Below are 57,671 nucleotides of genomic sequence, written 5' to 3' on the forward strand. Positions count from 1 at the left end.
CGACGCAACTTCAATGTTCATGACGCACAAATTATGACCAGCAAGGATGGGCACGTGATTGATACCTTTATGGTGCTCGATCAACATGGAGAAGCCATTGACGAGTCTCGTCATGCGGCAGTGATTAAGCACTTAACTCATGTTCTGGCTGCGGGTCGTCCAACAAAAATCAAAACTCGCCGAACACCAAACAAGCTGCAACACTTTAACGTCAAAACGAAAGTGGATTTCTTACCAACCAAAGGTAAAAAACACACATTAATGGAGTTTGTCGCGTTGGATACACCGGGCTTGCTCGCGAAAGTTGGCCGCACTTTTGCTGATTTAAACATTAATCTTCATGGTGCGAAAATTACGACTATCGGTGAGCGTGCCGAAGACTTGTTTATTCTCACCAGCGATGTTGGCGGTAGGCTAAGTGAAGAGCAACAAGATGAGCTAAGAGAGAAACTGATCGAAAAGTTATCTGATGAGGTCGCTGCTTAGCTCAAACCTGCCAACCTTTTCGGTTTAGAGCGAGAGCGACCCTGTCCACAAGTTGAGCAATTTGACTAAATATCAGCTATCTAGCGTATACATAGGCTGCTACATTTATATAAAATCAACTCGATGTCATAGAGGTAGCCTATGTATCCCCACCTCACAGGTTTGGGCATTCATGATCCCAAGCAAATTGAACGTTACTCCTTACGCCAAGAAGCACATAAAGACGTGCTCAAAATCTACTTCCATAAACAAAAAGGTGAGTTCTTTGCCAAGAGTGTAAAGTTCAAATACCCACGCCAAGTAAAAAATGTCCTAGTCGATAGCGGTAGCCATCAATACAAAGAAGTTACGGAGATCAATCGTAACCTCACACTAGTGATCGATGAACTTAATAAAATAACCAAACCAACTAAAATGGCCGAAGTGGATGTCAAAGAGAAAGTCCTATCTGATCTGCGTCATTTAGAAAAAGTGGTATCAAGCAAAATTGCTGAGATCGAGTCCGACCTTGAAAAGCTCAAGTAATGCTTCATATTAACCACACCAAAACCAAAAGAGTTGGCTCCAAATGCCAACTCTTTCTTTTTATGTTCAGTGCCCAAACGACTTCACGATGTCTTGGTTCCATTCAAATCGCGAGAATAACTGTTGCCAAGTTTGATCAATACTGGCTTTCATTACGACTTCTTCTTGAGTAAATGGATGAACAAAACGCAACTCTGATGCGTGCAACAGCAAACGATGCGAATCAAACTTCATTCGGTACAGTTTGTTATGCTTACCGTCACCATGAGTCGTATCCCCTACGATTGGGTGACGTAAATGAGCCATATGGCGACGAAGTTGATGCTTACGCCCCGTCAAAGGTTTCATCTCGACTAAACAGTAACGTGTCGTTGGAAATTTCCCCGTTGAATATGGCACCTCTGCTTTCGCTAACGGCTTATACTCAGTTATTGCCTCTTGCGCCTCTTTCTCTTGCGAAGCAAACTTATCGGCGATCTTGTCTAGCTCAACTTTGAGTGCATAATCCAAAACCCCCTCTTCTTCAATCCAGCCACGCACAATAGCGTGATAAGTCTTCTCCATCTTGTGCTCAGCAAACATCGGCATCACCTGCGATGCGACTTCACTCGACAGCGCAAACACGAGCACACCAGATGTTGGACGATCTAAACGGTGCAACGGAAAAACATGCTGACCAATTTGATCACGCAAAGTCTGCATCACAAATTGCGTTTCGTGTTTATCTAACCAACTACGATGCACCAACATACCGGCAGGCTTATTAACGGCAACAAAATATTTATCTTGATAAACGATCTCTAACTCCACAGGAGCCACTGTTTGGAAAGTTTCTTGTTCTGACATTGCGATTACTTACATAGTTCGTCGATAGTTCGGATGATGTGCAAAAGCTCTGCGTATTTTGCCTCTTGCTTCCATACTTCAGAAAAATATGGCTCGATAGAAAAACCTTTTGGCAACGCTTTATTGCTTTCTACTAATGCGCGCATGCGTGCGATAAAAATCCATTGCAACCATTCATGGGGATAAAGTGAACCTATCGCAAACGGCTCCACACTTTGTAAAGCTTGTGGTGAAGGCATACTGTGCTGCCAGAGATCATGCTTTTTGAGTCGCTCTTCAAGTTGGTGAAGTAAGTCGACCAATTGGTTTTTTGTTGCCATTAATTCTATCTCGAACCTTGAATTAGCCAAGAATGATACCATTTCTTGTGAAAAGAACGTTAGGACGCCGTATTTAATGGATAACATTCAAACCCTCACCCAACTGTTGAATAACAGCCACTGTGACTATCAAATCTTCGACCTTGGTCGTCGTATTAAAACCATCGATCAAAAAGAATTTACCGATATAGAAAAAGGCCAATGCCCTTACCCATTTCCAATGCAGCGCAAAGCGCATCTTGCGATTGCTTATTGGAATGAAAAAAAGCAGCCTTGGATTTGGTTTCTAAAGTTTGAGTTGGACGAGCGTGGTTTATTAAAACAAGTCGATATCGGCAATTTCATAAAATACGTGGTAGAAGCCATGGGAACACGCCTCAATGATGATATCACTGAAGAACAACAGCAAAAGTTGTCTAACAACCCCTACACTTTCAAACCGTCAGAAGACAAAATGGCCGTATTTCATAGCCAAATCCGTGCGAACCTTGATTTGCCTACCAGCCCCTATTACGAGCACACGCAACACTACTTTTCAGGCGGCTTAGGTTGGGAGAATTGGCAAACGGTCGGCCTGCAGGGGATCACCGACATGGCGGCCCGTTTGGACAAAGAACAAAACGGGGTAACAATACGTAAAGCATTGAGCCACTTGCCAAGCGAACCACTTTATGCGCTACTAGGTGCGCTTGAGCACGTAGAGTTACAAGAACGTTTGGCAGAACGTATCGCCGAAAAAGCCCAGCAAGAAATAGCAAGTAACGAGCCCGATCTTTTCCTCCTCTCCGCCCTCATCCGTGCATTGGCTGGCGCACCGATAGCAATCGCATCTCCGGTACTAGAGGCCATTCTACACAGCCAACGTCTGAGCCATCAAGAAGTACTGATTGGTGTCGCAGGCCGAACATGGCATTTGCTTGCCAATGAGAAAATAGCCGAACAGTTTTTGCTGCGTTTGGCACAAACAGGCAACCAAGCCCTGTTTAATCAGCTGTTTGCGGATTTAGTCATGCTCCCAGAGCTCAGAATGGTCTTATTGCCTTTACTGCACTCAAGTCCATCGGAAGAGCTCGCTAATGCACTCGTCAGCTTACAACAAGCAACCAAAGGGTAAGAGAGATGATTGGTGATCTGTTAGCCATTTTAGCGCTGTGCTTTTTCTGTTTTCTGTTTTGGCAGCAGCGCCGCCAAGCAGAACTTGCTAGAGCCGCAATCACACGTAAATGTGAGCAATTGGATCTCCAGTTAATCAGCATCGCTTTTGGTGCCCACAAACTAAAAACGCCAGATGGATTCTGGCGTTGGCATACGGTATATCAATTTGAATTTTCATCTCTTGGTGATGATTGCTACCAAGGCGAGTTGACGATGGTCGGTTTTAGGCCGCAGAACTTTCACCTACCACCACATCGCTTGTAAATTCCATTTCAAAGTAAGGGCCATATAAGTCCTTACTTTCTTTTGTTTTAACAAATCCTAACTTTGTCAGTACTGCCATTGATGCTTGATGATTACTATTCACGTTAGCTTTCACCTTATGCAAATCCAATTCACGGCACGCTTTCGGGAAAAACGCTTTTAGTGCTTCTGTCGCTAACCCTTTCCCCCAATAAGACTTATCAAAAACAAACCCCAATTCAGGCTCAAAATCGAGGTGGGAAATAAACACATGCCCCATGTAGTCACGACTCGTGCTCTCTAACACCGCCATACTATAAATGTTTTCATCATCCAGGAGTTTCTCAAACAACTGTTTAGCAGACGCAACGGTATGAAGTCTGTTCATGTCAGTACGATTTTTCGCACAGCAATTCAGCATCACGAATTCTAGTTGCAACGACTCATTGTAGGGTAGAAGAAGCATTCTTCTGGTTACTATGGCCACATCTGTTCCTTGATTACAGCAAACTTAATTTATCCGCATATCAAAACTTAACGAAGCTGAGCTAGCTAAGTCACTGCGGGATATAACACCTTATAGAGAAGCCGAAAGTTAAACCAACTGGTTGGAAAGTATATTGATCTGGATTGTTTTTTATTAACTGTTGTCAGGATTTTATAAATTTTGTGATATTGACAATTTTTAAATAAGAAAGACCCCGACACAAAGGTATCGGGGTCATGGTCTTACTCGCAGCAGTCCGGCTACTAAAAAGTGCTCCATGCATCATCCATAATAGTGGCTGATTCCGTCAGCTTAATCCTTACGTCGCCGTCCTAGCGGTGTCCTTATCATCCTGATAACTAACATTTCCCGTTAGCACACACTTCACTTGTTCCTTGAGCGGTGTCCCTGGCATCTTCCTGATGCTGTCCTTACCTCATTCCTGTGAGGGGTCCATTGTCTATCCTTCGTCATCAACGTCCTATTGATGATTGTGTCCTTACAATGTCCTAGGCTCCTTGCTTGATTGATCATCCTGATAAATCAAATCGTCTTCCTGACGATAACCAAATCCTTGGTGCTTTCCTGTTCCATGTCGGCTCCCTGCTGACAACTTCTAATTTACGCTTTTTCCCTAAATTGACAATCTATCCGAAGGTAATATTTGTTAACCACACTCGCTAGAAAACCTTTCAATCTCTTGTTTATCAGAAACTTATATTTTAATTCTTCTTCTTTTATGATGTCGAAATCGTTTTATCTTACAAACCATGTAAGAAATCTCTCACAAAGCGTTATCCAAATTGCTATTCGCCAAATTTAGGTACGCAAAGTATGATGATAAATATATCGTTGTTAAGGAGTAAAAATGTTAACTCAAGACGTGACTAAAGAATTAGAAGCAGTAATGGCACAACTGCAGCAGCAAGGAAAAGAACCGACGGTTGCACAGGTTAAAGCCCGAATGAAAACGCCTGTCCCAATACCAGCATTAATCACCGCCATAAAAAGCTGGAAGAGCGCTCAGCGTGTGCCTAAGGTCGAAGTCGCCGCTCAGACCAAGGCAAACAATGATCGCATTGACGCACTGGAAAGTACGGTGACAGCATTAGTCGCACGTATCGAAGAGTTAGAAGAAAAACTGAGTGAGAAATCGTCATGAAATTATGGGTAGATGCAGATTCGTGTCCTAAAGTCATTCGCGAGACCATCGTTCGCGCTGCAGAGCGCACAGGAATCGAGTGCACGTTTGTTGCAAACCATGTCGTTCCCGTGCCAAAAAGATCTAACATCCACTCTCTGCAAGTCCCAGCAGGATTTGACATTGCAGACAACGAAATCGTTCAACGTGTGGAAGCTAATGACTTGGTTATTACCTCTGACATTCCGCTTGCTGACGAAGTGATCTCGAAAGGCGCGCAAGCGCTAAGCTCGCGTGGTGAGCTTTATACTAAAGACACCATCAAAGCTCGCTTGAATATCCGTGATTTTATGGAAACCATGCGCTCAAGTGGTATTCAAACCGGCGGACCTGCGGCCCTATCTCAAACTGATCGCCGTGAGTTTGCTAATCATTTGGACCGCATTTTAGCTAAATTTAAGCAGTAAACTTCCACATCATTTCAGTTGACCCCGTGAATCCGCTCTGACGAATAATCACTACTTCACTTCTTGCGGTGTCTCCGAAAGCGACTCTACGCTTGATGATAAAAAAGCCTGCGAACTTTGCAGGCTTTTGATGTGGCTGTATGAGGTAGTCGTTGTTAAGGCGTGTAGAATGTTGCTGCGCCAGGGCCTACTGGTAAACCAAATACGAATACCCAGAGGTAGAACAACACACTCCAACCAATAATGAAGCAAATTGAGTAAGGCAGCATAGTCGCGATCAGCGTACCGATACCTAAATTCTTCATGTAACGAGTCGCTACTGCTAAGATCAAACCAAAGTAGCTCATCATTGGGGTAATAATATTGGTGGTTGAGTCACCGATTCGGTAAGCAGCCTGAATTGTTTCCGGCGCGTAACCAACCAGCATTAACATTGGCACGAAAATAGGCGCCGTTACTGCCCACTGTGCTGATGCCGAGCCGATCATTAGGTTGATAAAGCCACACATTAGAATGAAGGCAAAGAACAACATGGGACCAGTTAGGCCAATGCTTTGTAGGAAGTCTGCGCCTGCAACCGCGAATACCTGACCAAAGTTGGTCCACTTGAAGAAAGCAACGAACTGAGCCGCAAAGAAAACCAACACAATGTACATGCCCATAGAAGACATGGATTTCGCCATGGCATCAATCACATCGCGATCCGTCTTCATTGTGCCCACAACTTTACCGTACACAAAGCCTGGGATCGCGAAAAAGACAAAGATGAACGCGACGATACTTTTTAGAAATGGCGAACCTGCTACCGTCCCAGCCTCAGAGCGTAACACCCCGTCCGCTGGAACAATCGTCCACGCTAACAACGCAGAAACGACAACAACCGCGATACCGGCCACTTTTAGGCCTCTCTTCTCTTGGCCAGTTAGGTCACCCATTTTGTCATTAGACAAATCTTCGGCCGCTTCTTCTTCATTGTACTTGCCCAGTTTTGGCTCAACGATTTTCTCAGTCACCAATGCACCAGTGATTGCAATGAAGAACGTTGACACAAACATGAAGTACCAGTTTACCTCTGGGCCAACCGTGTAAGTTGGGTCAATCATTTGCGCTGCTGTTTCAGTAATGCCTGAAAGGAGCGGATCAACCGTGCCGATAAGTAGGTTCGCAGAGTAACCACCGGATACACCAGCAAACGCCGCAGCAAGACCTGCAAGTGGGTGACGACCTAGAGAATGGAACAACATCGCAGCCAGTGGAATAAGTACCACATAGCCAAGCTCTGATGCTGTATTTGAAATGATACCAGCGAAAACGACCGTTACGGTCACCATCCGCTGAGAAGCCCCCATAACTAAGCCGCGCATTGCCGCAGATAAAAGACCCGAATGTTCAGCAATAGCTACCCCTAACATCGCAACCAGTACCGTGCCTAGCGGAGCGAAGCCGACAAAGTTTTTCACTAGATTCGTAACGATCAATTCGAGTCCATCAGCATTAAATAAGCTGACAACATGAATCATACCATCTGCGGCACGACCTTTTGCCCCCTCAGGACGAGGGTCGACAACCGAAACGTCGAAGTATCCTGCAATGCCCGACATCACCAAAATGGCTAAACAGAAAATGGCAAATAGAGTGATCGGGTGGGGCAATAAGTTCCCCAAATATTCGACAGTATCCAAAAAGCGCGTAAACAACGGCTTCTTAGGCGAGTTTTGTTTAATTGAATCAGATGAACTCATCTGTTCCCTCCTTGTTTTTATTCCTGTGCAAATGTGACAAAAATGTCAAAAGCGAACGAAGGGTACTCGAGCAAGGGGGTGAAATAAAAGCCTTAAATGTTACAAACCGTAACCAAAGAAGCAATTAAACCTACTTTTTAGACAAGCATGCAGACACTTAATCCGTAAAATGCAAACCAAGCGACATTATCAATCACTAGAAGATGCAGGCACACTCTTTTTTCGACGGTTTTAAATCTTCAAATAACGTATAACCACTCTTTTCGTTTACCAAATGGCAATCAGAGTGGTAATTTTTCGCTAGTAAACGGACCAAAACAGGAGGTGAAATTCACAATACGCCCTTCAATCTGAGCCACTAACTATGACGTTGTAAAATTCATGACCAAAAAGAAAAACCAGACAAATGTATGATACTTTGCCACGTAAAATGAATTCTTGAAGATGTTCACTATGTATTCTGTTGAGCCAATTGGCATCATTGAAACCCCTTACCAAGAGAAATTCGCTGTTCCGCGCCAGCCCCGCCTAGTACCTGCCGCAAAAGCAAGAGTAAAACTGTTAGGCGAAGCAAATAGCCCAGAGGCTATTCGAGGGATAGAGCAATTCTCTCACGTATGGTTACTGTTTTTGTTTGACCAAAACTTAGCTGCGGGATGGAAACCAACCGTCCGCCCGCCTCGGCTAGGCGGAAACGAACGTATTGGTGTCTTTGCCTCGCGCTCAACTTTCCGACCAAACGGAATCGGAATGTCAGCGGTTGAAGTCAAAGGAGTGACTAAACAAGGCGATCAAGTCTACCTGGATCTAGGCAGTGTCGATTTAGTTCATGGCACCCCCATTGTAGATATCAAACCTTATATCCCCTACTCGGATGCCATCCCTGACGCACAAGGTGGATACGCGGCTCAAGAGCCAGAAAAGTCACACGTCAACTTTTCTCCTAATGCATTGGCGACGATAGAAAAGCGATCCGATACTGATTATGTACAATCGGTGATTGAACAAGTTCTGGCACAAGATCCTCGCCCTGCATACAAAAAAGGCAAACCGGACAATAAAGAATATGCGGTAAGTTTGTTCGACTTGAACGTAAAGTTCACGGTAATGGGTAACTTAATAACGGTTACCGCGATTGAAAGCTTTTGACAAAAGCAATTGGCTGATATTATAAACGGCTAACAAATTTCCCTTTAGGGGAATCCCTTACTCCCGCCTAATCAGGCTTGAGTATCAAACTTAAATAAACGGATAAATTTAATGCGTACCAGTAATTATCTTCTTTCTACTCTGAAGGAGACTCCAAACGACGCAGAAGTAGTGAGCCACCAACTCATGCTACGTGCAGGTATGATCCGTAAGCTGGCTTCAGGTTTATACACCTGGCTACCTACTGGTCTACGTGTACTGCGTAAAGTCGAAAACATCGTTCGTCAAGAAATCGACAATGCAGGTGCAGTCGAAACTTTGATGCCCGTTGTTCAGCCGTTTGAACTATGGGAAGAGACAGGCCGCAGCGAAAAGATGGGTCCTGAGCTACTTCGCTTTACTGACCGTCATGTTCGTCCGTTTGTACTTAGCCCAACCGCTGAAGAAGTGATCACTAGCCTTGTTCGTAATGAAGTGAGCTCTTATAAACAGCTTCCGCTAAACCTGTACCAAATCCAAACCAAATTCCGTGACGAGCGACGCCCACGTTTTGGTGTAATGCGTTCACGTGAATTCTCAATGATGGATGCGTACAGCTTTGACATTGATAAAGACGGCCTACAAAAGTCATACGACGCAATGCACGACGCTTACTGCAAAGCATTCGATCGCATGGGTCTGGACTACCGTCCTGTACTAGCAGACAGTGGTGCTATCGGTGGCAGCGGATCTCAAGAATTCCACGTACTGGCTGAAAGCGGCGAAGACATCATTGCATTCTCTACCGAGTCAGATTACGCGGCAAACATCGAAAAAGCAGAAGCGCTAGCTCCAGCCTCTGAAGCCGCAGCACCAACGCAAGAAATGACGTTGGTAGATACGCCAAACGCAAAAACAATCGCTGAATTGGTTGAACAGTTCGAGCTGCCAATTGAAAAAACAGTGAAAACGTTGTTTGTGAAAGCGTCTGACGAAGTTGATGCACCAATCATCGCGCTTATCATTCGTGGCGATCATGAACTGAACGAAGTGAAAGCAGAGAACCTTCCTCAAGTTGCAGCTCCACTAGAGATGGCATCTGAAGAAGAGATTCGTGAGCTGACCGGTGCTGGCCCTGGTTCTCTAGGCCCTGTTGGTCTTAAACTGCCGTTCATCGTTGACCGCAGCGTAGCGGTAATGAGTGATTTCGGTGCGGGTGCGAACATCGATGGCAAACACTACTTCGGCATTAACTGGGGTCGTGACGCAGAGCTTGGTCAAGTTGAAGACCTACGCAACGTGGTTGAAGGCGATCCAAGCCCATGTGGTAAAGGCACTATCCAGCTTAAACGTGGTATCGAAGTTGGCCATATTTTCCAACTAGGCAACGCTTACTCGGCAGCGATGAACTGTGGCGTACTTGGTCCTGATGGTAAGAACGCCATCCTAGAAATGGGCTGTTATGGCATCGGTATCACTCGCGTCGTAGCGGCTGCTATTGAGCAAAACCATGACAAATACGGCATCATCTGGCCAGATGCAATCGCACCATTCCAAGTCGCGATCGTTCCAATGAACATGCACAAGTCTGAAGAAGTGAAAGAAGCGGCTGAGAAACTGTACGCAGAGCTAACGACAATGGGTATCGAAGTGCTGTTTGATGACCGTAAAGAACGCCCAGGCGTCATGTTCTCTGACATGGAGCTTATTGGTGTACCGCATACAATTATTATCGGTGACCGCTCAATGAAAGAAGGCAACTTCGAATACAAGAACCGTGCTACTGGTGAGAAAACGCCAGTCGCAATGACTGATATTATCGAGCACGTAAAGGCTCAACTAAAGTAAGTGCTCGACGGTTCTCATTTGAAGTAATTTCAAAATAATTAGAAAGGGTTGGCTTCGGTCAGCCCTTTTTATTACTGGGCAACCTTACTCCCCCCTTTTAGAACTATTCACTTTGTTAATCTTTGGTTCAGCTTCTTGCTATTAAACTGATGTTATCATCTAAAGGAGGTCAGTTATGGATTTAAAAACTCTGCTAAACCAAGCACTCAAATCAGACTTACTCAAGCAAGGAGCTGATGCGTTAGGTAAACAAACTAACAACATCAAATCCTCATCAAACTCAAGTAGCCTGAAAACGCTAGGAGCAGGTGCCGTTGGCGGAGGCCTTATCGGCATGCTAATGGGCTCGAAGAAAAGTAAAAAAATGACCAAGAAAATAGGCTCGGGCGCATTAAAAGTCGGTGGAGCGGCGGCGCTTGGAGCATTAGCGTATAAGGTTTATAACGACTGGCAAGCCAAGCAGGACGGCCAAGACATTCACGAGACTTTCGACCCCGATGACAGCAAACACAGTGTATTAATTTTAAAAGCAATGATTGGTGCCGCAAAAGCCGATGGCCATGTCGATGAAGAGGAAATGGCCCGAATCGAGCAGGCCCTGACGGATATGGGCGCAGATGAGCACGTTCGTCAGCTCGTTCAGCAAGAACTAAACAAACCGCTTGATCCTGCTGAAATTGCTAGTCAGGCGACCTCTCCTCAACAAGCGTCAGAAATTTATCTCGCGTCTTTGATTGTTGCTGATGAGCAAAACTTCATGGAAAAAGCGTATTTGCAAGAACTGGCAAAACAGCTACAGCTTTCACCTGAAGTCACTCAACAGTTAGAAGCACAAATGCAGTGATTAAATCTCGCTCAAGCTACTCCTCAACTTGAGCCAAAACAACTCTGTGCTTTGAGTTTCAAATCCGCTGTGTGTATATTGAGATAAGTTATCATTTAGTGGAAAGAAAACATGCAAGTATATGGCTGTTGTGAATTGGTTCGTGAGCTTTATGCTCAAATTGGTAGTGGCGATCAAGCTTACATTCCTCAAGCAATTTCATGTGCAGTAAAAGCACTGAACGATGTTGCGGCGGATGAGTCTCTACCCAAAGAAGTGCGTGACAAAGCGGCGTTTGCTGCGGCAAACCTACTGATTTCAGATTTTGAGGACAAAGAATGAATCTAACGAGCTTTGAGTCCATGGATCCTGTCATGCTCATGAGCATTGTGAATATGAAGCTACGCGACGACTTCGGTGGTGACTTAGATAAACTGGTGGCTTTCTTCGATATCGATCGCACGGCACTAGAAGCAAAACTGGCGTCTGCTGGTTTTGACTTTCTTCCAGAAGCAGGACAATTCCGTTAACCCGCAGCAATCACTGCGGGTAACTGAAACGGGAATAACCAACATGAAAAAGGGCTTGATGAATTATCATCAAGCCCTTTTCTTTTGTCCGAGAGACGTTTCGGTTAGCCGAATGACGCCCAGATGACCGTCGCCACAAGAATTGGACATACAAACTTCACATACGCGGGCCATAACTTACCAAACCAACCTTGTGTGAATTCAGGACAACCTTGCTCAAGCTCTTTGATTTTTGAATTTCGGCTCCAAACCCAGCCACCAAACAAGCAGAATAAAAGGGCTGCTGATGGTTGTAAGTACTGCGTTGCAACCGTCGCTACCAAACCAAACAGGGCGCCAAAGTTATAAACAATCACCACGCTGAACAAGGCAATAAGACCACCTAAAACCCAGCTCGTTGCATTTCGCTTAGTATTGAAACGCTCACTCACTAACGCCACTGGGCACTCTAACATTGAAATGGAAGACGTTAGCGCCGCAATCGTCAATAGCAAAAAGAACACGATAGAGAACAATTGACCCAGTACACCTAAACTATCAAACATCAACGGCAGTACAGTGAACACTAACGTGTCAGAGCTGAGTAGTGAACCGTCTTCGGCGTAGATTGCGACACCTTTTTGCATCGCAACAAACATCGCAGGCATCACCACTAACCCCGCAATAAAGGCAACCGCCGTATCTACCAAGGTCACATTCATCGCCATCTTTGGCAGGTTCTCTTTCTTGCTCAAGTAAGAGCCGTAAATCAGCATTGAACAGCCACCGATCGTGAGCGAGAAGAAGCCCTGCCCCATTGCAGCAAGAATCAACTTACGGTCCCATACCTTTTCAAAATCCGGTACCAAGTAATGCTTTAGCCCTTCCATCGCACCGTTTTGCGTCATGATGTAAGCAAACAGTAGAGCAAACAAAACAAACAAGGCTGGCATCAAACGTGTGGACCACTTCTCAATCCCTTGTTTTACGCCACCTTGTACAATGAGAATTGTTAACACATAAAAAGTAATAGTTCCGAACAAGTTACGTTCAACGCTAAAGCCCTTTAGCCATTGAGTTGCGGCTTCTAACCCCATTAGATCTGTGATTGCACCAAGTAAAAAGCAGATCAACCAACCACCGACAATAGAGTAAAACGCTAAAACAGCGCTTGGTACGCTTAAACCAATCCAGCCCACAATACCGCCGAGCTTTTTACCTACCGAGTGGTTGGTAAGCGAACGCATGCTGTCTACCGGGTTGGCTTGACCATGACGACCAATCGCCATTTCAACCACCAGCATAGGAAATGCGACGATCAGAATCATCACCAAATAAACCAATAGGAAAGCACCGCCGCCATTACTAGCAGCTTGGGTTGGGAAGCCCCAAATGTTGCCAAGGCCAACAGCGGCACCTGCGGCTGCTAAGATAAATCCGAGTCGAGAACCAAAATGCTCACGAGGCTGAGAAGAGGTTTGCTGTGTCATACTACTCACACAAAATATTATCGAACTAGTTGACTAGTACACTATAGCAATATTCACTATTCAACAAGAGCATCCCGGTTAAATACTCGACAATTGAAACAATTCATAGTCATTCAGCTTGTAAATTTTAACGTACATCTCATATTCATCACTAAAGAGCCTCGCGATTGTTGCTCATTTCACACGGCTAAATTTTGCGCTTCTTCTATCGTGAAGTGAGCCGAAAAATAATGAGCTTTGGTGTAAGGAACGAACCGCTCCACGTGATACTGTGTCGAAAAGCAGAATATTGTGCTTCGCTTTTTCCCCCTTATGTCTATTTATCAGCTAGTTATTACTCTGTTCTCATTTATACCCATGACTCAAGGAGAGGAAAATGAAGGTCACTCTACTTCACGGAGCGATGGTTGTAGCACTCAGCGTCAGCTACCAAGCTCAAGCCTATAACTGTCAAAGTCTACCTGACTGGGACAGCACTGCGACTTATACATCGGGCGCTTTAGTAAAAACGCAAGGAGCCGCTTACGAAGCCGCGTATTGGACGCAAGGCAATGACCCTGTTACCAACTCAGGATCTTGGGAGGCATGGAAAGCGTTAGGACAGTGTGATGGTGGAAGCAACAACCTAGAGCCAACAGTGTCATTCTCCTCTCCAACAAACAACGCACAAATTCCCGAAGGCAGTGCGATCACTTTGCTAGCCAACGCAGCCGACGAAGATGGCCAAATCGCACAAGTTGAGTTTGTTGCAGGCAACCAAACGGTTGCTGTGGTAACTCAAGCACCATTCGAAGCGTCTTGGACCGCTATTGAAGGGATCTCGCAATTGACCGCGATTGCGACCGATAATGAGGGAGCCGTTACCACCACGACGGTTTCTATCCAAGTTCAACCACAAGTCGAGTTGCCGCCACCTAGCATTTCACTGACAAGCCCATCGGGAACGGAAGCGCTTAATATAGGTGAGAACCTCACGGTGGCTGCTCAAGCTGATGATATTGATGGTGTGGTCACACAAGTTGAGTTCTTCGTTAACAACCAATCCGTCGCGATTGATACCAGCGTACCTTACGAATATCAATGGACCGCGAGTGCTGGTACACATTCGTTTAAAGCACAAGCGACTGATGACACAAACCTCGCAACCATGAGCCAAGAAGTAACGCTTGTTGTGAGTAATTCAGAAACAGGGACGGGCGGATGTGCAGATGCAGTGCCTTACGCGGCGGGAACGAGTTATCAAGTTGGCGACCTAGTTTCTCACTTCAACCAAAAATATCGTTGTGACGTTGCGGGTTGGTGTTCCTCGGATGCGACATGGGCTTACGAGCCTGGTAAAGGGCTATATTGGCAAGATGCTTGGAGTGGCCTAGGTGTTTGTTCGACGCCACCGCAAGTTGCCATTACGGCACCAACGGATGGACAAGTCGTGCTCGCTGGCAGCAATAACGAAATCACGGCTAACGCAAGCGATGCTGATGGCACAGTCACGCAAGTTGAGTTTTTTGCGAACAACACCAGCTTAGGGGTCATCACTCAAGCACCATATTCCGTTACTTGGAACGCCACACTTATTGGCGCTAACCAGCTTAAAGCCGTCGCAACCGATAATGATAACAACACGTCAGAGTCCTTGGTTGGTGTGGAAGTCAGCGATAAAGATTTGGTCGTCTCACTGACTTCACCAAGCAGCGGTCAAACCGTCGGCTTAGGCAAAAACCTCGCATTAAGTGCCGATGCAACGTCTTTAACCTCAGGCATTAAACAAGTTGATTTCATGGTCAATGGTTCAGTTGTCGCCACAGATACGACTGCGCCTTATTCTGCGAATTGGACACCAGCCGCAATCGGACAGTTTACCGTAAGCGCTCAAGCCATTGATCTTGCTGGAAGCGCGACGTTATCTGACGCGGCAGCAATAACGGTGGTTGAGCAAGCAGAGAAACGTCATAAACTCATCGGTTACTGGCACAATTTTGTAAATGGGGCTGGCTGTCCAATTCGCCTAGCGGATATGGCTGATGCGTGGGATGTGATTGATATTGCCTTTGCCGAAAATGACCGCAACAGTGATGGTACCGTGCACTTTAATCTATATTCAGGCGATATTTACAGCGATTGTCCAGCGCTCGACCCAGCACAGTTCAAACAAGACATGGCAGCGCTTCAAGCTAAAGGTAAAAAGTTTGTTCTCTCTCTTGGCGGCGCAGAAGGCACGATTACGCTGAATACCGATCAAGACGAAGCCAACTTTGTCTCTAGCCTAACAGGTCTTATCGCTGAGTGGGGCTTTGATGGTCTTGATGTGGATTTAGAGAGTGGATCTAACTTGGTTCATGGCTCGCAAATTCAAGCTCGCCTTGGTCGTGCTTTGCTGCAAATAGAGCAAAATATGGGTGGCGACATGTACCTAACCATGGCACCTGAGCATCCTTATGTTCAAGGCGGCTATGTGGCTTACAGCGGTATTTGGGGAGCTTACATTCCTGTGATAAACGAGACACGCAGCACGCTCGACCTGCTTCATGTCCAGCTATATAACAACGGTGGCTTGCCAAACCCATATCTACCAGGCAGTGCACCAGAAGGCTCTGTGGATATGATGGTAGCGCAATCTAAAATGCTGATCGAAGGCTTTGAATTGGCCGACGGCACTCAGTTTGCACCACTACGTGATGATCAAGTCGCAATCGGCTTACCTTCAGGTCCTAGCTCGGCAAATTCAGGTCAGGCTCCGACACAGAATATTATCAGCGCACTAGATTGTTTAACCAAAGGCACTTCATGTGGCACCGTTAAGCCAGCGTTCAATTACCCGAATTATGCAGGGGTAATGACGTGGTCTATCAACTGGGATCAGCACGATGGTTTTAACTTCTCAAAACCTGTCGGTGATAAACTCACTCAGATGAACGCGCAGTAAGTTGTTAATGAGCAAACGAATAACATCGTCTTGCTTTCATTACTTGTTCAAGTATGTAAAAACGAAAAGAGAGCACAATTGTGCTCTCTTTCTTTATACCATTGAATTCTACTTTTTGAAGGGTAATTAAATCGTAAATACTCGGTAATCTTTTAGCTCAGGGATTTTCTTCAACAAATCGTCTTCTTGCCCTGCCATGTCATCCAACGAGTCGCACAAGTCTTCTGCTTGTTGCTCTACCTCTTTCGAATGCTCAGCTAAACGCTCTTCTACTTTCGCGCTGAGTTCAGCCATACTCTCCGATAATGCAGTGAGGTTTATTCCCCCCTCTTCCTTCATTTTTTTCGATAAAGCATCCAACGAACTCGCTAAAAACTCCTTATTGAAGATCTCTTGTGCTTTTGCAAAGTCTTCAGTCCACCCTTGTGTCATGGACTCAAAACTTTCCGCTGGTAGAATGAAATCACCATCTTTGTAGTAACGTGATTCAACATCAGCGAAAAAGTCCTGTACTGCGACTTTGACGTTATCAAACGCGCCAGGTGCGTCTAGGCTTTCCGCGACATCATCGATGATGTCATTTGCAAGCGCTAAACCATCACTCGCCAACTGCTTTGCTTGTGGAATATACGCGTTCATTTTTTCGCGATAGTCTTCAATTGCCGCTTTTTGGTCGGCATTGAGTTCAATTAGCTCACCTTTGATGAAAAGGTTGTTATCTTCATCCACAACCGCTTTGTCACCCGTCGCTTGGCTAATTTCCAAGCTTTGTCCATCCATACGAACTTCATTATTGATGTCCACACGACACTGCGCTGCATAACCAGTTGCACTGACCATCAGCAATAAAAGTGTAAGAAGCTTTTTCATGTCATTCTCTTTTATTTAACATTACTCGTGTTAAACATAACACTGAGTGATACATTTGATGTCAGAAAATTGCCACAACTTCGTAACAAGTTGTTTTGTCTCCTATTTTCACATCAATCTCATCGCCTTCTTCTTTCCCGAATAACGCTCGACCAAGAGGAGATTTTGCTGTTAAGACAAAGACTTCCTGAGCCTGATATTTAACAGTCAGACCACCAGAGCAAGGGCCTACAAAGAAGTGCTTTTCAAGCAAATTCTCATCTGCGAGAACGACGTAAGCACCTACACCAACAGGTGCGCCTTTAAAGTCGCGAGTCACTAGAGCGCGATATTGACGCAGCTCGTCTTCACTCTCTTGGATTCGCATTGCTTGTCCATGAGCAAGATACGCGGCTTCAAGTGCTAACGTATCGTACTTATGCTCGGGAACAGTTTCTTCATCTGTCGCGGCATCAATGGCTCGCTGAGCCGATGCATGGGCAACTTGAAGTTTTTCTTCCAGGTGTTGAATGATAATTTGGACTAAGTCAGCTTTGTTCATACTTTTAGGACGCGCGTTTGGCACTCAGGGTGTGTTAATGTACCTAAGTTTACCATCAAAGAAAGGTTTCCCTATTATGCACAGTGACTCGCTGCATCAAACACTTCAATCCGTATTTGGTTTTGACTCATTACGCCAAGGTCAACAACCCGTAATTGAAGCGGTTATGAATGGTTACTCTGCTGCGGCCATCTTTCCTACGGGGTCGGGTAAGTCTCTCTGTTACCAATTGCCAGCAACCGTATTGCCCAATCTTACCCTAGTGATCTCGCCGTTGTTGGCGTTAATGAAAGATCAACTGAGCTTTTTGCAAAGTAAAGGGATCGCGGCCGCTTCTATCGATAGCAGTCAAAGCAGAGAAGAGTCACAACGCGTCATGGCAGGGGTAAAAAATGGACAGATCAAAATATTGATGATTTCTGTTGAGCGCCTAAAAAACGAGCGTTTTCGTGAGTTCATTCGCCAAGTGCCGATCTCTTTGATGGTGATTGATGAAGCGCACTGTATTTCCGAATGGGGACATAATTTCCGCCCTGACTATCTCAAGCTACCGCAATATCAACGTGAGCTGAATATCCCACAATCTTTGCTTCTCACCGCTACGGCAACGCCTACGGTTATTGAAGATATGCAACAAAAGTTCGATATTGCCAGTGAACATATCACCGTGACAGGCTTCTACCGCTCCAATCTGGATATCTCGGTGATCCCGTGCGAGGAAGTAACGAAACAAGAACAGCTAAGTGAGATCATTGCTGCTTCACCCAAGCTGCCGACTATCGTATACGTGACGCAACAGCTGACAGCAGAGCAAGTAGCAAAGTCATTAATCCATATTGGCATTAATGCTCACGCATACCATGCCGGTATGAAAAGCGACATCCGTGAACAAATCCAACAACAGTTCATGGATAGCCAAATTGACTGTATTGTCGCAACGATTGCATTTGGTATGGGGGTTGACAAATCTGATATTCGCCGCGTCATTCACTTCGACTTACCCAAATCCATCGAGAACTACGCACAAGAGATTGGACGTGCCGGAAGGGATGGACAGCGCTCTGAGTGTATTCTGTTAGGCAATACATCCGGCTTAACGGTGTTGGAAAACTTTGTCTATGGTGACACACCTGAACTTACCTCGATTCACTATGTAGTAAAGCAAGCGAAAGAACATGCTCCACAATGGGAGGTAGTCCCGCTGCGTTTATCACGTGAAAGTAATATCCGCCAATTGCCATTAAAAACGTTATTGGTTTATTTGGAACTGCATAAGGTCATTGAAGCAAAGTACAGCTACTTTGCCGAATATCGGTTTAAATTTTTGCAAGATCAGCAATTTATTGTGAACCAATTTCAAGGCGAACGACGTCAATTCGTAGACGCTATTTTTTCCTGCTCACAAAAAGCCAAAGTGTGGTGCCAAGTCGACTTGGAAGCATTATGGATGAACTATCAATCGGAACGTAGCCGAGTTGTCTCAGCCCTCGACTATTTTCACCAGAACGGTTGGATAGAGCTAGAAAGTAAACAACTGACCGACGTGTACTCCGTTTTGCCCACCACACAAGGCTCTGATGTTCTAACCCAACAGCTGTATGAACTGTTCCAATCCAAAGAAAGCAAAGATATCGAAAGAATTCACACCATGCTGCACTTATTCCAGTCAGAGCACTGTTTGAGTTCACAATTGGCGAACTACTTTGCGGATCACAATGCACCAGAGCAATGTGGTCACTGCTCCGTGTGCCGTGGTCAAGTCGCTACGTTCCCAACACCACAAGGTGAGGATATTGAGCGGCCTCAAGTGTCGATATGGGTACAAGAGTTTATTCAGCTTTCCCCTTCAGCCATCAGTAATGATGCTGTCGCCCGTTTCTTGTGTGGAATTAGTACCCCTTTAATTAGCCAGCTAAAAGCTTCAAAACTGGCGGGTTACGGTGCGATGGCCAACATAAGCTTTGAACAAGTATTAACGCAGGTAGAAACGGTAAGAGCCTAGAAAAAACTCAATTGGCGCGCTTGGTCTTCTGGTTTGAGCATCACGTTCAAGCCTAAAAGGCGAATTTCCCGTCCGTTTTGGCGCTTAAGAATGTCTTTTAACAAGGTTTTGAAATCCTCCAGCTCTAGCTGAGGATGAATGTGTTCAATCGTTGTCAGTTGAAAGTCGGCAAATTTGACTTTAATACCTTGCTTAATAATCGATTTATCTGGGCTTGCACGCTCTAAGCGTTTCTCGAGTTCAGGATAAAGTTTATCCTCGATCACTTGCCAGCATTCATCGTACGACGAGATATTCTGGCTGAATGTCCGTTCCACACCTACGGATTTTCTTTCTCGCTCAACGACGACCTCTCGATTATCAATTCCATGGCTACGCTGCCATAAAGACGCTCCCTGACGGCCAAACTGTCGCAGCAATTCTCGATAGTCGCTGTTTTTAATGTCTTCACATCGATAAAAGCCCGCTTGATGCAACTTCTCAAGACTCACCTTCCCCACTCCTGGAATGTTCTCTAGCGGAAGTGTATCGATAACTTCCTGAACCTTATCTGGTGGAATAACACACTGACCGTTGGGTTTATTCATATCAGAGGCCACTTTGGCGAGGAATTTAATTGGTGCAATACCAGCCGATGCGGTCAGTCCAAGCTCGTTCCAAATGTCGCGTCGAATAGACTCAGCAATAAGCGTTGCAGAACCACGACAAACTGTCGCCTCGGTCACGTCGAGATAAGCTTCGTCCAACGAAAGAGGTTCAATGAGCGACGTGTAGCGTTCAAAAATAGCTCGGATCTGCTGCGAGACTTGTTTGTACACATGCATTCTGCCAGGTACAACGCATAAATTGGGGCAGAGTTGTAATGCGCGAGCCGTCGACATCGCACTACGAACACCATATTTACGCGCCTCGTAATTACAGGTACTGATCACCCCACGTTGCTTTTCATGGCCACCAACGGCAAGTGCCATGTCGCGATAGTTAGGGTTATCTCTCATCTCAACGGCAGCGTAAAAACAATCCATATCGACATGAATGATTTTTCTGATTCGGTCTGACATAGCCATAAAATACTGTTCAAAAAAACAGTATAAATTAAATCTGCCTTGATAGAAATGAGAGTTTGTAAACGTGCTTTAGTCTCGTAACATCACATCAAGCTGATCGACCAACTCTGCCCAGTCGGCGTCTTCTTCAATGGCTTGTTTGAGGAATGTGGCCTGCGAACTTGTCCAAAAGCTGGCTTCATGCAGAGGGGCTGAATCTCTTTTGTGTCGGTGTTCGTTAATAAAGTCCTTCATCTCTTGAAGTGAACTTCCAAGGCCCAATTGTTGAAACAGCTCTGCCATACCGTGTTGGTGCATTTCCATGTTTCCTCCTAATTGTTGAGCGTTTAATTTGAGTATACACGTTGAGTTACAACATGCAGCCCCAAACTATATTGTCAAAAAAAACTTAGAAACGTGAACGTGAGAGTGGAAACATAAAAAATAACCCAGCCGGAGCTGGGTTATTTAATTAAAAAGTTAATATCACCAGTTTAAGCGATTCGATCTTTTTCCCATGCGGCCAGCTTTTCTGCACGTGCAGCTTCACGCGCCTCACGCTTTTTACGTGCATCACATGGCTCTGGACAGTTACATACTTTTTCGATACCAACTGCGCCAAGACCACCACAGCTACCCTTTACGACTTTCTTCTGGAAGATATAGCCAACCGCCATTGCCGCTATTACCGCGACAAACACTGCAAACGTAATTAGAAATGTACTCATAAGAATATGCTCACTTGTGCTGTTATTTCTTCATGAACGACTTGTATGCTTCCGAAGCCAGCTCTTTAAAACCATCATCCGTTTTCACTATCATAAAAACAGGAATATTCCTTTCGTTCGCGATTGCCATGCCTTTCTCTTCCCCTAAAACCATTAGGCCAGTAGCAAGACCGTCAGCAGTCATCGACGATTTGTCTAATACCGTTACAGACACCACTTTATGATGAATGGGTTTGCCTGTGCGTGGATTAATGATATGAGAGTATCTCACACCATTACTCTCAAAGTAATTACGATAGTCACCGCTTGTTGCAATTGCCATATCGCCAGGTTCGATAATCTCCTGCACTGAGCGCTCATCTACTGTCGGCTTTTCAATCGCAATACGCCACGGCACACCTTCGCGGTTAACACCTTTGAGACGCATTTCACCGCCAACTTCTACCATGAAGTTATGAACCCCTTCAGATTGAAGGTAGTCAGCAACCACGTCAACCCCCCAACCTTTCGCAATGGTTGATAAGTCAACATACAAGTTAGGAATATCTTTGGACAATTTATTGCCATCAATAGATAGATGGTGAATTCCAGTATTGGCTTTGCGAGTCGCAAGCTCCTCATCGGTAGGAACCACATCAGGACGAGCTTCTGGGCCAAATCCCCACAGGTTAACTAAAGGACCGACTGTCACATCCAATGCTCCTAGAGTAAGACCGTTCAGACGAATCGCTTCCTTCACAACCGTTGCTGTTTGCGAAGAGACAACAAAAGGCTCACTCGTTTGATGTAGGTTAAAACGACTCAACTCAGAGTCATTTCGATACGTCGACATTTGGTCGTTCACTTCTTCCAACAAACGATCAATTTCTGTCTGTATGGCTTTTGGCGTAGGAATGCCATCTTGCTCAATATATTTAATGTTATAAGAAGTCCCCATTGTCGGACCACTTAAATGAATTTGATCTGCTGGTTGTTCACAACCGGCCAAAACCAATAAAGAAGCGAATGCAACAAGCCACTTTTTCACTTGTTTACTCCCAATGTTGTTGAATTGATATGGGGAATGGGAACAATTGCTTCAATCCAATTACCTATATCAACTGTTGAATATTATTTTTACTTCTACAAAAAATAATGGCTAACTCTTAGAGAGCTAGCCATAGATTCAATCACTTGGAGGGATTAACCACCGAAGTCATCAAGTAGGATGTTTTCATCCTCTACACCTAGATCTTTTAGCATGCCGATAACAGCCGCATTCATCATAGGTGGACCACACATGTAGTATTCACAGTCTTCTGGTGCTTCGTGATCACGTAGGTAGTTCTCGTAAAGAACGTTGTGAATGAAGCCAGTGTAGCCATCCCAGTTATCTTCTGGAAGTGGATCAGACAGTGCACAGTGCCATACGAAGTTATCATTCTCAGCTTGTAGCATATCGAAATCTTCTACGTAGAACATTTCACGCTTAGAACGTGCACCGTACCAGAATGAAATCTTACGCTTCGAGTTCAGACGTTTCAGCTGGTCGAAAATATGAGAACGCATTGGAGCCATACCTGCACCACCACCAACGAAGACCATTTCTGCGTCAGTGTCTTTCGCAAAGAACTCACCAAATGGACCTGAAATAGTACACTTATCGCCTTCTTTTAGTGACCAAATGTACGATGACATGATGCCAGGTGGTACGTCTGGGTTGTTTGGCGGCGGCGTTGCGATACGAACGTTCAGCATGATCATGCCGTGCTCTTCAGGGTAGTTCGCCATTGAATACGCACGAATTGTCTCTTCATCGACTTTAGATTCGTAACGGAATAGGTTGAACTTCTCCCAGTCTCCACGGTATTCCTCTGGAACATCGTAATCTGCGTATTTTACGTGGTGGGCTGGCGCTTCAATCTGGATGTAACCACCAGCACGGAAAGGTACTGATTCGCCATCTGGTATTTGCAGCCTAAGCTCCTTGATGAATGTTGCTTTGTTATCATTTGAGATAACGGTACATTCCCACTTTTTAACGCCGAAGATTTCTTCAGGAAGTTCGATGTCCATGTCGGTTTTCATTGCAACCTGACATGCTAGACGCTCACCTTCACGCGCTTCACCTTTAGTAATGTGGTCAAGCTCGGTTGGTAGAATGTCACCACCGCCTGATTTAACTTTTACGCGACACTGACCACATGAGCCACCGCCACCACAAGCAGAAGATACGAATACACCAGCACCTGCTAGAGCATTCAGTAGCTTGCCACCTGGTTGTGTAACGATCGCCAATTCAGGGTTATCGTTCACAGAAATTGTAATGTCACCTGTTGGTACAAGCTTAGACTTAGCGAAAAGAATCACTAGTACTAGTGCAAGTACGATCAGAGTAAACATCACTACACCAAGAATAATGTCCATTGACTATTCCTTAATTGTTGCGGTTTACCCGACTTACAGTTGAACACCAGAGAAAGACATAAAGCCTAACGCCATAAGACCTACCGTGATAAATGTGATGCCAAGACCACGTAGACCAGGAGGAACGTCAGAGTACTTCATCTTCTCACGGATACCTGCAAGAGCAACGATTGCTAACATCCAGCCTACACCAGAGCCGAAACCATAAACGATGGATTCCGTAAAGGTGTAGTCACGTTGTACCATGAAAGATACACCACCAAAGATCGCACAGTTTACTGTGATCAACGGTAGGAAGATGCCCAGCGCGTTGTACAACGGTGGAAAGAAACGGTCTAGAACCATCTCTAGGATTTGTACAAGTGCTGCAATTACACCGATAAAGGTGATGAAGTTTAGGAAGCTAAGGTCTACCCCCTCAACTAACGCGTTCTCTCTCAAAATTAGGTTGTAAACTAGATTGTTCACAGGAACTGCGATAGTCAATACTACGACAACTGCAACACCTAGACCGAAAGAGGTCTTAACCTTCTTAGATACGGCAAGGAAAGTACACATACCTAGGAAGAAAGACAGAGCCATATTTTCGATGAAAATCGATTTAACTAGCAGACTAATGTAATGTTCCATGACGCCCTTACTCCTTCGCTTCTACTTGTTCTGGTTTCAGAATACGGATTACCCAGATTAGGAAGCCGATTAGGAAGAATGCTGATGGCGCTAGTAACATTAGACCATTAGGCTGATACCAACCACCATCGTTCACTAGAGGTAGAACTTCTAGGCCAAATAGCTTGCCTGAGCCAAATAACTCACGGAAGAAACCTACAGTGATAAGAACGAAACCGTAACCAAGGCCGTTGCCGATACCATCAATAAGAGACGGAATTGGCGCAGACTTCATTGCGAATGCTTCAGCACGGCCCATTACGATACAGTTGGTGATAATCAGACCAACGAATACAGATAACTGTTTAGAGATATCGTATAGGTAAGCTTTTAGCACCTGGTCTACCACGATTACTAACGATGCGATGATTGCCATCTGAACGATGATACGCACACTATTAGGAATGTGGTTACGGATCAAAGAAACAGAGAAGTTAGACAATGCAGTTACAAAAATTACTGCTAGTGTCATTACAAAAGCTGTTTCTAGTTTAGTTGTTACTGCAAGAGCAGAACAAACACCAAGCACTTGTAGCGCGATTGGGTTGTTATCCAACACTGGCGCTAGAATGCTCTTTTTAACATTTTGTGCACTAGACATTAGTTAAGTTCTCCGTCACGAACTTTTGCTAGGAAAGGACCAAAGCCCATCTCACCTAACCAGAAGTCAAATGTGTGTTGAACACCATTACTAGTGAGCGTTGCCCCTGACAGACCATCAACACCGTGCTCCGAACCTTGCGGTGCACCGCCTTTTACGACCTTAATCGCTGGCTGGTAGTTGTCGTCGTACAGTTTTTTGCCAACGAACTGTTTACGCCATGAAGGGTTCTCTACTTCACCACCAAGTCCAGGAGTTTCACCCTGCTCGTAATAAGTAATACCAGACACAGTGTTACCATCAGTTTCAACGGCTACAAAGGCATACATCATTGACCATAGTCCTTTACCATGCATAGGCAAGATAATTTTTTGGACTTCGCCTTGGCTTTTGACTAAGTACACCACTGCGGTTTTCGCGCGACGACGAATATCAGCTACGTCTTCTTCTTTTGTCAACGAGATTGAACGTTCTGCATCTTTGGATGCTTCGCGCTGATCAAACTCAGTGGCAGTAGCGCCATTTTCAGCCGTTTCTACAAAGTTACCTGTTTCTAGATCGACAAGTCGAGGTTCGATGTACTCAGCAAATAACTCTGGTACTTTCTTACCATTCGCCTCAATGCTTGCAACTTCAACGATCTTTGATTGCTTATCTAGGACAGCGTTAGCTTTTTGCTTATCACGCAGACCCACAGCTGCTGTTGATACGATGATTGAACAAACAAGGCTCAACCCGATAACAACACCCAGCGTCTTTTTAATGCTGTCGTTATTATTTGCCATAGCGTGCTAGTCTCCGCTTGATGTTCTTCTCAATCACTACATGGTCGAACAGAGGTGCAAATAGGTTCGCAAATAGAATCGCCAGCATCATACCTTCTGGGTACGCTGGGTTAACTACACGAATCAATACACACATTGCGCCGATTAGCGCGCCGTACCACCATTTACCTTTATTAGTAAATGAAGCAGATACAGGATCCGTTGCCATGAAGAACATACCGAATGCAAAACCACCTAAAACTAGGTGCCAGTGCCATGGCATGTTGAACATTGGGTTAGACTCAGAGCCGATGACGTTTAATAACGTCGATACGGCAATCATACCGACCATTACACCAGCAATGATGCGCCATGATGCGATTCGCATGTAAACGATCATCGCAGCACCGATCAGCAGAGCCAGAGTCGAGACTTCACCAATCGAACCTGGGATGTTACCAATGAAAGCATCCATCCAAGTGATAGGAGCGCCAGTTACTGTGTTAACTAGGTCACCGTTACCACCTTTAGCCCATTGACTAAGAGCAGTCGCACCAGAGAAACCATCTGCAGCTGTCCATACAACGTCACCTGAGATCTGAGCTGGGTAAGCGAAGAATAGGAAAGCACGGCCTGCAAGCGCAGGGTTTAGGAAGTTACGACCCGTACCACCAAAAATCTCTTTCGCAACCACAACACCAAAGGTAATACCTAGTGCCGCTTGCCATAGAGGAAGTGTTGGCGGAACAATCAGCGCGAATAAGATAGAAGTCACGAAGAAGCCTTCGTTTACTTCATGCTTGCGCACCATACAGAAAAGTACTTCCCAGAAACCACCAACAATAAAGACCGTTGCGTAGATTGGTAAGAAATAAGTCGCACCTAGGAGCATTTTACTGCCAACGCCTGCATCAGCAGAAATAACTCCGCCGAACATTTCGGTTAACCAATAATGCCAGTTACCTGCGATAACTGTCGCTAATTGCTCACCAGCGTACATGTGGTTAAGCGCTGCGATAGCTTGGCCACCAGCGTTGTACATACCCCAGAACATTGCTGGGAATACCGCAAACCAAACCATGATCATGATACGTTTTAAGTCAACGCTATCACGAACGTGGGAGCTTTTATTTGTCACTAAACCTGGCGTGTAAAAAAGTGTTGCTGCTGCTTCGTAAAGCGCAAACCACTTTTCATGTTTACCACCTGGTTCAAAATGATGCTCGATATCCTCAAGGAATTTTTTAAGCATGGATTACCCTTCCTTCACAATGGTATCTAGGCATTCACGAAGTAATTCACCGTATTCGTATTTGCCAGGACATACAAAGGTACACAATGCTACATCTTCTTCATCTAGCTCGAGCGCACCCAACGCTTGCGCGCTGTCAGTATCACCTGCGCACAAATCGCGAAGTAACAATGTCGGTTCCATATCTAGAGGCATTACGCGTTCGTAGTTGCCAATTGGAACCATTGAACGATCACTACCATTAGTCGTCGTTGTCATATTGAACAACTGACCTTTGAATACGTGACCAAGGAAAGATTTTGTCACTGAGAATTTGTTCTTACCAGGCACAGCCCAACCGAACAGTTCTTTCTCACGACCTTCTCGTAATACTGATACTTGCTGATGATAACGACCAAGGTAAGCATGTGGACCAGTGGCATGTGTACCCGTTAGTACCGAGCCAGAGATCACACGAACTTCGCCAGGCATTAGCTCATTATCCGTCAACTGGTCAAGACTTGCGCCAAGAACAGTGCGAACTAAACGTGGGTTATTCACGACAGGACCAGCTAAAGACACAACACGATCAGTATGTAGCTCGCCCGTTAGGAATAGCTGACCGAACGCGATAACGTCTTGGTAGTTGATACTCCATGCCACGTTCTCTGCATTTACTGGGTATAGGAAATGCATGTGGGTGCCAGCAAGACCTGCTGGATGAGGGCCATCGAAGACGTGTTCTTCTACGTTAGACTGTGAAGAGCGTGGTAAGCTAGTACCAGATTTACATACGTAAACCTTGCCTTCTGTCAGGGCTGAAAGAATGTCTAGACCAGCAATGAATGCTTCTTGTTGTTCATTGATGATCAACTCAGGCTTCGCTGCGAGTGGATTAGTATCCATTGCAGTAACGAAAATAGCCTTAGTAGCAGACTCGATTGCAGGAACCTTGCTAAACGGACGAGTACGTAAAGCGGTCCAAAGACCAGAGTCAACTAACTGAGTCTTGATCACTTCACGATCTAGACCAGAAAGTTGAGCGGCTTCGAACTTATCAAATGTCACCTGCTCTTCACCTGCCACTTCAATCACTACAGATTGAAGGACACGTTTAGCGCCACGGTTAACTTCGATCACTTTACCGGCTGCTGGTGCAGTAAATTTAACGCCAGGGTTCTTTTTGTCTTCAAAAAGAACTTGCGCTTTTTTCACTTCATCACCAACGCGGACATGCATGGTAGGACGCATGCCAACGTACTCTTCGCCAAGCAAGGCGACTTTTTTGATGGTCTTACCATCATTAATCACCTGGGATGGAGTTCCTGCGATAGGAAGATCCAAGCCCTTCTTTATTGTAATCATACGCACTTGCACTACTTTTATCGGGAAAAAGATTCTTTTGATTGCGTAACTTTTAGACACGACATCAGTGTCCGGTTTTGATGTTTTTAAAACATCAAAATCGCAACATCCTATTAAAAATCTCGTCACGAGGAATACGCGAGATTTATCAGGTGCGGTAGTCTAGCATTTTTTAGGAACTCGATGCCATGGTCAATCATTAGAATAGAGAGGTTATTTAAGTTGAACCGGGTCTAAAAGGTCAAAGAATAGTCATAACTTTGACCGATCGCACAAATGCTATATTCCATAAATATCTTATGGAAAAGCCATATTCACCACCTGAAATACCCTGTCATTTTTTATTCATAAACTGAAATACCATTAACAGTTTTTTAACTCTCTTTTATGCCGTATTTTACTCCCTGTTCATTTCTCTCAAAAGAATGTCAAAACGAAGAAAGGTGGCCTTGGCCACCTTTCTTGTACACTCTTACATTTTTGGCGGTTAGTGTCCCCCACCCATACACATAGGGCTGTCTGGAGCACCACTTTGCTCATGCTTCCATTCTTCATCAGTGTAGGTGTGTATTGCTAATGCATGAATGTGGTGATCCAACTCATTCGCAAGGACTTGATGGACTTGACGATGACGCCCAATTAAACGTTGACCCACAAATGAATCGCTCACGACAATCACTTTAAAGTGACTTTCAGAGCCTGGTGGTACGTTGTGCATGTAGCTCTCATTAACCACTTTGAGATAACTTGGCTGCAGCTCACTATGCAGTTTTTTCTCTATGATTTCTTGGATCATATTCGTTCCTCATCGATTTGAATGTCATAAGTATATACTCAAGTTAGACAGAGGTGCAGCCCTAGCGCACTTATCGTGTTATCAATTCTATCGTCAAAAAGATGATAACAAGAAAATTTGACAGCTTTTTGTATCTCGGCACGCCATCATTTGCGACAATAACGACTAATTTCTGAATCAACTTACACTTAGCTATGAAAACCGAACTGAATCTTCACGACCGAAGCTTGATACTCTATCGTTTCCCAAAGCGCAATAATGAAACTTTACAAGCGTGGGATGCCGGGGATGAGTATCTTATTAATCATGTTGAAGAGCTTGCTTTGCCAGACAATCAAAACATCCTCGTGATTAATGACAACTTTGGTGCCCTCTCCTGCTGGTTTTCAGAAAAGCACCATGTGACGCTAATGAGTGATTCTTTTATTTCTCATAAAGGCGCGCAATACAACCTAGAACAAAATCAATCGAATCAAGTGGTATTTTTGACCACGATGGATGATGTGCCCGCCAACACAGACCTTGTGTTATTGCAGTTGCCCAAAAGTAACCGCCACCTCGTGTGGATACTTCATCAGCTAAGAAAGTCACTACCAGCCTCCTGCCCTGTTATTGCGGTCAATAAAGCAAAAGAGATCCATACTTCAACACTAAAGTTGTTTGAAAAATACTTGGGCGAGACCAAAACGTCTTTAGCTTGGAAAAAGCATCGATTGGTGTTTTCTCAAGCGAGCGCAGAACCAGTGATAGAAGTCGACCCTTTTATCACTTGGAGCGTTGATGGGGAAAGTATCGAACTCAAAAATTTGCCGAACGTCTACTCAGGAGAAAGTTTGGATTTAGGCGCACGCTTTATGTTGCAGCACCTACCTCAAGACCCATTGATAGATAATGTTATCGATCTCGGTTGCGGTAATGGTGTTCTGTCTGTGAAGTTTGGTCAGCTGAATCCGAATGCTCGATTAACCTGTGTTGATGAAAGCTTTATGGCGCTTGAGTCCGCGAAGCAGAACCTGCTAGATAACCTTGGTGAAAATAGAGACATACAGTGTGTTGCAAACAATTGTTTGGACGGTTTTAAACACAACAGCTGCTCCATGATTATGTGTAACCCACCCTTTCACCAACAGCAGGCCATCACCGATCATATTGCTTGGCAGATGTTCTGTGATTCAAAACAAATATTGCATGAAGGTGGTAAGTTACTGGTCATCGGTAATCGCCATCTTAGCTACGATGCAAAACTAAAACGCTTGTTCGGCGATAACAATGTCAAACTTATCGCTTCCAACAATAAGTTCGTGATTTTACAGGCCACAAAAAAACTTGCTAAATTAGACGCAAAATAAAACGTTAAGCAACATATTTAAAAGGAATAATAAAATGAAAAAATTGGTCCTTGCAGCTTCGGTTGCATTGCTTGCTGCATGTTCAGCACCTCAACAAGCACAGCTGAATTTAATGCCTGTAAGCACGCTAAGCACAAACCCAATTGTTCAAGGCAAATCTTACAGCTTGACCAGCAAAGATGTACGTGCAGCACAATACATTGCATTAGTTGATAACGGTCGTTCGAATATTCTCCCTCTTCATGCTAAGCAGAATTTACGTATTACTTTAGAAGAAGCTTTAGAACAGCAATTCTCTTCTCAAGGTTTCCAGACTGATTTAAACAGTAATAATGCGATTCAACTTAACGTTCAAGAAGCGTTGGTAAACGTGAAGCACTCGGTCATGGAAAACGAGATGGATGCCAAAGTGATTCTTGACATCATCGCAGAAACTCCGCAGGGAAAACTGGTTAAAACCTACACAGGCACTGCAACACGCTCTGGTACATTAAGTGCGTCTGATGCCGATATTGAACAAATACTCAATGATGTGGTGACTTTAACGTTAAAAGAAATTGCGAATGACCCTGAACTTCGTCAATACATGCAGGAGCGATTCTAATGCTACGCAAAGCGATTCTTTCTCTCGCACTATTAAGTTGCAGTGTTTGGGCAGGGCCTAAGGTGGCATTTGAAACAACGTTAGGCTCATTTACTGTTGAGTTAAATGAAGACAAAGCCCCGATTACCGTAGCGAACTTCCTTAAGTATGTTGAGGATGGCAGTTATGAAGGCACCGTTTTCCACCGCATAATCCCTGGCTTTATGGCTCAAGGTGGTGGTTTTAACCAAGACATGAAAATGGTGAAAACTTACGCGCCAATTAAAAACGAAGGCAACAACGGTTTAAGTAATAATCGCGCGACTATCTCGATGGCTCGTACCAACGCGCCAGATTCTGCTACTCGTCAATTCTTTATTAATTTGGTCGACAATGACTTTCTTAATTACGACGCCCGCCCACCAGGCTATGCGGTTTTTGGTCAGGTGACAGCAGGCTTTGACGTAATCCAAAACATGGCCAAACAACCTACCAACTCGTTCGGTCGAATGCGCGATGTTCCAGAGACACAAATCGTCATCACTAAAGCAACGCTGCTTGACTAACTCCATCTAAAGGCCCTTTGAATGAACGAAGGGCTTTCTCTTTCAACATAATAGCGTCATTGAATTGGATTAATCTATGTCTTCATTACCTTCCATCACTTGGTTGGAAACGGTAAAAAGTTACCTCGATAAGCGTTTGTTGTGGGTCTTCATGCTCGGTTGCTCTAGCGGCTTTCCGTGGGTACTGATTGGCTCAAATATGTCTGGCTGGCTCAAGGATGCAGGTTTAACTCTCTCTGCTATCGGCTATTTTGGTAGTGTATTCGCGGTTTATGCGATTAACTTTCTTTGGGCTCCACTGGTCGACCGCGTAAAGTTGCCTCTGCTCTATCGCTTATTGGGGCAACGACGTAGCTGGATTTTCTTCTGCCAAAGCATTGTGTTGATCGCGACGGTTTTTATTGCTGGCGTCGATCCTACGAAGAACTTGCTCTTTGCCTCTCTACTCGCCCTTTGCATCGCAACGGCATCCGCAACACAAGATATTGCGATAGACGCCTTTCGTATCGATACTTTCCCAAAATCGGAAGAGTCTAAACTGCCACAAGCCTCTGCTATGGCTGTGATCGGATGGTGGACAGGTTATTCTCTCCCTGGTTACTTAGCTTTTATTAATGCGGATAGCGTTGGTTGGAATGGCGTTTATTACGGCATGGCGGTCATTGTCGGTCTCCTAATGATTTTCACACTTTTAGTGGGTGAGCCAAAAACACAACGAGAACAATTGCAATCGGAAGCCGAGCAACGCCACAAAGAAGTGGTTGGATCTAAAGTCGTCGCTTGGTTTACAGTGACAGTTGTGGAGCCGTTTCTTGACTTCTTTAATCGTAACGGCGTCCGAGTGGCCATCACACTATTGCTGTTTGTTTTTCTTTTTAAAATTGGCGAAGCGTTTCTAGGCCGCATGTCAATCGCGTTCTACAAAGATATCGGCTTCAGCAATGAACAAATTGGGCACTACTCGAAACTGATTGGCTGGGGCGCAACCATCTTTTTTACCTTCCTCGGAAGTATGTTCAACGTCAGATTTGGTATTGTGCGTGGGCTGATGGTTGGCGGCATTGCCATGTCTGCCAGTAACTTGATGTTTGCTTGGATTGCATCTGTAGGTCCCAATGAGCATTTGTATTTGGCGACAATCATCGTTGACAATTTTACCACGGCTTTTTCTACCGTCGCTTTTGTTTCTTTCTTGACGATCCTGACCGGCCAAGCGTTTTCCGCAACGCAATATGCCTTGCTCGCCTCGTTAGGGAACTTCGGTCGAACAACCCTTGCCTCATTTAGTGGCGAGTTGGTTGATTATCTCAATGACTGGAGCACGTTCTTCGTGCTGACTGCTGTGATGGTCATACCGAGCTTAATTATGTTGTATTCGCTACGCCATTACTTCGATGATTTATTGGAAAAGGCACGTTATAAACACTAACAGAACCCCGCCAGTAAAATGAAAAAACCACCGAAGTTCGGTGGTTTTTCTTGAGTCAGAATAAGGTTAGTACGTTTATGGATAAAGCCCTTTACCAAACATATTAAATATGCGCGCGACGCCTTGGGTAAAAATCATTGGCTCCGTCAGTACCGTTAAACACAAGCAATCTTCACCAACTTTAGTATATGGGCTGTGTTTTACTGAGGCATCTCGAATCATCAAATCCCCTTCTTCGTACTGACCATCTTCATCACTAAAGCCGCCATGCAAAATTAATGTTGACTCCAGCCCTTTATGAGTATGCTGGGGAATTTGCATCTCTTCCCCTATGTACATCAAACTCACTCGCGCCTCTTCGCCTAAGTCAATTTGAGCACTAAATACCTTGCCACCGTAGCTTCTCCACGAGCCTACTAGATCAGAAAAGCGCACTAACGTTTTAGGAAGATCAAAGCTTTTACCCGCCACATTGACCTGGGCTGACTCTTGAATCTCAATATGGTCAGTAATAGGCTCAGCGTTAATGATGTTATGAAACATATCATCAAATTCAGGCACATAATCTGAAGGGATATCGTTCACCAGATTTGCCTGACTCGCTTCAACTTGGTTAACATAAGCGCGGCAATTTGCGCACGTTTCTAAATGGGTTGCGACCACAAGACCAGAAACTGCATCAATGCTGCCCGAAGCGTATGCTTCTAACAAGTTGTTATCTGGGTGTTTGTTCATAGTTGCTCCGTATGCATTGAATGCCTCAGCTTTTCTACAGCAAGCCTTAGCCGGGATTTCACGGTACCGAGTGGTATATCAAACAGTTCTGCCACTTGCTGGTGCGGCAACTCTTGAAGATAGACCGCTTTTAGAACATCTCTTTGATTTTTCGGTAATATATCTAAAAATTTAACCACCTGCTCTTTCAGCATATCTTGCTCTGGGGAGTAGTGGTCAACCAAATCAGGCGGATAATACTCTGAAGGCCAAATGTCATCAGAATGAATGTGCAGTTCTTTACCCTTTTGTTTTCTCAACATGTCAAAACACAGGTTACGTATTATGGTGTATATCCAAGTTGATAAAGCACTCTTTTCACCATCATAAAGGTGGGCTTTCTGCCAAACCGTTGCCATCGTTTCTTGCACCATTTCCATCGCAACTTGTTCATTGCCAACATGCTTATAGGCGAACTGCTTCAGTTTGGGGGCATAAAAACGGAACACAAAAGCGAACGCATCCTGATCACGAGCCTTCACTTTGGTCATGCAATCATTCCAATCACTGCGTCCCAACTTTTTTGGACTATCACTCATCATAATCGGCCTTAATTAAAGGGAGGAGAATTCTCCTCCCATTCGTCCTAATCGGTGATGTCATCAACCAACAGGTTGAAGCCACCGTTATTACTATCATCGATAGCAACTACTTGATATACAACACCGTCCGATAATGTGACTGGTGCCGAATCAACAGCAACCGTACTTGGATCGCCAGCCACTGTCACGGTTACATAATAGGTGCCTGCAGCAACGTATATTCCTTGTAAGCTCTCTTTGTACGCAAAGTTAGTAAAGGTTGGATCACTGCCGTCAATACCAGTGCTTGTTGTAAGGTAAATATCGACCATGCTTGCTATCGGATTAGCTGCTGCGTGTGTCACGTTTAGTGTTGCACTAGTGGCGACTGCTCGTCTCATATCTTCGACAACTAACGCTTCAATATCAATCGCAGGGTTTACAACGCCCACCGCATAAACACTATAGTCCATACCGCCGGATACCATTAAGCCATCTACATCGATAATTGGGTCAGTCGTCGTACCGTCAACAAATACGTCTATATCGTACGCACCTGGTTCAAGATCTAGATAACCTCGAACGTCTTTGAATGCTAAGTCAGCTAGCGGTGCAAATGGTGCTCCATCAACATTAATATCAACCACAGGAGCACCATCAACAAGGTGTCCTACTCGCGCTTCCGCTTGGCTCCCTTTATCTTCGACTATAGAAGAGTCCGAGCCATCCAGAACCAATAACTTAACTGGCGAAGTACTAGTAGAATCTGCCGTATTGATCGCAGCTATCGTCAAGTCTGCATTTGCTGGTAGTGGCACGGTGCCAGAATCAAAGGCGACGGTATTACCAACGGCGAGTCGAACCTGATAATCTCCCGCAGGTAGGTTGAGCACCCCCGTTGATGCTTTGTATGCAAGATTGGCAACTGGCGTTGAACTTGCTAAGTCAATACCAGGCTTGGTGACATAAAGATCAACGGCTGGAACGCCTGACGCCGCATGAACCACCTGAACATCGAAACTATTCGCATCTGCCATTGAATCTTCATTTCGCGTCACTACAAGTGGTTCCACTGGGTTTGGAGTGCCATCTGCATCGCCGACAACGAACACGCTGTAGTAGAGGTCAGAGTCGAGGTCCAACTCCGTATTAGGTATCACAGTTACCGTTTCACTCCCCGGTAGCTGAACATCAACCCGTATCGAGTTCATCCCTTCACGCAACTTTAAATAGCCAGACCCCACACCATAGTCTACATCAGTCAATGATGGTTGATTGTTAATCCACACATTTGCAAGCGGCGCATCAGCAGACGCATGTACGGCTTGCAAATTGGAATATTCGATAGAGTCACTGTCAGAGCCACACGCTGCCAATCCTAACGCTGCTACCACTGTTAATGCAGCTTTGCTAAATCCTTTCATATCCTTGCCTCTTTGTTGTTGGTCGGGGCTTCTATGGCTTCCGAAAGAAATTGCAAAGCAGGCAGACAATCTTCTGCCCCCACTAGCTTTTCAAACAGATGACAATCCAATGGCAATAACTCAATCCAACGTTGAGTAACCCATGCCAGATCATCGTAAAATCGGTGTTGGTAGAGATTCCCAAGCTGTGGAAACTCTTCGTAAACATGTGCTAGCTGCTGACTTAGAAAAATAAAGTCAGGAGAGTTAACTGGCTGTTGCCAATTTTCTAACCATTCAACTTCAGCATGGCGTAACCCGTCCGAGTCAGCACGCACACGTTTGACGATAAACCGTTTTTCACCCGTTACGGTGATACCAAGAAGCCCATCACTGAGTAATTCAAAATCAACGATTCTGACCAAAGTTCCGATAGATGAAACATTCCCCACGTCTTTTGGATCACCCTCACCGCCAACAAGACAAACACCAAAACCAAGATTTTGCAGGCTACATTCCTTAACCATACGTTTGTATCTTGGCTCAAAAACTCGCAAATTCATTTTGCCTTCAGGAAGTACAACTGAAGTGAGTGGGAATAGCATGACTTCTTTCATTCAAACGTCCTCTTTGATTCACCGATACATACGACTCCCTTATCATTCCGATCACTAACGATTTATGTTGGTTAATCGACTGGCTTAAAAAGTCACAAAATCGCCCAACAAACAGACGAAAATCACAAACTCACTGCAAATCAATGCAACACCCAAAAAGTTCCGTAAATAAAGATAATTTCGTGACGAACCTCACCAAAAACGTTCAATTTTGCACCCTTTATCACTTTCATTTGCGATTTTTATCGCTATTATTCCAGCCAATTGGAGAGCGCAGCACAGATTGCGTGTTCTGAATCATAACAAACAACATAGAGAGTCCCCTTATGCGTAAATCACTATTAGCACTTGGTGTTGTAACCGCTTTTTCAACAATGCCGGTGCAGGCAGAATATCTATATGGCTTCGGCAGCATGTATACAGATTACCAAGTTTGGGATCATGGCTTTGGTAACGACAACGACAACTTTGGCAATGACATCAGTGATCGCAACCAACTTGTAATCGGTATTGAAGGTGGCGCAGCATTTGACTGGGGGCAAATTTATGGCTTCTATGATTACGAAGGTGTAGACCGAGCTGGTGATGACCGCGGTGCGTCGACAAAAGGAACAATCCATTACAATCTAGCTGATTCAGGGATCTCATTGTACGCTCAGATTTACAACACTGATGCTGACAAGTCTGCCTTACATGAACAAAACCGCGTTTTAGGTCTTGGCTACACAGGCCTCAATGGTGATGGTTGGGCATTTACTCCGTTTATTGGTGTACACCAAATAAACAACGGTAGTATCAGCGGTGATAACGGTGGTATGTTCGGATATGTAGGTTACTACAATTTCAATCTAGCCGATCAAAACTTCACATTCTCAACTTGGAACGAACTAGAATTCGCTCGTAACGATGAATATTCTAATATTCAAAGCACTGATTTCGGAAGCAACCAAAGTTCAGAAAGCTGGGGTCTAAACGGCAGCCTAAACCTACTATGGAACTTCCACCAAGATTGGTCTGCTGGTGTGCTATACCGCTACACAGTAAACAAGCTAGCTCGTAAAGATTACCAAGACTTACTGATTTACCGCCTTCAATACAACTTCTAATCTAAGTTGTTATCAAATAGAAAAATGGCGCCTTTTGGCGCCATTTTTATTTGCTTTCCTTTTTTCCCTCATTATCCTTGCAGCAAACCTTTTTAATGAGAGCGTTTGGTGAACATTCTAATTCTCGGCCCCGGAGCAATCGGCTCACTCTGGGCGACAAAACTCCAACGTGCTGGGCACAATGTTTCCTTGTGGGGAAGACGTTCAGAGAGCCAACAAACGCTTCAACTGGATGACTCGCCTGCAACGACCTTTTGTAATCAAGCTATCTCTTCGGTAAACCATGCAGATCTCATCTTGGTCACCGTCAAAGCTTGGCAAGTGGGAGAGGCTATTCGACCTCTCATGTCACATATCAACCCAGACACGGTTATCATGCTGATGCACAACGGCATGGGTACGACTGCCACTGTGAATAGCCTGTTTCCAGAGAACCCGATTGTGATAGCCACTACCACACACGGCGCATACAAGCCAAGTCGCGAACAAGTGCGACATACTGGCCTCGGACACACACAAATGGGTGGCTTTAATGCCAAAGGTACGCAGTGTGTTTTTCTGCAAGACGTCATGGATCACGCATTGCCAGAAGTCTCTTGGAATCCCAACATTCATACTGCGTTATGGACAAAACTCGCCATCAATTGTGCTATCAACCCACTTACCGCTATTCATCAGTGTAACAATGGCGCTCTTGCGGCTTCAGCGTTTAAAGTTTCTCTTGAAAATATCACTAAAGAATTGGTTAAGGTGATGAACAAAGAAGGCATTGCCATCGAGTTTTGCTCTCTTTTCGATATGATTATGCAAGTGGTAAAGGCGACGGCCGAGAACTACTCTTCAATGAAACAAGATGTATTTCACCAACGCCAAACGGAAATCGACTTTATTACGGGTTACTTACTCCAAGCCGCAAAAAAACATCACATCGAAGTGCCTGAAAATATGAAACTTTACCAACAAATTAAACAGATAGAGCAAAGCTGGACACAACAATGAATCAAAAAATCTTAGTACCTATCGCGTCAGGAACCGAAGAAATGGAAGCCGTGACCATTATCGATATGATGGTTCGTGCAGGATACGACGTCACGGTAGCGAGTGCTGCTTTTGATGGTGCATTGACGATGAAAGCCTCTCGCGGCGTAACGTTAACCGCGGATTATAAGCTGGTAGATATCGCCGATAGTGAGTTCGACGTTATTACTCTGCCAGGCGGCGTAGGCGGAGCAGAGGTTTTTCGCGATAGCACAGTAATGATAGAAATCCTTAAACAACATATTTACGAGGGCAAACTGGTTGCGGCTATCTGTGCCGCCCCTGCATTGGTGTTGCAACATCATGATCTTTTTCCGCAAGCCCTAATGACCTGTCACCCTAGCTTTCAGTCTCATATCCCAGAAGAGAAATGGCGCAGTAAACGCGTGACCTTTGATATCAACCATAACCTGATCACCAGTCAGGGACCTGGAACCGCATTAGAGTTTGCGATGGAAGTGATCATTCAACTTTCAGGTAAACAGCATGCATGGTCAGTGGCTGAGCCTATGATCCCGCTTCCGACTCTGCACTATCACAAGCTTGGTGAAGAATAATGTTTGACGTAAACGCTGTACGCAAGCAGTTTCCCGTTTTTAATCAAGTTATTAATGATTCATCGCTGGTGTATCTTGATAGTGCGGCGACAACGCAAAAGCCGCAATGTGTTATTGATGTCATTAGTCACTATTACAGTGCTCAAAATGCCAATGTTCATCGTGGTAGCCATCGCTTAACGGCCAATGCCACCAGCCAGTTTGAGGCGGCGCGAGAAGTGGTTGCCGATTTTATCGGTGCGGCAAGCAGTAAAGAAGTCATCTGGACGCGAGGGGCGACAGAAGCCCTTAACCTGATCGCTCAAACCTATGCTCGTTGTACGTTAAAATCGGGTGATGAAATCTTGATCAGCGAAATGGAACATCACGCGAATATCGTTCCATGGCAAATTGTGGCAGAGCAAACGGGCGCTAAAATCATTAAGGTGCCTATGACTCCAGACTGTCAGTTTGACATGCAAGCCTTTACTACCCTGCTTTCTGAACGGTGTAAGATCGTCGCTTGCGCGCAAATCACCAACGTGACCGGTTCTCGTCAACCGATAGAGAAAATTACGTCTTTAGCACACGATGTAGGCGCAGTCGTGGTTGTCGACGGCGCGCAAGGTGTTGTTCATGAACCACTGAACCTTGCCGATCTCGACATCGACTTTTACGTGTTCTCTGGTCACAAACTTTATGCTCCGGCAGGCATTGGCGTGCTGTATGGCAAGCTTGAATTGTTAGAAGCGATGCCACCTTGGCACGGCGGCGGTAAAATGGTGGAAAAAGTGTCGTTTGAAAAAACAACCTTTTCTGCGCTGCCAGGAAAGTTCGAAGCTGGTACACCAAACGTCGCAGGAGCCATCGCACTAGCAAAAGCCATTGAATGGTATCAAGAGTTTAACCATCAACAAGTGGAAAGCCACCTTCATACACTTCAAGATAAAACCTACCAAGCGCTAAATCGAATGGAGGATATCCATATTCTAGGGTATCAGCCAAATGCATCAGTACTGACTTTCGTCATGGACGGCGTTCACCATCAAGATATAGCCACACTTCTGGATCAACAAGGCATCGCCGTTCGCGCAGGGCATCATTGTGCTCACCCGCTAATGAACGCACTGAATGTCAAAGGGACGGTCCGTGTTTCATTTGGTATTTACAACACGTTAGAAGATGTTGATAAGCTTATTACTGCCGTCGAGAAAGCCGTCGATATGCTGTAAAACTCACCGTCTATCGATCTCACAGTCTATTGATGTAAAAAAGGGTTGAAGCCATTTGGTTTCAACCCTTTTATCTATTCTTGTCTGTATGCTAAGCCGTTATTGGGCTTGCGCTTTGATTTGCTCAACAATCGCTTTTAAACCATTGCCACGAGATGGACTCAAATGAGCAATTAATCCCAGTTGTTCGAAGTAAGCATCAATATCAAAAGCTTGAATTTGCTCAGCACTTTTACCGTCGTAAGCCGCCATCACTAACGCAATCAAGCCACGGACAATACGTGCATCAGAGTCAGCACAGAAAGACCAAACACCATCTTGCTCTTGGCTTACCAACCATACCATGCTTTCGCAACCGGACACCGTCACTTGCTCTGATTTAAGTCCTTCCGGCATTTTGGGCAGTTTTTTCCCCCATTGAATGACCTGACGGTAGCGATCTTCCCAACCTTTAAACTGCTGCATAGCGGTGACAATATCATCGCTCGTGATGTCACGGCCAAATGGAGACACTGGAAAATCAGTCATGATGTACTCTTCTCTCTGATACTTTGGGGCTAGTTATATTTTGTACTTTTGAATCAGCTTTTCAACGATGCGCGATACCGCCACAAAACCGAACGTGGCAGTCACGACCGTTGCCGCACCAAAACCACTGGCACAATCCATTCGCTTTGGGCCTTCCGCGGTCGATTTGATCCCACATACCGAGCCATCCGCTTGCGGATACTTCAGTTGCTCAGTTGAGAACACACAATCAATACCGAACTTACGTGCAGGATTTTTAGGGAAATTATGATGACGTCGCAAGGTATCTTTGATCTTCTTCGCCAGTGGGTCTTGAATCGTCTTCGTCAAATCAGCCACCATAATCTGCGTCGGATCAGTTTGGCCACCAGCACCACCCGTTGTGATCACTTTGATCTTGTTGCTACGGCAGTAAGCCAGTAAAGAAGCTTTTGCTTTCACACTGTCGATCGCATCCAACACGTAGTCGAACGCTTTACTTAAGTACTCATGTTGGTTATCTGGCGTGATGAAATCGTCTATCAGATTGACTTTACATTCTGGATTGATCAGCTTCACGCGTTCGGCCATCACTTCAATCTTGCTTTGACCCACGGTGCCAGACATGGCATGAATTTGACGGTTGATATTGGTTACACACACGTCGTCCATGTCGATCAGCGTTAGCTCACCAATACCAGTACGTGCTAGTGCTTCAACTGCCCATGAACCCACGCCACCAATACCAATCACACAAATGTGGGCTGCGCGAAGGATCTCTACTTCACTGTTACCATAAAGACGGCGTGTGCCGCCAAAACGTTGATTGTAGCTGTCAGAGGCCGGAGTATCGAGTTCACGCATATTGAAGTCCAGATGAGCGATAGAAAACAAAGAGTGCGTTTTATACGCACTCTTTTGAGAAATGTCTAGATGAGCAAGAGGGAGCCCTCTTTACATCAAACGGCTATTATAACTTTTCTGGCGATAAAGCCCAAGGCGCTTGAGTGGGCGTATTTTCTAACCCTAACTTCCACACTCGACCAAAATGCTTGTAGTGCCCCGCTTCTGTTCCTGCTCTCGCACCAATGCCATGATAGAGATCCAAATGATTCTGTTTTACCGCACCGCCGGTATCGAGAACGATTAAAATTCGAAGTTGATGCGCGCCGCTCCAAGTTCCATCAGCGTTCAATAAGGGCACTTCTGCTAGAATCGGCGTCCCCATAGGAAAGATTGAACGGTCACCCGCCACCGATGCCATCGGCAGCAAGGGAATCCCCGCCGACCCCGTGACTGGCGCTTCTGCTTTCGGCGCAAAGAACACATACGATGGATTTTGCTCTAACAACTCACGGACCGTTGCTTCATCATTTTCCAACACCCACTCTTTAATGGCCTTGAGTGACATTTTTTCACGCGGTACTTCACCACGTTCAATCAAAATTCGGCCAATACTGACGTAAGCTTTATTGTTCTTTCCCGCGTACGCAAAGTATTCCAACGTGTCGTCATCTTCAAAGTGCACGTAGCCACTGCCCTGCACTTCCATCATAAATGGATCGATACGATTCGGCGCATAACCTAATACCAGCCCTTTTCCTTCTAGCTCGCCATTATAGATCTCAGCACGTGTTGGACAATCAGATGTACAATTTGGCTTGCCGTAAACGGGGTATTTAAATACGTCATTGGGTTGATGACGCAATTCCATTACCGGAGAATAGTAACCCGTAAATAAGACATTTCCTTTTTTATCGCCGCCGCCTAACTGCGCCGCTTGAATACCATACGCACTCAAGGCATTGGTTTCGCCGCTTTGTTGCGCCCATTCACTCAATCGTTGGTATAGCGGTAGATACATCAGCGCCATCGACGGTGAGTTAATCACCACCTGCTCGGCTTGCTTATTAAATTCAGTAAAATCGCGTGGTTTGTTGGACTCAACGACCTCCACTTTGTTCAAGACCTGAGAGAACTCATCATCAAGGTATTGCTGAGCGCGATCATTTTGCTGAGCACAACCAAAAAGTAGGCTCAAAGTAACGATTGGAAGGAGTTTTTTTAACACGTGACTTTTCCGTAATAGAAGGTAGCAAAAGGATGACAAACAAAAGCAAATGACGCAATTGAAAAGCGACGACAAAATGTTTCAACACTAAGCCTCTCCATTTACCTGTTGTCATTTCATCCATTTAGAGATGCGCACATGATATCAGTAGAAGAATGACAGAATTGTCCAGACAATGTCTGAAATGATGTTGCTACTTTCAAAAGGAGAGTCTTTACACCTTCACGTGAAAACCGCTAGCGCACCACCAAATCAGCGTGTTCTTCTAAGCGAAATACCGGAAGATAATGCGCATTGGCATCCAACTTCATTTCGGCTGGTTGTTTACTGACAAAGTCAAAGTGGCGCTCGTTCGAGCCAACTTTATATGAAAAAGTATCACCATCAAAATCAAAGCTGGTGGCAAGCGTTGAACCATTGACAGTAACACCACGCTCACTCAGCACAAACTCTTCACGCGCATAGGGGGCCACATCTTGTTCGACCCAACGACCGTAAATCGTCGATTTTTGAATCGGAGGATTAATATATCTCGTGATTAAATCACCATATAGCATACACACAATAACGGTTCCAACGACGGCTAAAAGGATCAGAGAACCTTCTAGGCATTGACGAAACATTGATTTCTTCGGTGGTTTTGACAGATTTGAAGCAGTGATCGCAGCATTCTTATTGACAGCTGAAGGCATGAAGTTCACGAGTTTAGAAAAGACTCCGGCATTGTAACTTTCCGCTATAACAGGACCAAGAACCCTACTCCATATGTTTGTGCTTTGTTCCAAAATTTCAACTTGCCACAAACTGAATAAAAAGGCATTATTTTAACATAACTAAACAAAGGAATGGCAGTAGTGAAAATTCGTAGTACCGCTCTCGTAAAAGGATTCCGTCAATCAACACCCTATGTTAATGCACACCGTGGCAAAATCATGGTGATCATGCTCGGGGGAGAAGCGGTTGCACACAAAAACTTTGGCAACATCATTAATGATATCGCTCTAATGCACAGCCTTGGCATTAAAGTCGTTGTGGTATATGGCGCGCGCCCTCAAATTAATCAATTACTAGAACAACAAGATTTGACGACGCCATACCACAAAAACATTCGTATCACCGATGAGTCCGCTTTATCCGTTGTTATGCAGGCCGCTGGACAACTACAACTGACGATCACAGCTCGCCTTTCTATGAGTCTCAACAATACTCCAATGGCGGGGACCCAACTAAACGTCGTCAGCGGAAACTATATTATTGCTCAACCACTAGGGATTGATGAGGGGATCGATTATTGCCACAGCGGACGCATTCGTCGAATTGATACCGACGCTATAAACCGAACACTGGATCAAGGCTCTATTACTCTTTTAGGTCCAATCGCAAGCTCGGTCACTGGTGAATGCTTTAATCTCTTGTCGGAAGAGGTTGCGACACAACTTGCGATAAAACTCGGTGCAGATAAGTTGATTGGTTTCTGCTCTGAACAAGGTGTGATCGATAACAATGGCAATGCGGTCGCAGAATTACTTCCGACTGAAGCTGAACATGTCATCAAAACCCTCTCAGAAAACACCTCGCCTAACTCAGATTACAATACCAGTACTTTGCGCTTTCTTAAGGGATCCATCGCGGCTTGTCGTGCAGGCGTCCCTCGCGGCCATTTGATCAGCTATAAAGTCGATGGTGCATTAATTCAGGAGCTGTTCTCTTTCGATGGAATTGGCACCCAAGTGGTGATGGCCAGTGCGGAGCAAGTTCGCCAAGCGAATATCGACGATATCGGTGGTATCTTAGATCTTATTCGTCCGCTCGAAGAGCAAGGCGTACTCGTCAGACGCTCCAGAGAACAATTGGAGCAAGAGATTGGAAAGTTCACCATCATCGAGAAAGACGGTTTGATTATCGGGTGCGCAGCGCTATACCCATACCTCGAAGAACGTAAGGCAGAAATGGCGTGCGTGGCTATCCACCCTGACTATCGAGACGGTAACCGCGGCTTGCTATTGCTGAACTACATGAAGCACCGCTCTAAATCCGAAGGGATTGATCACGTTTTTGTCCTCACGACTCACAGCTTACATTGGTTTCGAGAACAAGGTTTTTACGAAGTCAGTGTGGATTATTTGCCCGGCGCTAAACAGGGCTTATACAATTTCCAACGTAAATCGAAAATCTTAGCACTCGATTTATAGAACGCGATTAGACATGCTTGCGCGCTCTGACAAGCTGTATTGTGCGGTTATAATATAATCCACTGTAATTGTTCACCTAAAGTACAATCACGTAAAATATGCAAAGCATTACATTGAAATTTGGTTTAAAACTAGCTTTTCAATACTCACATGGTTGGCTATACTCCGCGCTAGTGATTGGTTTTTAACCAATACAAATGGATCTAGGTGATGGTATTCCACCTTCACCCTAAAATGCCGGACAATTGAAAAACTAGTTAGCTCGGTATTGCACACCAAGGACAGTTGTTTATCTGACTTTTTAATAAGCCGAGACCAACACTGTTATGAAAACTGTCGTTTGTAATTCACTTCAAAGCTTCTGGGATATGGCTGACAATCAGTTTTTAGAAGGGCTAGACGTTCACTGCGTATTTCCGGTGAATGATGCAATTCGTGACTTTATCCTCGCTTACCAACAGCAGTATAAAATTCGCAGCGTGTCGTTTACCAACGCGTTTTCCAAGCACGAAAATACCAGCCGTAGTCACCAACAGGTCGTTCTAGCGGGTTAAAATACTCGATAAAGGTGTTACAATTTTTGATTTTAGAATAACCACTTATCGAAAAAACGCCTAGTTATTCCGTACTTTCCCTCCGTTTATCCTGATCATTGACTTGTGACTATCATTGGCACAAAAAAGACCGAGCCTATCGCTCGGTCTTTTCGTTTTTAATTCGCGAGCCGCTGCACCAGACCACTAGCACGCGTTGTTTGGACCTTAATCCCTCGCTTCAACACATTCAATTCAGCGTAGAGGGCTAAGCGTTTCTTCGCTCGGGTGATCCCCGTGTATATTAGCTCACGAGTTAATATCGGGCTAAAGTCTGGTGGCAGAATCATCAAGGTGTAGTCAAACTCACTGCCTTGTGATTTATGAATCGTCATCGTATAAGCCGTTTCATGCTCTGGCACTCGGCTTGGCAATATCGATTTCACACTGCCGTCTGGTAACTCGAAAAAGACTTTTAAGCGTGACTCTTCTTCACTGTCGTCACGCATGCAAATACCAATATCACCGTTATACAACCCCAAACCATGATCATTGCGCATCACCATGACGGGCCTGCCGTGATACCAAAGCTCATCTTGCACCTGGATCAACTTGCGCGCTGAGAGTGCTTTCTCAATACGCTGGTTTAACCCCGCCACACCAAAATCGCCTTCACGGCTCGCACACAGCAATCGGCATTGGTTAAATGTGTCTAACACCGCTTTGGCTTTTCGGCTTAAAGACTCGGGCTCTCCTGTGTTTGGGTCAAGTTCGTGCAGCCCAAGGCGCTTGAGATAGCGACCGTACTCCTGTACTAACGTCTGAATCATTTGGTTATAATGTTGGCTACTCAGGACAAAGTGCTCAATATCTGAAAAATCACGCGCCCAGACACTATCAAGGTGAGCAGCGGATCCAGAGTTAACGGCTTTTGCCAGCTGGCCAACCCCCGAGCGAGCATCGAATCGGTAACTCTTTTGCAGCATACACAAGCTATCTGCGATGCTGGAAGTACTGTTCGTACTGTGCACTAAGGTGTCAAAACCGGTCAGCCTCGCCACAGCCGAAGCTTGCTCTTTGCCGTAACCCAAAGCATAAAAAGAACAGATATCCCCTAAAACGGCTCCGGCTTCAACCGAGGCAAGCTGATCTTTATCGCCAAGGAGGATCAGACGTGCATGTTTAGGCAAGGCATCCACCACTTTGTACATCATGGGCAAGTCGACCATCGAAGCTTCATCAATCACTAAAATATCCAAATGCAGTGGATTGTGTTTGTTATGACGAAACTCAGCACTATTCGGTATCGCGCCCAATAAGCGATGTAGTGTGCTCGATTCGGTCGGAATGTTTGCTTTTAAATCCGGCGAAACCGGTAGATCTTGCACCGCTTTGCCTATCGACTCGGTTAATCGCGCTGCGGCTTTCCCCGTCGGGGCCACTAACTTGATGGTGAGATTTTTTTCTTGCGTCGCCTGTTCAATCAAAGCGGCAAGCAATTTGGTTACCGTGGTCGTTTTCCCCGTTCCCGGTCCACCAGAAATCACAGCAAACCGACGGGTTAGCGCGACCGCCGCCGCGACTTTTTGCCAGTTTACACAAGCAGAAAGTGGCACAAGTTTATCCAGCGATTGTAGTTCCTGAACCTTGTTAGCCTGACGTAAAACAGTGTCAATCGCTGACCAGTCCAACGCATCGCTTGCGACCACATCAAGATGGTCACACACCAATTGCTGACGCAAGACTTGGTTGCTGTTCCCGACTTCATTCGCTTTGGCGAGTGCGTTAAAAAGAAAATGATATTGACGCGCAAACAAATGGTTAAGCAATTCAGACAAACGCGCAAACTCTTGCGGCTGCAAATTCACCGCCGCGCCCAATTGATTGAGCTTCTCTGCTAATGTCACTTCATAGTGCCAATAGCGATGCAAGTATAAACGTTGACCATCAAACATTAATGGTAAGGCCTCACCTTGCGCGCCGACCAAGGTGGCGTTTTGTAAGAGTTGAATCCAGTCAACACTTTGCAGCTGAGTGTTGAGCGCTAATGCGGATTCACCGAACAACCCCAACTTACTGGCAACGTCGGTAGGCTGACCTTGCGCATCAAACAAAGCCAAACAGATATGACCTTTGCCAAGCTCGCTACTGACAACACCCGCGATAAATGCCAGTGCCTGACCCTCAGCTTGCTGCTTGCACTGAGCATAAATAAAACGTGCAAATTGATAATCGAGCTGACGAATCGCTCCTTTGTGTGCTAAACGCTCTAATATCGTCATCAGACGGTCTTGGTCAGATTGAAGATTATGATTTGTCATTACTACAGTAGCTCCATCTGCCCAGCTTGCGTCGAACGCGTTTCTAGCGTTTGACCATCAATCAAACGGTCCATTTCTTGTAAAAACGCGAGGGTTGGTTTAGCGGCAAAAATACCGTGATCGCTTTGCCCATCCATACCGCGTAAGAACAAGTAATACACGCCACCAAAGTGTTGCTCATATTGATAATTGGCCAGTCGGCTACGTAAGAAGCGGTGCAGTGCTAAGGCGTAGATCTGATATTGTAAATCGTAGCGGTGATCTGCCATCGCCGATTTAAGCGCCTCACCGTGGTAATGCGCCACCTCATCGCCAAGATGATTCGACTTCCAATCCAGAACATAGTACTTACCTTGATGTTCAAATACCAAGTCAATAAAACCTTTCAGCATCCCTTGCACCGTTTGAAAGCCTAAATCCCCAGCTTTAGCAGACAACGGGTCATGCCGTTGAATAACGCGGTTTAGCGCGGGGGCAGACAACACTTCGATTGGGAGCAAAAACTCCATTTCCACCAGTCGTTGTGATGGTGTCTTTTGATTGAGTAGCAAAGACTTACCATCCAACGGCGTGGCAAGTACGCTATCAATCAACTGCTGTAAAATTGGTAACCACTCTTCATCCAGCTGCTCACTTTCCATCAATCTGAGGATAATCTGGGTATTCTCTTCGGTCGTCGCAAGTTGGGTAAACTCAACCTCTTCAAACAAACTATGCAGAAACGTCCCCGGACGAGCACCACGCGGGAAATTAAAAATAGAACGCTCTGGTTCCATCAAATCCGCTTCGTCCTGCTCTTCAGAAGAATCAATATCGAAACCAGTGATTTCAATGGTCGCGTCGTGCTCAACATGATGAGAGCCCTGCTTCACCAACCCAGAATAACTGGTGATACGCCAGTTTCTATCGATAGGATTTTGCAGCTCTTTCGCGCTAAGATCGTGTATTTCTTCTTGTGGCGCTACGTACTTCTCTTCGAGTTGCTGCGGCGGTTCTGTCACAACGACACAATCAAGCTCGTCTTGTTGCTTTGCTAAACCTTGGTGCAAATCGTTGATACCACCTTCTTGGCCGTTTTGTACCAAATACCCAATCGCGCTGTGGTGTACTCCGGTCGGCTCTTTGGTTGATCGGCCATTCCGCAAAGGTGAGGCACCGATAAAGCAGGCATACACGGCCCGTGTTAGTGCCACGTAAATCAGACGCAAATCTTCTGCGAGACGCTCTTTGTCGGCTTGCTTCATTGATGCTTCATAGCCTGTGATATCCAGTACCGTACGGTCATTAACAGCATCGTAATATTTCGCTTCGCTGGCTTGTCGATAACTAAAAGCAAACGGTAAGAAGACTAAGTCATATTCCAAACCTTTTGATTTGTGAATCGTTACGATCTGCACCAAATTACGTTCGGACTCCAAGCGTTGAATTTGGTCATCACTGCCACCTAAGCCACTTTCTGCATCACTAATAGATTGAGCTAACCAGCGCAGCAAGCCATGATCGCTGTCCAGTTCATTACTGGCTTGCTGCAGCAGCTCCCCCATGTGCATTAAATCAGTCAGTACTCGCTCACCATTTTCACCCTGTGAGCTCGCACCTTCTTCTAACAGTCGTTCAGCAATATGGCGCTTGCTGATCACCGCTCTTAGCATCGGCAGAACACCACGCTGCACCCAAAGTTTGCGATACTCTTTGAACTCATTGACTGCGTTTTCCCAAACGGTTTCATCGTTATTCAGCGCATCCAAACTGGCTGCATCCAGGGCAAATAGCTCAGAGGCTAAGCTTGCACGCAGCGCACGGTCATTTTCTGGAGTCAGCACCGCTTGCAGCAGGCGCTGTAAATCTTGAGCCACCGAGCTAGTAAACACGCTGTCTCGATTGGACAGGTACACGCTGGCAATACCTTGGTCCGCCAGCGCTTGTTTGATCATTCGTCCTTCACTCCCCGTTCGAACCAGTACCGCAATATCGCCAGCTTGGACGTTTTTTTGCTTTTCGCCGTTCACCAGACACGCTTGCCCTTCTTTTGCATAAGTCAAAATAGTCTGGATTTGGCTTGCGGTTGCCTCAGCCATTCGAGTCAGATACTCGCCTTTAGGGAGTGGTTTGTCGTCCGCCTCTTGCAACCAGTAAGTCAATGCCGGTTGCTTTTGACCACCCATGACCCAAATGCGTTTTTCGGCATTAGGACTGTAATTAACGGGTAAGAACGGAATGTCCGAATCATAGATAAACGGGCTGTCTGGCAAGGCGAACACTTGGTTCACCGCCTGTACCATATCCGCACTTGAACGCCAGTTAGTGCCTAGTGTGTAGTGGGCACTGACTTGGTTACGCGCTTTGATATAAGTGAAAATATCGGCACCACGGAAGCCATAAATCGCCTGCTTTGGGTCACCGATCATAAATAAGCCACATTCTGGATTGTTCAGATAAATACGGCTGAAAATGCTGTATTGCAGCGGATCAGTATCTTGGAATTCATCAATCATCGCGACGGGATACAACGTACGAATTCGCTCGGCCAGTAACTCACTTTCGTCGCTATCGATAGAGGCTGAAAGCTGGGTCAACAAATCATCAAATGAGAGCCATTGTTTCTGGTTTTTCGCGCTTGCCAACATCAGCCGACACTGTTCAATCGCATGAGCAAGTAATGGGGCTTTTAGGCTGATTGGGTTAGCAAGAAAAGCTTCGATAACTTCAAATACAGGGTGTTGCGGCGCACTGCCTGTCGGGGTTTTATCTAGCAGAACATGCTGGGCAAACTTCTCCAGTTTATCTGGGTAATCGTAACCTGTGGTTTCCGTTGCTGCCCAAGCGTTTACCACCTCTAACCAAGTCGGCAGAGACTTTTTAGTGTAGCTGCGTTTGTTGATATCAGAGCCCGATATAAGCGCTAAAAAATCATCTTGGCTTTCTCGCCACTGCGCTTTTAATTCATCAATTTTTTTCAGGTTTTCGGTATGCAGCTCGGCCAAACTGCCCTGCATCGCCGGCACTGACAAACTTAGAGGCGCTCCCGTTAAATAATTGCTGATGTCAGATAACAACGCTGCGGGTGAGCCCCATAACTGACGGATCTCGCCAGCTAAAGTGAACGGTAATGGATAGAAATTCCTGCGCCAATAGTCAGCCACCACCTGAGCTTTAAGGTGACTTTCATCTGTGACAAATTCGTTATTAAATCGGCTGCCAGATTCAAAAGCATTTTGGGTTAGCATCCGTTGGCAGAAACCATGAATGGTGTAAACCGCCGCCTCGTCCATTTGACGCTCGGCTTGCAACAAAATTTCAGCGGCTTGTTTGTGGTCTTCCACTTCTTCAAGCAAAGGAAGGATAATGGGATCCGAGCTTTGCCCGCGCGCAAACGCAATTCGCGCATTATGAATTCTTGCCCTAATGCGCTCGCGCAGCTCCGCGGTGGCGGCTTCGGTAAAGGTTACGACCAGAATTTGGTCGACCGTTAGCGGGACGCGATGCTTGGTTTCAGTACGGCCGTGCCCAAGCAGAAGGCGCAGATATAGCCCCCCAATGGTGAACGTTTTGCCTGTGCCTGCCGATGCTTCTATGAGTCTCGCCCCATGCAAAGGGAACCTCATTGGTTCTAGTGGCGTTGATTGCGGTGGCCTAGTATTCATTAACTCTGCACCTGACATTTGATCCATAATGCTGAATCTCTCCGGATTATCGACTGGGGCGTTTCGCCTAATAACTGTGATCTATCGTTAAACTTCTATTAATATGCTTAACAAGTTGGAAAATTTAGAGTTTTGTGGGATCTTTCTCACGGTTATCCATCATTTGTACCGTTAGTATGCGCCACACGAGACCAGCCAAGCCTGTCAGGCGGCAACACTCAAAAAGTATCATGGTCCCTCTGACCTTGTGGCCGTACAGCGAACGCCCTACAAAAAGAATGATTTTCTGGCGGCCACCCTACACTCCCTTGTTGTTAACCGTTGTTAACCAATGACCCCCACTACGCTTTGTCCTCTTCTGCGTCTTGCGCAGCCAAGCGAGCACCTTGCAACACTAAAGCCGTTAATAAGCGCACTTCCGCCGCTAACTCTTCATTCCAAACGGGCCAAATTCGAGAAATATACGCGTTGTTGCCTTCGCCTTTACTCATGAAACCATCATTGAATGCACCGGTCATTTTCTTCACAGACTTCGCTTCGTCATCAACCCACTGTCCACGGCTAAATCCTGCTTCCACGCACGCTAACGCGGTTCTTGGGAAGTAAGGCAGTGGCTTGGTCATGCCTTCAAAAAATAAACGCACCAACTCAGTGAGCAATTGTTTCGCATGCTGCGTATCGGCAATTTCTGGGTAAACTAAATGCATCGCGCCTTCTTTACGATCGTAACCAATGATGTGGGTTTTCTTCGCATAACCCGATGCCGACATGGCGAGATGATCGATCCATGCCGCAAGGTAATCTTGCGCTCGGATTTTACCGCTTCGGTAACGAATTAAACCGGACTGATAACACTGAGTCAGCCAGCCAGTCAGGCGCACTTTTTTCTCTTCGCCTTCATTGCCCTCAAATAAAGAATCAAACGTCAGATCGATTTCTAAATCGTCTTGAAGGGCACCCGATAGAAACGCCAGTTTGTCTACCAACTCCTCAGCTTGCACTCGGTTAGTTTCAAACTCGAGATCACCAAACGCCCCCACCGGCAGTTTGCCTTGTGCGCGCTGTTGACTCATAAAGTGTTTAAGCACCTCTGTTTTTTTCTCTGGCTGCGTCAATGTCGTTTCGAGCAAAGCTTCTAATAGTGCATCACGCATCTGATAGCTTTCAAGGCCACCTAAAACAAAGGGTTCATCATCTTCCATGACTGGCAGTGGTGGCTCAAAGGTCACTTTCAGACGGCGATTGAAAAAATACTGTACCGGTAAACGCCAAAAACGTTGCAGCTCCACTAAATCGAGTTCAAACGGAAATGTAGCGCCCAGCAAGTAATCATCCAATTCACGATTAAAATCACGACGAACCTGACCTTGAGATAGACGGTTCTGGGTCAATGCCGCCGGGATCCACTCTTTGGCATAGCTGGTGTCCGCCCCTTGGAAAGCTTGAGGACTAAATGGCACCATGGCGTGGGTATTCACTAACGCGTTTAATAAATTGTCGCCAGACTCATCCACAGGCAAACCTGCATCACCGCTTAAACAGTAGTTTTGGTGGCAGTATTCCATCAGCTCAGAAACCAGAACCGAAGGCACTCGCTCGGTGTTGTCTTGGATTGAACGGCCAACATAACTGATGTAAAGCGTTTGCTGTGCGGATAGCATTGCTTCGAGGAATAGGTAACGGTCATCGTCTCGGCGCGAACGGTCGCCCGGTTTGGTTCTTCCCGTCATCAAGTCAAAGCCTTCCGGCGGCATGGAACGCGGGTACACGCCGTCATTCATCCCCAGTAGACAAACGGTTCTAAACGGAATAGAGCGCATCGGCATCAGGGTACAAAAGTTCACTTGACCAGCCAGGAAGCGCTGGCTAACGCGTGTTCCAGACAGTTTATTTTGTAGATATTGGCTGATGATCGCTGGGGAAAGCGGTTCATCAAAGGCCGCCTCGACCAACTGTTCTTTGAGTTGACTAAGCGTGTCCCGAATGGATTTCAGCGCCATTTCGCCTTCTAATTCAACCGAGAAAAAGTCATCCAGCAGAGAAATCAATGTCTCACGCCAGCCATCAATGGTTTGAACCTGAGAAAGCTTGCTTCGGTATGTACTGATTTGTTGAATAAAGTGGGCCAATTTGCCAGCCAGTTCTGCGCCTATACCTTGCACTTCATTATAGGGAGACAAACTACCTTGCTCGGTTTCAAACAAGCCCACCGAATCTGGCATCGCATAGCCGAGCAACATCCGCTGAATACCAAACTGCCACGTATTTTGGCGAGTTTCCGGCAGTTCAAATTCACGTCCGGTATTGGCATCCAATCCCCAACGAATACCCGACTCTTCCACCCACTGTTTGGCTTGCAAAAAATCGTCTTCACTGAGCTCAAAACGCTTTAAAATCGCTGGCGTCTCTAGCAGCTCAAGTAATTCAGAAGCCAGACAGCGTGTATTGGGTATGTTCACCAACTTCATGAATGCCGCAAGAATTGGACTTTCTTGATCCGCGGCTCGGTCTGAAATCGAATACGGAATAAAACGCTCACCCGGTGCGTTACCAAAGACCGCCTGAATTGCAGGACTGTAGGCGTTGATATCCGCAACCATAACAATGATATCGCGCGGCTTTAAGGTTGGGTCTGCATCAAACATCGCAAGCAATTGATCATGCAGCACCTCCACTTCACGCATTGGGCTGTGACAAGCGTGTAGGCTCAGTGATTTATCACCCAAGCTAACCACTTGTTTGTGATGACTGTTTTCGATCTGTTGGTCATCTTGATGTTCTTCAAGATTGAGAATATCCGCTTGCAATTGATGGAGCAAACTGCCGCGTTCCACATCTACAAACGCCTCAATCTCATGGGATTCCAGCTGAGATAACAGATACATGTTATCTCGCCCGAGTTTCCCCATCGAAGCCAGAAGACTGTTGCCGACTACATCGGTGTGCAGTTCATCAATCACATTCTCTTCCAATGACCCTTTTAACTGCTCAGTTTCACCTTGTACTTCGGAATGCTCCTCTTGCCACACAACATGTTGACGATGTTTGGCAGCCAAACGAGCCAGATATTTGCGATCACGAACTTCCCCCCAGTAATAACGACAAGGGTTGGTGAACATTAAATGTACGTCGATATGCTCACCAATCGCTTTAAGCGCATCCATATAGCGGGGCGGCAAAGAGGAGATACCAAACACAAACAATCGCTTTGGCAGATGGTCGAAATGGCCGTTAAAGTTTTCTAATGTGTCGATGAATTGTTCATAAAGATTGGCACGATGATAAGGAGACTGACCTAGTGATTCCGTGTGATCATACAACGCTTGCCATAAAATAGGCTGCCATGGATGGTCTTCTTCCAGTTCAGCAACCGTTTGCCCAGCTTCCCAACTGGCAATCCACTCCGGACGGTACACTAAGTAACCATCAAAAATATCAGCGATTTTTTCTGCCAACTGGTACAACTTGGAGTGGTCACTGTCGTCTTTGAGGTATTGCGCTAACGGCGCGAATGCTTCTTGATTTAAAAGCCCCGGCAGCAGATGCATCAGCTTCCATGTCATTGACTCTTTATTGAAAGCACTGCGTGTTGGTACATCAGACAACACTTGCGTGAACATTTCCCAAATAAAGGTGGCTGGTAATGGGAAGTTGAGGTTTGCTGCCACACCAAACTCTTTCGCTAACTCCATTTTTAACCATTGGGACATGCCTGGGCTTTGCACCAATATTTGTTCTTTTTCGAACGGATTTTCCAATGGACGCAGTCGAATCAGTTCAACAAGAAGTGATTTAAGAACGTCAACTTGGTTGGAGTGGTAAATAGTAAACAAAATGGAAACACCGCGTGCCGATTGAAACTGTTCGCTAGCTTAGCATAGCCCTATTTATTCCCGCAGTGATCTCGTGTTCGTAAACAGCAAAAGGTTACATATCCCCCACATCGTGATGCCTCATTATGCAGACGCTAATGTACGGAAGACAGAACGAGCAATCATTCTGGACGAACAGAGCAATTGCAACAACAATCATTAAGAGGTTCAGAACGGTTAAAAGTCGAGACAACTTAAGCTTATATAGACCTTACCAAATACGAGATACATCAACCGCTGAGATAACGCCCCCTAGTACAGACTGGACAAGCAATTAAGGAATTGAAGATGGATTACATTACCGACTACTACCACTCTTTTCTTGAATCTGTGTCCAGCAGAAATACGTACAGCCAAATTGGTATTATTATTGCCATTTACTTGTTGGCTTATCTTTTGGCAAATCGTGTCTATAAGTATGCCCCTATTCTTCGAGAGCCGCCTTCACCACCAAATAACTTTCCGATCCGCACATTCATTTTTCGCTGTGGTAAATTGTTGTTTCCTATCTTTGCGATTTTTCTTTTACGAATATCACTCGAATTCAGCCAGATGTACATTGAAGATGGTTGGGTAATCAAAGCCGCTTTTGCGATTGCGATTCTTTTATTTTTCAACTCGTTCGTTAGTCAGGTTATTACTAATCCTATCGCTATCATCGCTTTTCGATGGATAGGTATGCCTATTATTATTTTCTATGGCGTCGGTGTTCTTGACGATATCGTTACCGCTCTCCAATCGATGTCGATTGTCCTCGGTAACATTCATCTTTCACTATATGGCCTTATCAGAACATTAATATTTGGTTCCTTACTTTTCTGGCTCGGACGCGTTTCCAACGCGACAGGACAGACCATCATCCGTAAACAACAATCTCTCGATTTCCGAACTCGAGAAATTGTTGCCAAAGTCTTTGAGATAGGACTTTTTTTTGTTGTTATTCTGCTGATCCTTCAGCTAATGGGAATAAACCTAACGACGCTAGCCGTGCTCGGCGGTGCGATTGGTGTTGGGCTTGGCTTTGGCTTGCAAACCATCGCTTCCAACTTTATTTCTGGGATTATTATCATTTTCGACCGCTCAATTTCTGTAGGCGATTATATAGAGCTTGAAGATGGTCGTTCTGGAGTAGTCACGGAGCTAAATATGCGATCGACAACCTTAGAAACATTTGATGGCAAAGACATCGTTGTGCCAAACGAAAAATTTATTTCCAGCTCATTTACCAACTGGACACATAAAAATACCAAACAGCGTTATCGTGTTGATTTCTCCGTTGCTTATAAAACAAATGTGCGCAGTATGGCAGAGTTAATCAAAGCCGCAGTAGCCTCTCACCCACAGGTATTGAGTGGGGCCTCGGTGCCCTTTGAAGAGCGCCCAGATTGTGAAATCGACAGTTTTGGTGACTCTGGAATCAATATGTTTGTCGAGTTTTGGATGGAGGGCATCGACGACGGTCGCAACCGAGTTGGTGGTGACTTATTATTGATAATCCTCGAAACATTGCAACACAATGGCATTGAAATACCATTCCCACAAAGAGATATTCGGGTAACTTCTATTAAAGACAGCGACGAACTTCAGGATAAACGTTAAATGCAGCATAGCCTTCATCCACCCCATAGAAAAAGCCTCTTAAGTTAACTCAAGAGGCTTCTTTTCTAAGTTTGGTTTAACGCTTGTCTAGGTCAGTTTTATCGACTTCAAATTCGGTTTAATCAACAAGTTTTTGATGTATTGCAATGCCACATAAGAGACCACAATTGTTGCAATAATGAGCTCAATACCGGCTAAATCACGCACTTGTTGTACATACTCCGAGGCTACCCCTTGCAATTCCATCCAATTTGCCATTTTAAACAATGCTGTAGCCCCAATCACCATTGGAAAAGTGAACGCGGCATAGCCTGGACTGAATGGCAGTCTGAGTAGTTTAAAAAACGCTAAGTAGATAATAGCCGTCATCAACACCGCAATACCGAATAACATGGCAATAATCACTGGTGATGGGGTTGCAGTCACAGTCAAGTATCCGGCTAAGGATAGACTCGCTGGTGCCGCCATAATCGCCATGGTTGGTTTTGCCACATCCGGAACTTCGTGAGTAAACATAAAACGGTAAATCATCACCGGTAGCATAACCGCGTACGCCACCATACCAAACATCAAGGCACCTTGCGCCACTGGCACTAAAACCGGATTGCCAGAGAAAGACACATCCG

General features: G+C 45.4%; 54 protein-coding genes (2 of these 54 only partly in view). 24 read left to right on the forward strand and 30 right to left on the reverse strand.

Going from position 1 to position 57,671, the window contains the following annotated elements:
• Nucleotides 1–486: the 3' end of a bifunctional uridylyltransferase/uridylyl-removing protein GlnD gene (glnD, locus tag AC3D28_RS07340; protein ID WP_488534389.1), read on the forward strand. It extends 2,139 nt beyond the left edge of the window; 486 of the gene's 2,625 nt are visible here — the last part of the coding sequence; its start codon lies off the left edge, out of view; the stop codon is at nt 484–486.
• 141 nt (nt 487–627) lie between these two features.
• Entirely contained in the window at nt 628–1,011 is a 384-nt protein-coding gene (locus tag AC3D28_RS07345; RefSeq protein ID WP_488534390.1) for a DUF3461 family protein, read from the forward strand.
• Nucleotides 1,012–1,077: 66 nt separating this feature from the next.
• Here the strand turns inward: AC3D28_RS07345 and truC are convergent, their stop codons facing one another.
• Nucleotides 1,078–1,857, reverse strand: coding sequence for a tRNA pseudouridine(65) synthase TruC (gene truC, locus AC3D28_RS07350; protein ID WP_179885630.1), 780 nt, complete (start codon nt 1,855–1,857; stop codon nt 1,078–1,080).
• A gap of 5 nt (nt 1,858–1,862) precedes the next feature.
• The gene (locus tag AC3D28_RS07355) at nt 1,863–2,177 is read right to left on the reverse strand and encodes a YqcC family protein (protein WP_488534391.1); all 315 of its coding nucleotides are present in this window, start codon (nt 2,175–2,177) and stop codon (nt 1,863–1,865) included.
• Between the two features lie 76 nt (nt 2,178–2,253).
• Here AC3D28_RS07355 and AC3D28_RS07360 point away from each other — a divergent pair, with 76 nt between their 5' ends.
• A complete protein-coding gene (locus AC3D28_RS07360) occupies nt 2,254–3,291 on the forward strand; it encodes a DUF3549 family protein (protein ID WP_488534392.1) in 1,038 nt (345 codons plus the stop codon).
• Nucleotides 3,292–3,296: 5 nt separating this feature from the next.
• The gene (locus AC3D28_RS07365) at nt 3,297–3,596 is read left to right on the forward strand and encodes a DUF3301 domain-containing protein (RefSeq protein WP_098415028.1); all 300 of its coding nucleotides are present in this window, start codon (nt 3,297–3,299) and stop codon (nt 3,594–3,596) included.
• Here AC3D28_RS07365 and AC3D28_RS07370 read toward each other — a convergent pair.
• Nucleotides 3,556–4,041, reverse strand: coding sequence for a GNAT family N-acetyltransferase (locus AC3D28_RS07370; protein ID WP_179885678.1), 486 nt, complete (start codon nt 4,039–4,041; stop codon nt 3,556–3,558). The two genes, AC3D28_RS07365 and AC3D28_RS07370, sit on opposite strands and share 41 nt — an antisense overlap.
• Before the next feature lie 889 nt (nt 4,042–4,930).
• Between AC3D28_RS07370 and AC3D28_RS07375 the strand changes: the two genes are divergently transcribed.
• On the forward strand, nt 4,931–5,224 hold the full coding sequence (locus AC3D28_RS07375; RefSeq protein WP_488534393.1) for a hypothetical protein: 294 nt from the start codon (nt 4,931–4,933) through the stop codon (nt 5,222–5,224).
• A complete protein-coding gene (locus AC3D28_RS07380; RefSeq protein WP_098415025.1) occupies nt 5,221–5,670 on the forward strand; it encodes a YaiI/YqxD family protein in 450 nt (149 codons plus the stop codon). Before AC3D28_RS07375 ends, AC3D28_RS07380 begins: the two co-directional genes overlap by 4 nt.
• A gap of 155 nt (nt 5,671–5,825) precedes the next feature.
• On the opposite strand, the gene AC3D28_RS07385 is transcribed toward AC3D28_RS07380, so the two are convergent.
• Nucleotides 5,826–7,412 (reverse strand): AbgT family transporter, encoded by a 1,587-nt coding sequence (locus AC3D28_RS07385; protein WP_098415024.1) that lies wholly within the window; start codon nt 7,410–7,412, stop codon nt 5,826–5,828.
• Nucleotides 7,413–7,865: 453 nt separating this feature from the next.
• Between AC3D28_RS07385 and tsaA the strand changes: the two genes are divergently transcribed.
• From tsaA to AC3D28_RS07410, 5 genes are all read left to right on the forward strand, one after another.
• Nucleotides 7,866–8,561, forward strand: a complete 696-nt coding sequence (gene tsaA / locus AC3D28_RS07390) for a tRNA (N6-threonylcarbamoyladenosine(37)-N6)-methyltransferase TrmO (protein ID WP_098415883.1) — start codon at nt 7,866–7,868, stop codon at nt 8,559–8,561.
• 111 nt (nt 8,562–8,672) lie between these two features.
• Complete coding sequence (locus AC3D28_RS07395) at nt 8,673–10,388, forward strand: proline--tRNA ligase (RefSeq protein ID WP_488534394.1); 1,716 nt, start codon at nt 8,673–8,675, stop codon at nt 10,386–10,388.
• Nucleotides 10,389–10,563: 175 nt separating this feature from the next.
• A complete protein-coding gene (locus AC3D28_RS07400; protein ID WP_488534395.1) occupies nt 10,564–11,232 on the forward strand; it encodes a tellurite resistance TerB family protein in 669 nt (222 codons plus the stop codon).
• A 111-nt stretch (nt 11,233–11,343) separates the two neighbouring features.
• Nucleotides 11,344–11,553: a YaeP family protein gene (locus tag AC3D28_RS07405; protein WP_488534396.1), complete on the forward strand. Its 210-nt coding sequence runs from the start codon at nt 11,344–11,346 to the stop codon at nt 11,551–11,553.
• On the forward strand, nt 11,550–11,741 hold the full coding sequence (locus AC3D28_RS07410; protein ID WP_488534397.1) for a DUF4250 domain-containing protein: 192 nt from the start codon (nt 11,550–11,552) through the stop codon (nt 11,739–11,741). The genes AC3D28_RS07405 and AC3D28_RS07410 overlap by 4 nt, the downstream gene beginning before the upstream one ends.
• Before the next feature lie 104 nt (nt 11,742–11,845).
• Here the strand turns inward: AC3D28_RS07410 and AC3D28_RS07415 are convergent, their stop codons facing one another.
• A complete protein-coding gene (locus AC3D28_RS07415; protein WP_488534398.1) occupies nt 11,846–13,210 on the reverse strand; it encodes a sodium-dependent transporter in 1,365 nt (454 codons plus the stop codon).
• Between the two features lie 376 nt (nt 13,211–13,586).
• Here AC3D28_RS07415 and AC3D28_RS07420 point away from each other — a divergent pair, with 376 nt between their 5' ends.
• On the forward strand, nt 13,587–16,133 hold the full coding sequence (locus AC3D28_RS07420; RefSeq protein WP_488534399.1) for an Ig-like domain-containing protein: 2,547 nt from the start codon (nt 13,587–13,589) through the stop codon (nt 16,131–16,133).
• 126 nt (nt 16,134–16,259) lie between these two features.
• Here the strand turns inward: AC3D28_RS07420 and AC3D28_RS07425 are convergent, their stop codons facing one another.
• A complete protein-coding gene (locus AC3D28_RS07425; protein ID WP_074191710.1) occupies nt 16,260–17,003 on the reverse strand; it encodes a YggN family protein in 744 nt (247 codons plus the stop codon).
• A 61-nt stretch (nt 17,004–17,064) separates the two neighbouring features.
• Nucleotides 17,065–17,544, reverse strand: coding sequence for a GreA/GreB family elongation factor (locus AC3D28_RS07430; protein WP_488534400.1), 480 nt, complete (start codon nt 17,542–17,544; stop codon nt 17,065–17,067).
• Nucleotides 17,545–17,620: 76 nt separating this feature from the next.
• Here AC3D28_RS07430 and AC3D28_RS07435 point away from each other — a divergent pair, with 76 nt between their 5' ends.
• Nucleotides 17,621–19,546 carry a RecQ family ATP-dependent DNA helicase gene (locus AC3D28_RS07435; protein ID WP_488536071.1) on the forward strand — a complete coding sequence of 642 codons (1,926 nt, stop codon included), beginning with the start codon at nt 17,621–17,623 and terminating at the stop codon, nt 19,544–19,546.
• Here AC3D28_RS07435 and dinB read toward each other — a convergent pair.
• From dinB to bolA, 11 genes are all read right to left on the reverse strand, one after another.
• The gene (gene dinB, locus AC3D28_RS07440) at nt 19,543–20,607 is read right to left on the reverse strand and encodes a DNA polymerase IV (protein ID WP_488536072.1); all 1,065 of its coding nucleotides are present in this window, start codon (nt 20,605–20,607) and stop codon (nt 19,543–19,545) included. The genes AC3D28_RS07435 and dinB overlap by 4 nt on opposite strands.
• Nucleotides 20,608–20,682: 75 nt before the next feature.
• On the reverse strand, nt 20,683–20,916 hold the full coding sequence (locus AC3D28_RS07445; RefSeq protein WP_488534401.1) for a DUF2789 domain-containing protein: 234 nt from the start codon (nt 20,914–20,916) through the stop codon (nt 20,683–20,685).
• Between the two features lie 170 nt (nt 20,917–21,086).
• Nucleotides 21,087–21,320 carry a (Na+)-NQR maturation NqrM gene (gene nqrM, locus AC3D28_RS07450; protein WP_005436655.1) on the reverse strand — a complete coding sequence of 78 codons (234 nt, stop codon included), beginning with the start codon at nt 21,318–21,320 and terminating at the stop codon, nt 21,087–21,089.
• A 22-nt stretch (nt 21,321–21,342) separates the two neighbouring features.
• Nucleotides 21,343–22,347 (reverse strand): FAD:protein FMN transferase, encoded by a 1,005-nt coding sequence (locus AC3D28_RS07455; protein WP_488534402.1) that lies wholly within the window; start codon nt 22,345–22,347, stop codon nt 21,343–21,345.
• Nucleotides 22,348–22,502: 155 nt separating this feature from the next.
• Nucleotides 22,503–23,726, reverse strand: a complete 1,224-nt coding sequence (gene nqrF, locus AC3D28_RS07460; RefSeq protein WP_098414998.1) for an NADH:ubiquinone reductase (Na(+)-transporting) subunit F — start codon at nt 23,724–23,726, stop codon at nt 22,503–22,505.
• 33 nt (nt 23,727–23,759) lie between these two features.
• Nucleotides 23,760–24,356: an NADH:ubiquinone reductase (Na(+)-transporting) subunit E gene (nqrE, locus tag AC3D28_RS07465; RefSeq protein WP_098414997.1), complete on the reverse strand. Its 597-nt coding sequence runs from the start codon at nt 24,354–24,356 to the stop codon at nt 23,760–23,762.
• A 7-nt stretch (nt 24,357–24,363) separates the two neighbouring features.
• Complete coding sequence (locus tag AC3D28_RS07470; RefSeq protein WP_098414996.1) at nt 24,364–24,996, reverse strand: NADH:ubiquinone reductase (Na(+)-transporting) subunit D; 633 nt, start codon at nt 24,994–24,996, stop codon at nt 24,364–24,366.
• Nucleotides 24,996–25,781, reverse strand: a complete 786-nt coding sequence (locus AC3D28_RS07475) for a Na(+)-translocating NADH-quinone reductase subunit C (RefSeq protein ID WP_488534403.1) — start codon at nt 25,779–25,781, stop codon at nt 24,996–24,998. Before AC3D28_RS07475 ends, AC3D28_RS07470 begins: the two co-directional genes overlap by 1 nt.
• Complete coding sequence (locus tag AC3D28_RS07480) at nt 25,771–27,012, reverse strand: NADH:ubiquinone reductase (Na(+)-transporting) subunit B (RefSeq protein ID WP_098414994.1); 1,242 nt, start codon at nt 27,010–27,012, stop codon at nt 25,771–25,773. The genes AC3D28_RS07475 and AC3D28_RS07480 overlap by 11 nt, the downstream gene beginning before the upstream one ends.
• 3 nt (nt 27,013–27,015) lie before the next feature.
• Complete coding sequence (locus tag AC3D28_RS07485; protein ID WP_098414993.1) at nt 27,016–28,356, reverse strand: Na(+)-translocating NADH-quinone reductase subunit A; 1,341 nt, start codon at nt 28,354–28,356, stop codon at nt 27,016–27,018.
• A 487-nt stretch (nt 28,357–28,843) separates the two neighbouring features.
• Nucleotides 28,844–29,152, reverse strand: coding sequence for a transcriptional regulator BolA (gene bolA / locus AC3D28_RS07490; RefSeq protein WP_098414992.1), 309 nt, complete (start codon nt 29,150–29,152; stop codon nt 28,844–28,846).
• A gap of 194 nt (nt 29,153–29,346) precedes the next feature.
• Here bolA and AC3D28_RS07495 point away from each other — a divergent pair, with 194 nt between their 5' ends.
• From AC3D28_RS07495 to AC3D28_RS07510, 4 genes are all read left to right on the forward strand, one after another.
• Nucleotides 29,347–30,501, forward strand: coding sequence for a methyltransferase (locus tag AC3D28_RS07495; RefSeq protein ID WP_488534404.1), 1,155 nt, complete (start codon nt 29,347–29,349; stop codon nt 30,499–30,501).
• A gap of 34 nt (nt 30,502–30,535) precedes the next feature.
• A complete protein-coding gene (locus AC3D28_RS07500; RefSeq protein ID WP_488534405.1) occupies nt 30,536–31,105 on the forward strand; it encodes a YajG family lipoprotein in 570 nt (189 codons plus the stop codon).
• Entirely contained in the window at nt 31,105–31,650 is a 546-nt protein-coding gene (locus tag AC3D28_RS07505; protein WP_488534406.1) for a peptidylprolyl isomerase, read from the forward strand. The genes AC3D28_RS07500 and AC3D28_RS07505 overlap by 1 nt, the downstream gene beginning before the upstream one ends.
• A 76-nt stretch (nt 31,651–31,726) precedes the next feature.
• Complete coding sequence (locus AC3D28_RS07510; protein ID WP_488534407.1) at nt 31,727–33,079, forward strand: AmpG family muropeptide MFS transporter; 1,353 nt, start codon at nt 31,727–31,729, stop codon at nt 33,077–33,079.
• A gap of 75 nt (nt 33,080–33,154) precedes the next feature.
• On the opposite strand, the gene AC3D28_RS07515 is transcribed toward AC3D28_RS07510, so the two are convergent.
• From AC3D28_RS07515 to AC3D28_RS07530, 4 genes are read right to left on the reverse strand one after another with little or no spacing between them, the layout of a single operon-like run.
• Nucleotides 33,155–33,814 carry a ChrR family anti-sigma-E factor gene (locus AC3D28_RS07515; protein WP_098414987.1) on the reverse strand — a complete coding sequence of 220 codons (660 nt, stop codon included), beginning with the start codon at nt 33,812–33,814 and terminating at the stop codon, nt 33,155–33,157.
• Nucleotides 33,811–34,395: an RNA polymerase sigma factor gene (locus AC3D28_RS07520; RefSeq protein WP_098414986.1), complete on the reverse strand. Its 585-nt coding sequence runs from the start codon at nt 34,393–34,395 to the stop codon at nt 33,811–33,813. Before AC3D28_RS07520 ends, AC3D28_RS07515 begins: the two co-directional genes overlap by 4 nt.
• 44 nt (nt 34,396–34,439) lie before the next feature.
• Entirely contained in the window at nt 34,440–35,798 is a 1,359-nt protein-coding gene (locus AC3D28_RS07525; RefSeq protein ID WP_488534408.1) for a DUF4397 domain-containing protein, read from the reverse strand.
• A complete protein-coding gene (locus AC3D28_RS07530) occupies nt 35,795–36,394 on the reverse strand; it encodes an LON peptidase substrate-binding domain-containing protein (RefSeq protein WP_098414984.1) in 600 nt (199 codons plus the stop codon). Before AC3D28_RS07530 ends, AC3D28_RS07525 begins: the two co-directional genes overlap by 4 nt.
• Nucleotides 36,395–36,720: 326 nt before the next feature.
• On the opposite strand from AC3D28_RS07530, the gene AC3D28_RS07535 reads away from it, so the two are divergent.
• The 4 genes from AC3D28_RS07535 (at nt 36,721) to csdA (ending at nt 40,306) form a co-directional block, all read left to right on the forward strand.
• Nucleotides 36,721–37,500 (forward strand): outer membrane protein OmpK, encoded by a 780-nt coding sequence (locus AC3D28_RS07535; protein WP_488534409.1) that lies wholly within the window; start codon nt 36,721–36,723, stop codon nt 37,498–37,500.
• A 108-nt stretch (nt 37,501–37,608) separates the two neighbouring features.
• Nucleotides 37,609–38,499 carry a 2-dehydropantoate 2-reductase gene (gene panE / locus AC3D28_RS07540; RefSeq protein ID WP_488534410.1) on the forward strand — a complete coding sequence of 297 codons (891 nt, stop codon included), beginning with the start codon at nt 37,609–37,611 and terminating at the stop codon, nt 38,497–38,499.
• The gene (locus AC3D28_RS07545; protein ID WP_488534411.1) at nt 38,496–39,095 is read left to right on the forward strand and encodes a DJ-1 family glyoxalase III; all 600 of its coding nucleotides are present in this window, start codon (nt 38,496–38,498) and stop codon (nt 39,093–39,095) included. The genes panE and AC3D28_RS07545 overlap by 4 nt, the downstream gene beginning before the upstream one ends.
• Nucleotides 39,095–40,306, forward strand: a complete 1,212-nt coding sequence (gene csdA / locus AC3D28_RS07550; protein ID WP_488534412.1) for a cysteine desulfurase CsdA — start codon at nt 39,095–39,097, stop codon at nt 40,304–40,306. Before AC3D28_RS07545 ends, csdA begins: the two co-directional genes overlap by 1 nt.
• Nucleotides 40,307–40,405: 99 nt before the next feature.
• On the opposite strand, the gene csdE is transcribed toward csdA, so the two are convergent.
• The 4 genes from csdE to AC3D28_RS07570 form a co-directional block, all read right to left on the reverse strand.
• Nucleotides 40,406–40,834: a cysteine desulfurase sulfur acceptor subunit CsdE gene (csdE, locus tag AC3D28_RS07555; RefSeq protein WP_488534413.1), complete on the reverse strand. Its 429-nt coding sequence runs from the start codon at nt 40,832–40,834 to the stop codon at nt 40,406–40,408.
• A 33-nt stretch (nt 40,835–40,867) separates the two neighbouring features.
• Nucleotides 40,868–41,677, reverse strand: coding sequence for a tRNA cyclic N6-threonylcarbamoyladenosine(37) synthase TcdA (gene tcdA, locus AC3D28_RS07560; protein WP_098414977.1), 810 nt, complete (start codon nt 41,675–41,677; stop codon nt 40,868–40,870).
• Between the two features lie 106 nt (nt 41,678–41,783).
• Nucleotides 41,784–42,884, reverse strand: coding sequence for a murein transglycosylase A (mltA, locus tag AC3D28_RS07565; protein ID WP_488534414.1), 1,101 nt, complete (start codon nt 42,882–42,884; stop codon nt 41,784–41,786).
• Nucleotides 42,885–43,120: 236 nt separating this feature from the next.
• Nucleotides 43,121–43,576: a DUF2850 domain-containing protein gene (locus tag AC3D28_RS07570; protein WP_098414975.1), complete on the reverse strand. Its 456-nt coding sequence runs from the start codon at nt 43,574–43,576 to the stop codon at nt 43,121–43,123.
• A 162-nt stretch (nt 43,577–43,738) separates the two neighbouring features.
• Here AC3D28_RS07570 and argA point away from each other — a divergent pair, with 162 nt between their 5' ends.
• Nucleotides 43,739–45,076 (forward strand): amino-acid N-acetyltransferase, encoded by a 1,338-nt coding sequence (argA, locus tag AC3D28_RS07575; protein WP_098415881.1) that lies wholly within the window; start codon nt 43,739–43,741, stop codon nt 45,074–45,076.
• A 326-nt stretch (nt 45,077–45,402) separates the two neighbouring features.
• Complete coding sequence (locus AC3D28_RS07580; protein WP_488534415.1) at nt 45,403–45,630, forward strand: hypothetical protein; 228 nt, start codon at nt 45,403–45,405, stop codon at nt 45,628–45,630.
• 158 nt (nt 45,631–45,788) lie between these two features.
• Here AC3D28_RS07580 and recD read toward each other — a convergent pair whose 3' ends face one another.
• From recD to recC, 3 genes are all read right to left on the reverse strand, one after another.
• Nucleotides 45,789–47,930 (reverse strand): exodeoxyribonuclease V subunit alpha, encoded by a 2,142-nt coding sequence (gene recD / locus AC3D28_RS07585; RefSeq protein ID WP_488534416.1) that lies wholly within the window; start codon nt 47,928–47,930, stop codon nt 45,789–45,791.
• 2 nt (nt 47,931–47,932) lie between these two features.
• Nucleotides 47,933–51,601, reverse strand: a complete 3,669-nt coding sequence (gene recB / locus AC3D28_RS07590; protein WP_488534417.1) for an exodeoxyribonuclease V subunit beta — start codon at nt 51,599–51,601, stop codon at nt 47,933–47,935.
• A 314-nt stretch (nt 51,602–51,915) separates the two neighbouring features.
• Entirely contained in the window at nt 51,916–55,407 is a 3,492-nt protein-coding gene (gene recC / locus AC3D28_RS07595; protein WP_488534418.1) for an exodeoxyribonuclease V subunit gamma, read from the reverse strand.
• A 327-nt stretch (nt 55,408–55,734) separates the two neighbouring features.
• Between recC and AC3D28_RS07600 the strand changes: the two genes are divergently transcribed.
• Entirely contained in the window at nt 55,735–57,045 is a 1,311-nt protein-coding gene (locus tag AC3D28_RS07600; RefSeq protein WP_488534419.1) for a mechanosensitive ion channel family protein, read from the forward strand.
• Between the two features lie 87 nt (nt 57,046–57,132).
• Here AC3D28_RS07600 and AC3D28_RS07605 read toward each other — a convergent pair whose 3' ends face one another.
• Nucleotides 57,133–57,671: the 3' portion of a TDT family transporter gene (locus AC3D28_RS07605; protein WP_488534420.1), read on the reverse strand. It continues 436 nt past the right edge of the window; 539 of the gene's 975 nt are visible here — the last part of the coding sequence; the start codon falls outside the window, past its right edge; its stop codon occupies nt 57,133–57,135.

This window comes from Vibrio sp. TAP-3B (assembly GCF_057784735.1).

Bases quoted from the DNA above. Each gene is read 5' to 3' on its own strand.
- AC3D28_RS07345 (WP_488534390.1), top strand. From the start codon at position 628: ATGTATCCCCACCTCACAGGTTTGGGCATTCATGATCCCAAGCAAATT.
- truC (WP_179885630.1), bottom strand. From the start codon at position 1,857: ATGTCAGAACAAGAAACTTTCCAAACAGTGGCTCCTGTGGAGTTAGAG.
- AC3D28_RS07355 (WP_488534391.1), bottom strand. From the start codon at position 2,177: ATGGCAACAAAAAACCAATTGGTCGACTTACTTCACCAACTTGAAGAG.
- AC3D28_RS07360 (WP_488534392.1), top strand. From the start codon at position 2,254: ATGGATAACATTCAAACCCTCACCCAACTGTTGAATAACAGCCACTGT.
- AC3D28_RS07365 (WP_098415028.1), top strand. From the start codon at position 3,297: ATGATTGGTGATCTGTTAGCCATTTTAGCGCTGTGCTTTTTCTGTTTT.
- AC3D28_RS07370 (WP_179885678.1), bottom strand. From the start codon at position 4,041: ATGCTTCTTCTACCCTACAATGAGTCGTTGCAACTAGAATTCGTGATG.
- AC3D28_RS07375 (WP_488534393.1), top strand. From the start codon at position 4,931: ATGTTAACTCAAGACGTGACTAAAGAATTAGAAGCAGTAATGGCACAA.
- AC3D28_RS07380 (WP_098415025.1), top strand. From the start codon at position 5,221: ATGAAATTATGGGTAGATGCAGATTCGTGTCCTAAAGTCATTCGCGAG.
- AC3D28_RS07385 (WP_098415024.1), bottom strand. From the start codon at position 7,412: ATGAGTTCATCTGATTCAATTAAACAAAACTCGCCTAAGAAGCCGTTG.
- tsaA (WP_098415883.1), top strand. From the start codon at position 7,866: ATGTATTCTGTTGAGCCAATTGGCATCATTGAAACCCCTTACCAAGAG.
- AC3D28_RS07395 (WP_488534394.1), top strand. From the start codon at position 8,673: ATGCGTACCAGTAATTATCTTCTTTCTACTCTGAAGGAGACTCCAAAC.
- AC3D28_RS07400 (WP_488534395.1), top strand. From the start codon at position 10,564: ATGGATTTAAAAACTCTGCTAAACCAAGCACTCAAATCAGACTTACTC.
- AC3D28_RS07405 (WP_488534396.1), top strand. From the start codon at position 11,344: ATGCAAGTATATGGCTGTTGTGAATTGGTTCGTGAGCTTTATGCTCAA.
- AC3D28_RS07410 (WP_488534397.1), top strand. From the start codon at position 11,550: ATGAATCTAACGAGCTTTGAGTCCATGGATCCTGTCATGCTCATGAGC.
- AC3D28_RS07415 (WP_488534398.1), bottom strand. From the start codon at position 13,210: ATGACACAGCAAACCTCTTCTCAGCCTCGTGAGCATTTTGGTTCTCGA.
- AC3D28_RS07420 (WP_488534399.1), top strand. From the start codon at position 13,587: ATGAAGGTCACTCTACTTCACGGAGCGATGGTTGTAGCACTCAGCGTC.
- AC3D28_RS07425 (WP_074191710.1), bottom strand. From the start codon at position 17,003: ATGAAAAAGCTTCTTACACTTTTATTGCTGATGGTCAGTGCAACTGGT.
- AC3D28_RS07430 (WP_488534400.1), bottom strand. From the start codon at position 17,544: ATGAACAAAGCTGACTTAGTCCAAATTATCATTCAACACCTGGAAGAA.
- AC3D28_RS07435 (WP_488536071.1), top strand. From the start codon at position 17,621: ATGCACAGTGACTCGCTGCATCAAACACTTCAATCCGTATTTGGTTTT.
- dinB (WP_488536072.1), bottom strand. From the start codon at position 20,607: ATGTCAGACCGAATCAGAAAAATCATTCATGTCGATATGGATTGTTTT.
- AC3D28_RS07445 (WP_488534401.1), bottom strand. From the start codon at position 20,916: ATGGAAATGCACCAACACGGTATGGCAGAGCTGTTTCAACAATTGGGC.
- nqrM (WP_005436655.1), bottom strand. From the start codon at position 21,320: ATGAGTACATTTCTAATTACGTTTGCAGTGTTTGTCGCGGTAATAGCG.
- nqrF (WP_098414998.1), bottom strand. From the start codon at position 23,726: ATGGACATTATTCTTGGTGTAGTGATGTTTACTCTGATCGTACTTGCA.
- nqrE (WP_098414997.1), bottom strand. From the start codon at position 24,356: ATGGAACATTACATTAGTCTGCTAGTTAAATCGATTTTCATCGAAAAT.
- AC3D28_RS07470 (WP_098414996.1), bottom strand. From the start codon at position 24,996: ATGTCTAGTGCACAAAATGTTAAAAAGAGCATTCTAGCGCCAGTGTTG.
- AC3D28_RS07475 (WP_488534403.1), bottom strand. From the start codon at position 25,781: ATGGCAAATAATAACGACAGCATTAAAAAGACGCTGGGTGTTGTTATC.
- AC3D28_RS07480 (WP_098414994.1), bottom strand. From the start codon at position 27,012: ATGCTTAAAAAATTCCTTGAGGATATCGAGCATCATTTTGAACCAGGT.
- AC3D28_RS07485 (WP_098414993.1), bottom strand. From the start codon at position 28,356: ATGATTACAATAAAGAAGGGCTTGGATCTTCCTATCGCAGGAACTCCA.
- bolA (WP_098414992.1), bottom strand. From the start codon at position 29,152: ATGATCCAAGAAATCATAGAGAAAAAACTGCATAGTGAGCTGCAGCCA.
- AC3D28_RS07495 (WP_488534404.1), top strand. From the start codon at position 29,347: ATGAAAACCGAACTGAATCTTCACGACCGAAGCTTGATACTCTATCGT.
- AC3D28_RS07500 (WP_488534405.1), top strand. From the start codon at position 30,536: ATGAAAAAATTGGTCCTTGCAGCTTCGGTTGCATTGCTTGCTGCATGT.
- AC3D28_RS07505 (WP_488534406.1), top strand. From the start codon at position 31,105: ATGCTACGCAAAGCGATTCTTTCTCTCGCACTATTAAGTTGCAGTGTT.
- AC3D28_RS07510 (WP_488534407.1), top strand. From the start codon at position 31,727: ATGTCTTCATTACCTTCCATCACTTGGTTGGAAACGGTAAAAAGTTAC.
- AC3D28_RS07515 (WP_098414987.1), bottom strand. From the start codon at position 33,814: ATGAACAAACACCCAGATAACAACTTGTTAGAAGCATACGCTTCGGGC.
- AC3D28_RS07520 (WP_098414986.1), bottom strand. From the start codon at position 34,395: ATGATGAGTGATAGTCCAAAAAAGTTGGGACGCAGTGATTGGAATGAT.
- AC3D28_RS07525 (WP_488534408.1), bottom strand. From the start codon at position 35,798: ATGAAAGGATTTAGCAAAGCTGCATTAACAGTGGTAGCAGCGTTAGGA.
- AC3D28_RS07530 (WP_098414984.1), bottom strand. From the start codon at position 36,394: ATGAAAGAAGTCATGCTATTCCCACTCACTTCAGTTGTACTTCCTGAA.
- AC3D28_RS07535 (WP_488534409.1), top strand. From the start codon at position 36,721: ATGCGTAAATCACTATTAGCACTTGGTGTTGTAACCGCTTTTTCAACA.
- AC3D28_RS07545 (WP_488534411.1), top strand. From the start codon at position 38,496: ATGAATCAAAAAATCTTAGTACCTATCGCGTCAGGAACCGAAGAAATG.
- csdA (WP_488534412.1), top strand. From the start codon at position 39,095: ATGTTTGACGTAAACGCTGTACGCAAGCAGTTTCCCGTTTTTAATCAA.
- csdE (WP_488534413.1), bottom strand. From the start codon at position 40,834: ATGACTGATTTTCCAGTGTCTCCATTTGGCCGTGACATCACGAGCGAT.
- tcdA (WP_098414977.1), bottom strand. From the start codon at position 41,677: ATGCGTGAACTCGATACTCCGGCCTCTGACAGCTACAATCAACGTTTT.
- AC3D28_RS07570 (WP_098414975.1), bottom strand. From the start codon at position 43,576: ATGCCTTCAGCTGTCAATAAGAATGCTGCGATCACTGCTTCAAATCTG.
- AC3D28_RS07580 (WP_488534415.1), top strand. From the start codon at position 45,403: ATGAAAACTGTCGTTTGTAATTCACTTCAAAGCTTCTGGGATATGGCT.
- recD (WP_488534416.1), bottom strand. From the start codon at position 47,930: ATGACAAATCATAATCTTCAATCTGACCAAGACCGTCTGATGACGATA.
- recB (WP_488534417.1), bottom strand. From the start codon at position 51,601: ATGGATCAAATGTCAGGTGCAGAGTTAATGAATACTAGGCCACCGCAA.
- AC3D28_RS07600 (WP_488534419.1), top strand. From the start codon at position 55,735: ATGGATTACATTACCGACTACTACCACTCTTTTCTTGAATCTGTGTCC.